This window comes from Ruegeria sp. YKSD179, assembly GCF_059612885.1.
This window is the reverse complement of record NZ_JBXWRL010000047.1, coordinates 1-45,752: the sequence shown is the minus strand read 5'-3', so window position 1 is coordinate 45,752 and position 45,752 is coordinate 1. Positions and strand designations below refer to the sequence as shown.

The 45,752-nt window shown below is 62.7% G+C and carries 57 protein-coding genes and 1 pseudogene; 39 read left to right on the top strand and 19 right to left on the bottom strand.

Features of this window, described 5'->3' with window-relative positions:
* Positions 1 to 32 precede the first annotated feature (32 nt).
* The 5 genes and pseudogenes from AC2FNE_RS19075 to AC2FNE_RS19055 all read left to right on the top strand — a co-directional run.
* Positions 33 to 422: pseudogene (locus tag AC2FNE_RS19075) on the top strand (DNA cytosine methyltransferase); the annotation flags it as partial.
* A 205-nt stretch (positions 423 to 627) separates the two neighbouring features.
* Positions 628 to 1,113 carry a hypothetical protein gene (locus AC2FNE_RS19070; RefSeq protein WP_161594678.1) on the top strand — a complete coding sequence of 162 codons (486 nt, stop codon included), beginning with the start codon at positions 628 to 630 and terminating at the stop codon, positions 1,111 to 1,113.
* Positions 1,110 to 1,334, top strand: a complete 225-nt coding sequence (locus tag AC2FNE_RS19065; protein ID WP_137703273.1) for a DUF7220 family protein — start codon at positions 1,110 to 1,112, stop codon at positions 1,332 to 1,334. Before AC2FNE_RS19070 ends, AC2FNE_RS19065 begins: the two co-directional genes overlap by 4 nt.
* A 120-nt stretch (positions 1,335 to 1,454) precedes the next feature.
* Positions 1,455 to 1,772, top strand: a complete 318-nt coding sequence (locus tag AC2FNE_RS19060) for an HPF/RaiA family ribosome-associated protein (RefSeq protein WP_137703272.1) — start codon at positions 1,455 to 1,457, stop codon at positions 1,770 to 1,772.
* 84 nt (positions 1,773 to 1,856) lie between these two features.
* On the top strand, positions 1,857 to 2,204 hold the full coding sequence (locus tag AC2FNE_RS19055; RefSeq protein ID WP_137703271.1) for a hypothetical protein: 348 nt from the start codon (positions 1,857 to 1,859) through the stop codon (positions 2,202 to 2,204).
* Positions 2,205 to 2,359: 155 nt separating this feature from the next.
* Here the strand turns inward: AC2FNE_RS19055 and AC2FNE_RS19050 are convergent, their stop codons facing one another.
* The 3 genes from AC2FNE_RS19050 to AC2FNE_RS19040 form a co-directional block, all read right to left on the bottom strand.
* Positions 2,360 to 2,881 carry a DUF3489 domain-containing protein gene (locus AC2FNE_RS19050; RefSeq protein ID WP_137703270.1) on the bottom strand — a complete coding sequence of 174 codons (522 nt, stop codon included), beginning with the start codon at positions 2,879 to 2,881 and terminating at the stop codon, positions 2,360 to 2,362.
* Positions 2,882 to 2,976: 95 nt separating this feature from the next.
* Positions 2,977 to 3,195, bottom strand: coding sequence for a hypothetical protein (locus tag AC2FNE_RS19045; protein ID WP_137703269.1), 219 nt, complete (start codon positions 3,193 to 3,195; stop codon positions 2,977 to 2,979).
* Positions 3,196 to 3,209: 14 nt separating this feature from the next.
* A complete protein-coding gene (locus tag AC2FNE_RS19040; protein ID WP_496806054.1) occupies positions 3,210 to 3,479 on the bottom strand; it encodes a hypothetical protein in 270 nt (89 codons plus the stop codon).
* Between the two features lie 111 nt (positions 3,480 to 3,590).
* Between AC2FNE_RS19040 and AC2FNE_RS19035 the strand changes: the two genes are divergently transcribed.
* Positions 3,591 to 4,151 carry a hypothetical protein gene (locus AC2FNE_RS19035; protein ID WP_137703267.1) on the top strand — a complete coding sequence of 187 codons (561 nt, stop codon included), beginning with the start codon at positions 3,591 to 3,593 and terminating at the stop codon, positions 4,149 to 4,151.
* Positions 4,099 to 6,099, top strand: coding sequence for a phage terminase large subunit family protein (locus AC2FNE_RS19030; RefSeq protein WP_137703266.1), 2,001 nt, complete (start codon positions 4,099 to 4,101; stop codon positions 6,097 to 6,099). The genes AC2FNE_RS19035 and AC2FNE_RS19030 overlap by 53 nt, the downstream gene beginning before the upstream one ends.
* A gap of 38 nt (positions 6,100 to 6,137) precedes the next feature.
* Here AC2FNE_RS19030 and AC2FNE_RS19025 read toward each other — a convergent pair whose 3' ends face one another.
* Positions 6,138 to 7,031, bottom strand: coding sequence for a DUF1186 domain-containing protein (locus AC2FNE_RS19025; RefSeq protein WP_161594677.1), 894 nt, complete (start codon positions 7,029 to 7,031; stop codon positions 6,138 to 6,140).
* A gap of 17 nt (positions 7,032 to 7,048) precedes the next feature.
* Between AC2FNE_RS19025 and AC2FNE_RS19020 the strand changes: the two genes are divergently transcribed.
* From AC2FNE_RS19020 to AC2FNE_RS18990, 7 genes are read left to right on the top strand one after another with little or no spacing between them, the layout of a single operon-like run.
* Positions 7,049 to 7,312 carry a phage head-tail joining protein gene (locus AC2FNE_RS19020; protein WP_496806053.1) on the top strand — a complete coding sequence of 88 codons (264 nt, stop codon included), beginning with the start codon at positions 7,049 to 7,051 and terminating at the stop codon, positions 7,310 to 7,312.
* 3 nt (positions 7,313 to 7,315) lie between these two features.
* Positions 7,316 to 8,839, top strand: coding sequence for a phage portal protein (locus AC2FNE_RS19015; RefSeq protein WP_235857930.1), 1,524 nt, complete (start codon positions 7,316 to 7,318; stop codon positions 8,837 to 8,839).
* A gap of 4 nt (positions 8,840 to 8,843) precedes the next feature.
* Positions 8,844 to 9,863: a head maturation protease, ClpP-related gene (locus tag AC2FNE_RS19010; protein ID WP_161594676.1), complete on the top strand. Its 1,020-nt coding sequence runs from the start codon at positions 8,844 to 8,846 to the stop codon at positions 9,861 to 9,863.
* A gap of 4 nt (positions 9,864 to 9,867) precedes the next feature.
* A complete protein-coding gene (locus AC2FNE_RS19005; protein ID WP_137703263.1) occupies positions 9,868 to 10,245 on the top strand; it encodes a head decoration protein in 378 nt (125 codons plus the stop codon).
* A gap of 25 nt (positions 10,246 to 10,270) precedes the next feature.
* A complete protein-coding gene (locus AC2FNE_RS19000) occupies positions 10,271 to 11,284 on the top strand; it encodes a major capsid protein (protein WP_161594675.1) in 1,014 nt (337 codons plus the stop codon).
* The gene (locus AC2FNE_RS18995) at positions 11,284 to 11,595 is read left to right on the top strand and encodes a head-tail joining protein (RefSeq protein ID WP_137703261.1); all 312 of its coding nucleotides are present in this window, start codon (positions 11,284 to 11,286) and stop codon (positions 11,593 to 11,595) included. The genes AC2FNE_RS19000 and AC2FNE_RS18995 overlap by 1 nt, the downstream gene beginning before the upstream one ends.
* Positions 11,592 to 12,224: a DUF6441 family protein gene (locus AC2FNE_RS18990; RefSeq protein WP_137703260.1), complete on the top strand. Its 633-nt coding sequence runs from the start codon at positions 11,592 to 11,594 to the stop codon at positions 12,222 to 12,224. The genes AC2FNE_RS18995 and AC2FNE_RS18990 overlap by 4 nt, the downstream gene beginning before the upstream one ends.
* A gap of 199 nt (positions 12,225 to 12,423) precedes the next feature.
* Here the strand turns inward: AC2FNE_RS18990 and AC2FNE_RS18985 are convergent, their stop codons facing one another.
* Positions 12,424 to 13,461, bottom strand: coding sequence for a sodium:calcium antiporter (locus AC2FNE_RS18985; RefSeq protein ID WP_496806052.1), 1,038 nt, complete (start codon positions 13,459 to 13,461; stop codon positions 12,424 to 12,426).
* Positions 13,462 to 14,008: 547 nt separating this feature from the next.
* On the opposite strand from AC2FNE_RS18985, the gene AC2FNE_RS18980 reads away from it, so the two are divergent.
* From AC2FNE_RS18980 to AC2FNE_RS18915, 14 genes are all read left to right on the top strand, one after another.
* Entirely contained in the window at positions 14,009 to 14,428 is a 420-nt protein-coding gene (locus AC2FNE_RS18980; RefSeq protein WP_137703258.1) for an acyl-CoA transferase, read from the top strand.
* A 24-nt stretch (positions 14,429 to 14,452) separates the two neighbouring features.
* Positions 14,453 to 15,391, top strand: coding sequence for a phage tail tube protein (locus AC2FNE_RS18975; RefSeq protein ID WP_496806051.1), 939 nt, complete (start codon positions 14,453 to 14,455; stop codon positions 15,389 to 15,391).
* Positions 15,391 to 15,828: a phage-derived protein YdaY family protein gene (locus tag AC2FNE_RS18970; RefSeq protein WP_137703257.1), complete on the top strand. Its 438-nt coding sequence runs from the start codon at positions 15,391 to 15,393 to the stop codon at positions 15,826 to 15,828. Before AC2FNE_RS18975 ends, AC2FNE_RS18970 begins: the two co-directional genes overlap by 1 nt.
* A 98-nt stretch (positions 15,829 to 15,926) precedes the next feature.
* The gene (locus tag AC2FNE_RS18965; RefSeq protein ID WP_496806050.1) at positions 15,927 to 16,055 is read left to right on the top strand and encodes a DUF7697 family protein; all 129 of its coding nucleotides are present in this window, start codon (positions 15,927 to 15,929) and stop codon (positions 16,053 to 16,055) included.
* Positions 16,048 to 18,531: a phage tail tape measure protein gene (locus AC2FNE_RS18960; RefSeq protein WP_137703256.1), complete on the top strand. Its 2,484-nt coding sequence runs from the start codon at positions 16,048 to 16,050 to the stop codon at positions 18,529 to 18,531. The genes AC2FNE_RS18965 and AC2FNE_RS18960 overlap by 8 nt, the downstream gene beginning before the upstream one ends.
* A complete protein-coding gene (locus AC2FNE_RS18955) occupies positions 18,524 to 19,645 on the top strand; it encodes a hypothetical protein (RefSeq protein ID WP_496806049.1) in 1,122 nt (373 codons plus the stop codon). The genes AC2FNE_RS18960 and AC2FNE_RS18955 overlap by 8 nt, the downstream gene beginning before the upstream one ends.
* Positions 19,646 to 19,658: 13 nt before the next feature.
* Positions 19,659 to 20,507, top strand: a complete 849-nt coding sequence (locus AC2FNE_RS18950) for a phage BR0599 family protein (RefSeq protein WP_137703254.1) — start codon at positions 19,659 to 19,661, stop codon at positions 20,505 to 20,507.
* A gap of 123 nt (positions 20,508 to 20,630) precedes the next feature.
* Positions 20,631 to 20,879 (top strand): hypothetical protein, encoded by a 249-nt coding sequence (locus tag AC2FNE_RS18945; protein ID WP_137703253.1) that lies wholly within the window; start codon positions 20,631 to 20,633, stop codon positions 20,877 to 20,879.
* Positions 20,876 to 21,094, top strand: coding sequence for a hypothetical protein (locus AC2FNE_RS18940; protein WP_137703252.1), 219 nt, complete (start codon positions 20,876 to 20,878; stop codon positions 21,092 to 21,094). The genes AC2FNE_RS18945 and AC2FNE_RS18940 overlap by 4 nt, the downstream gene beginning before the upstream one ends.
* 3 nt (positions 21,095 to 21,097) lie before the next feature.
* Positions 21,098 to 24,451, top strand: a complete 3,354-nt coding sequence (locus AC2FNE_RS18935; protein WP_137703251.1) for a phage tail protein — start codon at positions 21,098 to 21,100, stop codon at positions 24,449 to 24,451.
* On the top strand, positions 24,448 to 25,443 hold the full coding sequence (locus AC2FNE_RS18930; RefSeq protein ID WP_496806048.1) for an FscB: 996 nt from the start codon (positions 24,448 to 24,450) through the stop codon (positions 25,441 to 25,443). The genes AC2FNE_RS18935 and AC2FNE_RS18930 overlap by 4 nt, the downstream gene beginning before the upstream one ends.
* Before the next feature lie 32 nt (positions 25,444 to 25,475).
* Complete coding sequence (locus AC2FNE_RS18925) at positions 25,476 to 25,730, top strand: DUF6127 family protein (RefSeq protein WP_205123529.1); 255 nt, start codon at positions 25,476 to 25,478, stop codon at positions 25,728 to 25,730.
* A gap of 70 nt (positions 25,731 to 25,800) precedes the next feature.
* Positions 25,801 to 26,475, top strand: a complete 675-nt coding sequence (locus tag AC2FNE_RS18920; protein WP_496806047.1) for a YcbK family protein — start codon at positions 25,801 to 25,803, stop codon at positions 26,473 to 26,475.
* Positions 26,472 to 26,729 (top strand): hypothetical protein, encoded by a 258-nt coding sequence (locus AC2FNE_RS18915; protein WP_137703279.1) that lies wholly within the window; start codon positions 26,472 to 26,474, stop codon positions 26,727 to 26,729. Before AC2FNE_RS18920 ends, AC2FNE_RS18915 begins: the two co-directional genes overlap by 4 nt.
* Before the next feature lie 192 nt (positions 26,730 to 26,921).
* Here AC2FNE_RS18915 and AC2FNE_RS18910 read toward each other — a convergent pair whose 3' ends face one another.
* The 11 genes from AC2FNE_RS18910 to AC2FNE_RS18860 all read right to left on the bottom strand — a co-directional run bounded on the left by AC2FNE_RS18910 (position 26,922) and on the right by AC2FNE_RS18860 (position 36,296).
* A complete protein-coding gene (locus tag AC2FNE_RS18910; protein WP_137703278.1) occupies positions 26,922 to 27,365 on the bottom strand; it encodes a DUF411 domain-containing protein in 444 nt (147 codons plus the stop codon).
* Positions 27,366 to 27,513: 148 nt separating this feature from the next.
* Positions 27,514 to 28,125: a class I SAM-dependent methyltransferase gene (locus tag AC2FNE_RS18905; protein ID WP_496806046.1), complete on the bottom strand. Its 612-nt coding sequence runs from the start codon at positions 28,123 to 28,125 to the stop codon at positions 27,514 to 27,516.
* Positions 28,126 to 28,135: 10 nt separating this feature from the next.
* Positions 28,136 to 30,469, bottom strand: a complete 2,334-nt coding sequence (locus AC2FNE_RS18900; protein ID WP_496806045.1) for a heavy metal translocating P-type ATPase — start codon at positions 30,467 to 30,469, stop codon at positions 28,136 to 28,138.
* Positions 30,470 to 30,475: 6 nt separating this feature from the next.
* A complete protein-coding gene (locus tag AC2FNE_RS18895) occupies positions 30,476 to 31,219 on the bottom strand; it encodes a TVP38/TMEM64 family protein (RefSeq protein ID WP_157709098.1) in 744 nt (247 codons plus the stop codon).
* 1 nt (position 31,220) lies between these two features.
* On the bottom strand, positions 31,221 to 31,607 hold the full coding sequence (locus tag AC2FNE_RS18890; protein WP_496806044.1) for a DUF302 domain-containing protein: 387 nt from the start codon (positions 31,605 to 31,607) through the stop codon (positions 31,221 to 31,223).
* A gap of 16 nt (positions 31,608 to 31,623) precedes the next feature.
* The gene (locus AC2FNE_RS18885) at positions 31,624 to 31,749 is read right to left on the bottom strand and encodes a hypothetical protein (RefSeq protein ID WP_268888901.1); all 126 of its coding nucleotides are present in this window, start codon (positions 31,747 to 31,749) and stop codon (positions 31,624 to 31,626) included.
* Positions 31,750 to 32,144: 395 nt separating this feature from the next.
* Positions 32,145 to 33,455, bottom strand: a complete 1,311-nt coding sequence (gene nhaA / locus AC2FNE_RS18880; protein WP_496806043.1) for a Na+/H+ antiporter NhaA — start codon at positions 33,453 to 33,455, stop codon at positions 32,145 to 32,147.
* Positions 33,456 to 33,725: 270 nt separating this feature from the next.
* On the bottom strand, positions 33,726 to 33,860 hold the full coding sequence (locus tag AC2FNE_RS18875; RefSeq protein WP_268888900.1) for a hypothetical protein: 135 nt from the start codon (positions 33,858 to 33,860) through the stop codon (positions 33,726 to 33,728).
* A 105-nt stretch (positions 33,861 to 33,965) separates the two neighbouring features.
* A complete protein-coding gene (gene groL, locus AC2FNE_RS18870; protein ID WP_496806042.1) occupies positions 33,966 to 35,594 on the bottom strand; it encodes a chaperonin GroEL in 1,629 nt (542 codons plus the stop codon).
* 44 nt (positions 35,595 to 35,638) lie between these two features.
* The gene (locus AC2FNE_RS18865; protein ID WP_496806041.1) at positions 35,639 to 35,926 is read right to left on the bottom strand and encodes a co-chaperone GroES; all 288 of its coding nucleotides are present in this window, start codon (positions 35,924 to 35,926) and stop codon (positions 35,639 to 35,641) included.
* 133 nt (positions 35,927 to 36,059) lie between these two features.
* Positions 36,060 to 36,296 (bottom strand): hypothetical protein, encoded by a 237-nt coding sequence (locus tag AC2FNE_RS18860; protein WP_496806040.1) that lies wholly within the window; start codon positions 36,294 to 36,296, stop codon positions 36,060 to 36,062.
* Between the two features lie 150 nt (positions 36,297 to 36,446).
* On the opposite strand from AC2FNE_RS18860, the gene AC2FNE_RS18855 reads away from it, so the two are divergent.
* Entirely contained in the window at positions 36,447 to 37,181 is a 735-nt protein-coding gene (locus tag AC2FNE_RS18855) for a Crp/Fnr family transcriptional regulator (RefSeq protein WP_496806039.1), read from the top strand.
* Between the two features lie 58 nt (positions 37,182 to 37,239).
* Here the strand turns inward: AC2FNE_RS18855 and AC2FNE_RS18850 are convergent, their stop codons facing one another.
* The 3 genes from AC2FNE_RS18850 to AC2FNE_RS18840 form a co-directional block, all read right to left on the bottom strand.
* A complete protein-coding gene (locus AC2FNE_RS18850) occupies positions 37,240 to 37,428 on the bottom strand; it encodes a hypothetical protein (RefSeq protein ID WP_496806038.1) in 189 nt (62 codons plus the stop codon).
* 212 nt (positions 37,429 to 37,640) lie between these two features.
* On the bottom strand, positions 37,641 to 38,054 hold the full coding sequence (locus AC2FNE_RS18845; RefSeq protein ID WP_496806037.1) for a hypothetical protein: 414 nt from the start codon (positions 38,052 to 38,054) through the stop codon (positions 37,641 to 37,643).
* Positions 38,051 to 38,692, bottom strand: coding sequence for a hypothetical protein (locus AC2FNE_RS18840; RefSeq protein WP_496806036.1), 642 nt, complete (start codon positions 38,690 to 38,692; stop codon positions 38,051 to 38,053). The genes AC2FNE_RS18845 and AC2FNE_RS18840 overlap by 4 nt, the downstream gene beginning before the upstream one ends.
* A 64-nt stretch (positions 38,693 to 38,756) precedes the next feature.
* Between AC2FNE_RS18840 and AC2FNE_RS18835 the strand changes: the two genes are divergently transcribed.
* The 10 genes from AC2FNE_RS18835 (at position 38,757) to AC2FNE_RS18790 (ending at position 45,649) form a co-directional block, all read left to right on the top strand.
* Complete coding sequence (locus tag AC2FNE_RS18835) at positions 38,757 to 39,065, top strand: hypothetical protein (protein WP_496806035.1); 309 nt, start codon at positions 38,757 to 38,759, stop codon at positions 39,063 to 39,065.
* Positions 39,062 to 39,406 carry a hypothetical protein gene (locus AC2FNE_RS18830; RefSeq protein ID WP_496806034.1) on the top strand — a complete coding sequence of 115 codons (345 nt, stop codon included), beginning with the start codon at positions 39,062 to 39,064 and terminating at the stop codon, positions 39,404 to 39,406. Before AC2FNE_RS18835 ends, AC2FNE_RS18830 begins: the two co-directional genes overlap by 4 nt.
* 107 nt (positions 39,407 to 39,513) lie before the next feature.
* The gene (gene hflK, locus AC2FNE_RS18825) at positions 39,514 to 40,581 is read left to right on the top strand and encodes an FtsH protease activity modulator HflK (RefSeq protein ID WP_496806033.1); all 1,068 of its coding nucleotides are present in this window, start codon (positions 39,514 to 39,516) and stop codon (positions 40,579 to 40,581) included.
* Entirely contained in the window at positions 40,578 to 41,666 is a 1,089-nt protein-coding gene (gene hflC, locus AC2FNE_RS18820) for a protease modulator HflC (RefSeq protein WP_496806032.1), read from the top strand. The genes hflK and hflC overlap by 4 nt, the downstream gene beginning before the upstream one ends.
* A 4-nt stretch (positions 41,667 to 41,670) precedes the next feature.
* Complete coding sequence (locus tag AC2FNE_RS18815) at positions 41,671 to 41,913, top strand: hypothetical protein (RefSeq protein WP_496806031.1); 243 nt, start codon at positions 41,671 to 41,673, stop codon at positions 41,911 to 41,913.
* Positions 41,914 to 41,936: 23 nt separating this feature from the next.
* Positions 41,937 to 42,416, top strand: a complete 480-nt coding sequence (locus tag AC2FNE_RS18810; RefSeq protein WP_496806030.1) for a hypothetical protein — start codon at positions 41,937 to 41,939, stop codon at positions 42,414 to 42,416.
* A 366-nt stretch (positions 42,417 to 42,782) separates the two neighbouring features.
* Positions 42,783 to 43,589: a transglutaminase-like domain-containing protein gene (locus AC2FNE_RS18805; protein WP_496806055.1), complete on the top strand. Its 807-nt coding sequence runs from the start codon at positions 42,783 to 42,785 to the stop codon at positions 43,587 to 43,589.
* A 132-nt stretch (positions 43,590 to 43,721) separates the two neighbouring features.
* Complete coding sequence (locus AC2FNE_RS18800; protein ID WP_496806029.1) at positions 43,722 to 43,859, top strand: hypothetical protein; 138 nt, start codon at positions 43,722 to 43,724, stop codon at positions 43,857 to 43,859.
* A 75-nt stretch (positions 43,860 to 43,934) separates the two neighbouring features.
* On the top strand, positions 43,935 to 44,468 hold the full coding sequence (locus tag AC2FNE_RS18795) for a hypothetical protein (protein ID WP_496806028.1): 534 nt from the start codon (positions 43,935 to 43,937) through the stop codon (positions 44,466 to 44,468).
* Positions 44,469 to 44,725: 257 nt separating this feature from the next.
* Complete coding sequence (locus tag AC2FNE_RS18790) at positions 44,726 to 45,649, top strand: transglutaminase family protein (RefSeq protein WP_496806027.1); 924 nt, start codon at positions 44,726 to 44,728, stop codon at positions 45,647 to 45,649.
* The last annotated feature ends 103 nt before the right edge of the window (positions 45,650 to 45,752 follow it).

Sequence of the window (45,752 nt, the reverse complement as noted above, 5' to 3'; positions counted from 1 at the left end):
CAGGCGGGCTCGACCTCGGGCTCACCATCGCCATGCCCGGATATCGAACTGTGGGCCATGTCGAACGGGAAACCTACGCCGCGGCCATTCTCGTGGCGCGGATGGAAGAGGCGGCCCTGGATCCAGCGCCTGTCTGGGATGACGTTGCCACCTTTGACGGCAGCCCGTGGCGCGGCGCGGTGGACATCGTCACTGCGGGCTATCCGTGCCAGCCGTTCTCCGTCGCGGGCAAGCGCCGGGGTGCCGACGACCCGCGCCACCTCTGGCCGCATGTCGCCCGCATTATCGGCGAGGTCGAACCGCCCTTCGTCTTCCTCGAGAATGTCGCCCATCATCTCCGCCTCGGCTTCCCCGAAGTCGCCGCAGGACTGGTCGGCATGGGCTACCGCGTTGCGGCAGGCCTCTTTACGGCGGCGGAAGTCGGTGCGCCCCACAAGCGCGAGCGGCTCTTCATCCTCGCCCACCGCGAGCACGACCAACTGGCCGACCCCGCGCGCCTGCTCTGCGACCCGCTCGAGCGGTGGGAACCGGACGGAGATGCTGAGGCTCTGGCCGACGCCACGGGCGAGCGCCAACGAGAACCGGCAGACGAAGCCGACACCCTCGCAGGAGGCAGGCAAGCACGGAATGAACCTGGCGACCTCGGCCGCGATGTGGCCGACGCCGCAGACCGACAGCTTCCGCAGCCGGGGCGGTGCCCGAAAACACGAGAAGGGTCTGGGCAGTATGGCGCGGGACTGGCCGACGCCGATGGCGACCGACGGCAACAAGCCGAGCTCGGGCAACCGCAAGTCCGCCGACCTGACCAGCGCCAGCCAAATGTGGATGACGCCGACGGCGCGGGATCACAAGGACGGGGCGACGACATTGGCGAACACGCCGGTGAACGGCCTGCTTGGCCGCCAGGTCCTGGCGACGCCGACGGCTGGGAGCGATATCTCCGAGCAGCGCCGGACGCTGAACCCAGCATTCGTCGAGGCTCTGATGGGCTGGCCCACCGGGTGGACCGGCTTCGGCTCTGCGGCAACGGCGTGGTCCCACTGGTTGCCGCGCATGCGCTCCGAACTCTCGCGGCTCAATTGCTGGCCGACGGTTGAAGAGGAGCCAGCATGAAGCAGTCGCGGCTCATGTCGCTTGTCGAGGCCGTCGCCAATGTGCTTGTCGGCTACGGCGTCGCGGTCATCACGCAGATCCTGATCTTCCCCATCTTCGGGTTACAAACGACGCTGGCGCAGAACCTGAAAATGGGCGCGGTGTTTACTGTGGTGAGCATCGCCCGATCATTTGCCCTGCGGCGTGTGTTCGAGGTTATTCGTGTCCGAATGTTCAACTGAAAAGTCGCTATTTAGGCGCTTGATCCATAACATTTCGAGAATTTTCCAGATGGGCTATAATTGCGGTTCCGACCGAGCATTCTCCGTTGTTTGCGAGGTAGCTTTCAAAAGGAAACCAGCATGCAGATCGAAGTCAGTACGGACAACAGCATCGACGGGAGTGAAGGCCTGACCAACCTGATCAAGGGTTTGGTTCAGCACGATTTGGCCAACCTTGATGATCATATCACTAGGATTGAGGTTCACCTCAGCGACGCGCGCACCGGCCCGACGGGCCAGGAGAACAAGCATTGCATGATCGAAGCACGACTCAAAGGGCGCCAGCCCGTCGTTACGAAGGATTCGGCTGCGACAGTCGAGAAGGCAGCGAAAGGCGCAGCGGGCAAATTAAAGAACATGCTGGAGAGTACTCTGGGAAAATTGTCGGATAGCCGATAAATTTCCTCGCAGCAGCTTCCTCAGCCGCAGTCCGTTGCCGCCTTGGGAAGACGTCAAATGGCACCAGATGGAAGGGCATCAATCATGACCGATGAAGACGATCTTTGGGCCTTGGAGGAAAGGTTCTGGACCAAAGGTGCTGACAGTGCGCGGCATATGACGGCAAAAGACGCGGTCTTTGTTTTCCCATATCCTGCGGGAATTCTACAGGGCGAGTCGCTTTGGCGGGAGAGCAGCGTCGCGCAACGATGGCGATCCGTGGTAATGACAGAGCGGTATTTCAAGCGAGAGAAAGACGTCGCCGTTCTGGCATATCGCGTCTCCGCAGAGCGCGGCGACATACCGATCTACGAGGCCCTGTGCACATCGTCCTATCTGCAGGATGACGGTAAATGGCTGCGAATAGCACACCAGCAAACTCCCGTTTCCTGACGTGTCAACGTCGGCTCGTGGCCTTTCGTGACGGCTTTGGGATGCGGAACCAAGTCCTAATAAGGGCAAAAAGCATTCGTGAGATTTAAGGCGGTGCCGAGTGAGGAACCGCCGTCCCAAAGGGACGACGGGACAGCTTCGATGTCGCAGGCTTTTCAGGCGGCGGGGAGTTTGTAGACACGCCCCCGATCCTCAACCTTTTCTGAGGTGACCTCCAGTCCGAGCTTCTTTTTCAGCGCTCCGGCCATCGCCCCGCGCACCGTGTGCGACTGCCAGTTCGTCGCGGCCATGATCTCCTCAATGGTCGCGCCGTCCGGCGCTCGCAGCATGGCAATCAGGGTGGCCTGCTTGGTGCCCTCGCGCGGTGTGCGCACCTTGGGCGCGGGGACTGTTTTGGTGGCGGTGTTCGCGTCCTCGCGCTCGATGCTGATGGCGGCGAGGCCTGCGTCGGTGGCGACCAGCGTGACGCCGTGGCCGTCGCCGGTCTCGCGCCAGACGGGCTCGCCCTTGCGTATGTCGGCTTCGACCTCTTCGAGGAAGCCCTTGGTGAGCATGGCGCTGACCACCTTGGCGGCGGCACCGCCGCGCAGGCTGTCGGGCAGCGGCAAGGCAAAGCGGTCCTCGTTCTGGGCCGCGCGGGACAGGATGATCATCTGAGTGTCGGAAAGTTTGGTCATGGGGTCGTCTCCGTGTTCGGACCGCGACCGTCGCGGTCTTCTACGACCTCGAGCCGCGCAGGGCGCGCGGCCGGAGTTCGGGCGGGGGCCCGAGGTCAGATCAGCCCGAGGTCCCGCAGGAGTCCTGCGGCGTCGGGCAGCCGGTCGGTGGCGACGTCGATGGCAATGGTCATGCTGTCGGCGGTGAGGCGTGCGGGAACGTTGGCTTCCTCGCGGAGCGATGCTTCGATCTCGTCGAGAACGGCCGGGATGCGGCTGGTGTCCCAAGGCTCGTTGAGGCCGCGAATGGCGATACGGATGGTGCTGGTTTCCATGGCTTTGGCTCCTGTCACTCGGCGTGCTCACCCTCGCTGAAGGCGCTGTCGGTGATGCGCTTCAGGAGGCTGGCGTAATGCTCAAGGGTGCCGACATGGCCCCAGTTGATCTCGTCGGGGTGGGCGTTGAAATGGTCGTCGCTCAGGCTCGACAAGCGAGCGAGCATCTCGTCGATCTCGGCTCTCTTGCCGATGAAGGCGTTCAATGCCGCCTCCTTGTTGCGACGCGCCTTCTCTGCGCGCAGCTGGTGGCGGGGTGTAGTGATCGGGTTCAGGCGGGTCATCGTGGCGGCTCCGTGGTGAGTTGCATCATTTTCGTAGGATCACGTTCGCTCTGGTTCGGAGGCTTATCAACTACATAAGTACATGATATTGAATGATAATCGGAGCGCGCAATGGAGGGTTTGAGCGAGCGCCAATACGCTGCCCGCGTGGGCCTTTCGCGCGGGGCTATCCAGAAGGCCAAGGCCACGGGGCGGCTGGTGCTGCACAGCGATGGCAGCATCGACGCAGTGGCCAGCGATGCCTTGCGCGCTGAGGCGACCGACCCATCGAAGACTCGCAAGGCACCGAAGTCGAAGCTCAAATCCGTACCGGAGGCGGCGGTCTCTGCCGTTGGCGAGACGCTGCGCGAACAGGGAATGGCGGCACCGCCGGTTGGTAGCGGCACCACGTTTCTGCAGGCCAAGACGGCAAATGAAGTGCTGAAGGCGCAGGAACGCCGCCTCCGGCTACAGAAGCTGAAAGGCGAACTAATCGACCGGGCCCGCGCGCTGTCGCTGGTCTTTCGGCTTGCGCGGCAGGAGCGCGATGTCTGGGTCAACTGGCCCGCCCGTGCAGCGGCGTTGATGGCGGCCGATCTCGGCGTCGATCCCGCCGCGATGCAAAAGGTTCTGGAGAAACATGTCCGCGCCCAGCTCGACGATCTCGCCGAGGTCAAACCCGATCTCAGGTGATGCTGACGATATGGGGGATTTCGACGGTGCCACGGAGATCCTGCGTGCTTGGGGCGCGGGGCTCACACCGGATGCGGACCTGACGGTTTCGCAATGGGCGGATCAGCACAGGATGCTCTCGGGGCGCGCTTCGGCCGAACCCGGGCGGTATCGCACAGCACGCACGCCCTACATGGGCGAAATAATGGACCGGCTGTCACCGGGCGACCCGACACAGCGGATCGTCTTCATGAAGGCGGCACAGGTCGGCGCGACCGAGGCCGGGAACAACTGGATCGGCTTTGCCATCCACCAGGCGCCGGGCCCGATGCTCGCGGTGCAGCCGACGGTGGAATTGGCGAAGCGAAACTCACGCCAGCGGATCGATCCGCTGATCGACGAAAGCCCGGAGCTGCGTGAGCGCGTCAAACCGGCGCGATCGCGCGACGCCGGCAACACCATGCTGTCGAAGGAATTCGCGGGCGGCATCCTGATCATGACGGGGGCGAACTCGGCGGTTGGGCTGCGCTCGACGCCCGCGCGCTACATCTTCCTCGACGAGGTCGATGCTTATCCAGCCTCGGCCGACGAGGAAGGCGATCCGGTCACGCTGGCTGAAGCGCGATCATTGACCTTCGCCCACCGGCGCAAGGTGTTCCTGGTCTCGACCCCGACGATCCGGGGGCTGAGCCGAATCGAGCGGGAGTTCGAGGCGAGCGACCAGCGGCGGTTCTTCGTGCCGTGTCCGCATTGCGGTCAGGAACAATGGATGAAGTTCGAACGGCTGCGCTGGCAAAAGGGGCGGCCGGAGACTGCTGAATATCACTGCGAGGGCTGCGACCAGCCCATCGCAGAGCACCACAAGACGGCGATGCTGGAAGCGGGCGAATGGCGCGCGACGGCCGTTGCGGCTGATCCCGGTACCGTTGGTTATCACCTCTCGGCCCTCTATTCGCCGATCGGCTGGCTGAGCTGGGAGCGGATTGTGCGGGCCTGGGACGCGGCGCAAGGGTCGGACGAGGCGATCAAGGCGTTCCGAAACACGATCCTTGGCGAGACATGGGTCGAAACCGGCGAGGCGCCGGACTGGCAGCGCTTGGCGGACCGGCGCGAGACCTGGGACGGAGGGACTGTTCCGGAGCGCGGCTTGTTCCTGACAGCCGGGGCCGACGTTCAGAAAGATCGCATCGAGGTCGATGTCTGGGCCTGGGGCCGCGGGCTGGAGAGCTGGCTGGTCGATCACCTGGTCATTGAGGGCGGGCCCGGCGACCCGGCGTGCTGGCAGCAGCTGACCAATTTGCTTGGTCAGACCTGGGAGCATGCCTCCAGTCAGCCGATGACCTTGGCACGGCTGGCGATCGATACCGGCTACGAGACAAGTGCTGTCTATGCCTGGTCGCGACAGGTTGGCTTCGCGCAGGTGGCCCCGGTCAAAGGCGTCGAGGGCTTCAACCGCTCGAGCCCGGTCACCGGCCCGACGTATGTGGACGCGACCATCGCAGGCAAACGGCTGCGACGCGGGGCGCGACTTTGGACGATCGCCACCTCGACCTTCAAGACCGAGACCTATCGCTATTTGCGCCAGGACCGCCCGACGCGGGAGGAAATCGAGAATGGGCACCTTTGCCCGCCCGGAACCATCCACCTGCCAAACTGGGCGGACGGCGAGTGGTTGAAGCAATTCACGGCCGAACAACTGGTCACGGTGCGCACCAAGCGCGGCTTCGCCCGGCTCGAATGGCAGAAGCTGCGCGAACGCAACGAGGCGCTGGATACACGGGTCTATGCGCGGGCCGCCGCGTGGATCCTCGGGGCCGATCGCTGGCCTGAAGCGCGTTGGGCCGATCTGGAAGCCCAGCTCGGGATTCCAGGACAAGACATGGCTGAGGACGGGGCCGGAACCACCACACGCGTTTCACGGCGCGCGGGACCACAGCGGCGAACCGTGCGCTCAAGTTACATGAGGTGATGGGGCTGGAAACGCAGGGTCATGTTGGCCGGGCCGGTTCAGTGCAGGCAGCATTTCTTGAACTTCTTGCCGCTGCCGCAGGGACAGGGATCGTTGCGGCCAAGTTTATCAGGTGTCTTTGTGAGGGCCTCTGTCCAGGGGGCCACGCGCAAGGCGTTGTCAACTTTGCGGGTCTTCTGCTGGACGAGAAACTCATCTGTATAACAGTGCCATTTCGACAACTCATAGATGGCATTGGTGATCAGGGCTTTCTGGTAACGACGGTTTGCGGGGGAAACATCTTCGTTGAGGGTGGCCTCCAGATCCTCAAGGAAATGCCCGAAGTCGCAATAATCTTTCGGGATCAGGCCCTGGTCGAAATCCTCGCGCACGGCCTCGGACATGTCCTCGAGCCCGAGGGCGGCAATGGCGTCCATCCAGCCGGTCAGGACGTCGGTGGGTATCTTGGGGCATCGCTGGCGAAAGGTCCGAAAGTAATCTTCGATTGTCGGGCGTTGATCGGGGTGCAATTGCGCAATCAGAACCAGGGCGCTCATCAGGGAGCTGCGGCCAAACTCATCAGCTTTCCTGTCCTCGATCGCGTCGAACACCGGCTGCAAGTCGCCGTCGAACGTTCCAGCGATGACGCGAAAGCTTGTTTCGGTCACGGCGTCTCCCAGGAGATGGTCGATGACCATGGTTGGGCGACGAAGCATCTGAACCGATGGGCGATAGGCGCGTGGATCTTGCCATTCGCCCAGCATGTGGAAGACCGGAATAAGGGCCATCAAGTCAGCATCTTTCATCGCCGGGATACGCTGCCGTGTGAGGCGGCTGATCAGATCGACAAAGATTGGCACCATCTCCTCGCGCCTGGCACCGGCTTCGGCCATGGCAGCTTTCGGGAAAATGTCGTCGCGCGCGAGGTCGCGCATGATTTCGTTCGGGGTCATGGCTTTGGCTTCAATCCGTGGTCGTTTGGCTAAATGAAACATATTCGCAGGTCAGGTCAATTCAGATGCCGACATCGACGGAACTCCGTGCCCGCCGCGAGACCCTAGCTGTTCAGCGTTCCTCTGGCGTGGCGCGCGTCAGTTACGACGGAAAGACGGTGGACTATCGCAGTGTGGCGGAAATTGATCGGGCCATCGAGGCGCTCGACCGCGAGATCGCGACTGCAGAGGGACGACGGATCGTTCGGCAGGTGCGTGTAACGACGACGAAGGGGCTCTGATCCATGGGCCTGTTTGGTCGCTTTCGCCGTCGGGCCCCGGGCGGTCCCGCCGCTGTGTCCGCGCGTCTGGAAGGCGCTCTGGCCAGGCGGCGCTTGCGGGGCTGGCAACCGCCGCTGGAAAACATAAATTCACTGGTCGCTTCGGGTGGCCCGAGGCTCCTTGCACGCTCGCGGGAACTGGTGGTCACCAACGGCTATGCCGCCAATGCCTGCGAGGCGTTTGCGTCAAACATGGTCGGGGATGGGATCAAGCCGTCGTCGCTGATCGCGGATGCGGCGTTGCGTGACAGCGTTCAGCGGCTGTGGCTCGCTTGGACGGATGAGGCCGATGCCGACGGATTGACCGACTTCTATGGCCTGCAGGCCATGGTCGCGCGGGAGATGTTCGTCGCAGGCGAATGCTTCGTGCGTATGCGGCCACGGCGGACCGAGGATGGTCTGCTGGTGCCGATACAACTGCAGCTCCTGCAGTCAGAAATGCTGCCCTTCGAGAAGACCGAAACTGCGGCAAACGGCAATCGCATCCGCTGCGGGATTGAATTTGACGGCATCGGCCGCCGCGTTGCCTATCACTTTCGGCGTCGCCATCCGGGCGACAGCACCGATCAGGGGGCTGTGATACCGGAAACGGTCCGCGTGCCAGCCAACGACGTGCTGCACATCTATCGGCCCATTGATGCAGGCCAGATCCGTGGCTTGCCACATGTGGCACCGGCCATGGTGCGGCTGTTTCTGCTGGACCAGTACGACGACGCCGAGCTCGACCGGAAGAAGACCGCGGCGATGTTCGCGGGCTTCATCACAAAGACCGCGCCAGAAGACCCGATGATCGGGGAAGCGGAGGTGGATCTCGACGGGGCGGCCATCGCCAGCCTCGAGCCGGGCACGATGCAGGTGCTGCTGCCGGGCGAGGACGTCAAATTCTCCAGCCCTGCCGACGTGGGTGGCGGATATGAGGCATTTCAGTACCGGACACTCCTTGCTGTCTCGGCCTCGCTGGGGCTGCCGTATCACCTTGTAACCGGCGATGTACGCCAGGCGAACTATTCGAGCTTGCGGGCAGAGCTGGTCGAGTTCCGTCGCCGCATTGGCCAGCTGCAACACGGGGTGATGGCGCACCAGCTGTGTCGGCCGATCTGGTGGCGCTGGCTTGAGACGGCCGTGCTGTCGGGGGCTCTGAATATCGGCAATCCCGCTGCCGCGCGACCGGTTCAATGGATCCCGCCGCGCTGGGACTGGGTCGATCCATTGAAGGACATCCAGGCACAGGTGCTGGCCATGGAAGCGGGCATCACCTCGCGCCGCAAGGTGGTCGAGGCCACCGGCTATGACGTCGAAGAAGTCGACCGCGAAAATGCGGCAGATGCCAAACGCGATGCTGATCTGGGGCTGAGCTACCGCGCGAGCCCCGGCGAAACGCAGGGCGCGCGAGCGACGCCCGCAGCGCGGCCTGATCCTGGAGATGGCACAGGCGAAGACACAGGCGACGGATCCGCCTCCACCGATCCCGCCACCGAACAGGAGTGACAATATGACAAGCTGGTATGCGATCCGCGCCCAGGGAACGGTGGCGGAAGTGGCGATCTATGACGAAATTGGCGCCTTTGGGGTTTCGGCGAAGGGGTTCCTTGCCGAACTCGGCGCACTGCCCGACGGGACGCCGGTCGATCTGCGGCTGAATAGCCCGGGCGGGTCAGTCTTCGATGCGGTGGCGATTTACAATGCGCTGACGCGGCACGCGGGCAAGGTCACGGTCTGGATCGATGGTATTGCCGCCTCTGCCGCGTCCTATATCGCCATGGCGGGTGACGAGATCGTCATGCCGGAAAATGCGTTCCTGATGATCCACGATCCGTCGGGGTTGGCAATGGGCACGGCGGGCGACATGCGCGCAATGGCCGAAGCGCTCGACAAGATTGCGGGCAGTCTTGTCCGGGGATATGTCGCCAAATCCGGCAAGACTGATGATGAGATCGCAGCGCTGATGGCGGCCGAAACCTGGTTCGATGCAGCCGATGCTGTGGCGGCGGGCTTCGCGGACCGGCTGGCGGACCCTGTGAGGATGGCCGCGCGCTTCGACATCGGCCGGTTCCGCAACGCGCCGCCCGATCTCGTCGAGGCAGTGGAAGCCACTGGCCAGGAGGGTGTTCCGACCGAGGCGGAGGGCGTTCCGGCCGAAGGCAATCCAGAGGCGGACAGCGACGAAGCGCCTGTCGAGCCGGAAGGGCATGGTGTCACCGACGACATGCCCAGCTTTTCGGATCCGGCCCCGGCTGCGGGCGGCGCACCGCCCGATCCCGCCGCGATCCGCGCCGAGGCGATCACCCATGCCCGCACTGTCGTCGATCTTTGCCGTCTTGCAGGCCAGCCACAGATGGCTGGGCGGTTCCTCGACCAGGACGCCAGTCTCGACGATGTCCGCATGGCCCTTCTAGCTGCGAAAGCCGAGGCCGAACCCGAAATCACGGCCCATCACGCACAACCCGGCCGGACCGCGACTGCCCGTCCCTGGGGCGAGATCGTCGCCCGCACCTTCAAGCTGAAAGGATAACCACGTGACCACGCTCACCGAGACCACACATCCCGGAGGCTTCCTCGTCTGGGAAGCCTTCCGCGATTACACCCGCGAAACCGTCACCGTCGCCACAGGAACAGCGTTTGCCACGATCGATCCGGGCACCGTGCTGGGCAAGATTACTGCGTCTGGCAAATACGCGGCCCATGATCCCGCCGCCGTCGATGGCACGGAAACCGCCGTGGCGGTGCTCTGGGGCAAGGCCGACGCCGCGGGCGGCGACGTGCCAGCCGTCGCGCTGGTCCGTGGCCCCGCCATCGTCAATCGCCATGATCTCGTCTTTGCGGGTTCTCCCAGCGAGGGCGAGATCACCGCCGCCCATGCCGCGCTGCTGGCGGCCAACATTCTCGTCCGCTGATCAAACTCTCAAAGGAGGCATTCCCATGACCACCATGGATATCTTCGAAGGCGATGCCTTCACCATCATCGAACTTACCCGCGCGTTGGAAAACATCCCCTTCAAGCCCGCGATCCTGTCGGGCGCGGGTCTGTTCTCGCCGCGCGGCGTGCGCTCGCGCACCGTCGTGATCGAGAGCCGGGACGGCACGCTGTCGCTGATCCCGTTCTCTGAACGCGGCTCGGCGGCTGAGCAACAGGTCCCCGAGCGTCGCGACATGCGCGCCTTCGTCTGCCGTCAGTTCAAGAAGCAGGACGTGCTCTGGGCCTCGGAAATTCAGGGCATTCGCGACTTCGGCTCGGAAAGCGCCACCCAGCAGGTGCAAAGCGAGGTTGCCCGAAAGCTTGCCCGTTTGCGCCAGGATGCGGAGGCGACGTTCGAATATCACCTGCTGAACGGCATTCAGGGCATTGTGAAGGATCCCAAGGACAGCGCCACGGTGATCAACTACTTCACCGAGTTCGCCATCACACCCGCCACCGAGATCGACTTCGATCTGGACAATGCGACCCCGGGCTCTGGCGCGCTGCGCAAACGCTGTCAGGCGCTGATCGAAAGCGTCGAAGATAGCATGGGCGGGCTCGCGGCCGGGGCCGTGCAGGTCCGCGCCGAATGCGGCTCGGCCTTCTTCGCCGATCTCATCGCCCATAAGGAAGTGCGCGAGACCTATCTCAACACCGCCGCTGCCGCCGATCTTCGCGGCCGGGTTGCCGACGAGGTCAGCTTTGGCGGTATCAGCTTCCGCCGCTACCGAGGGGGGGCGGGCTTCGGCGTGCCAACCGACAAGGCATTCTTCTATCCCGAAGGTGTGGAGGGCCTCTTCGAGATCTATCACGCTCCGGCTGACACGTTCGAGACGGTGAACACGCTCGGCTTGCCGCTCTACGCGCGTACGATCCCCGATCGGGACCGTGACGAATGGGTCCGGCTTGAGATCGAAAGCAATCCTCTGCCGATCTGCACCCGGCCGCAGGTTCTGCGCTCAGCACGGCGGACGTAATGTCTGCCTTTGGGGCCGCCGTCGACTTGCTCTTCGCCGATCCGAACATCGGCCGAGAGGCTATTTACACCTCCGACGGCGGCGCGCCCATGCTGGTGCGCGTCGTCTCCCGGCAGGCTGATGCGATCACCGACTTCGGCGATGCCCAGCTCTGGTCGGAAACGACCCGGGTAGATCTGCGCGTCGCGGAGATCACGGCACCGCATCCAGGCGACCGCATCGAGATCGACGGCGAGGCGTTCCTCATTCAGGGCGAGCCCATCCGTGATCGCGAGCGGCTGGTCTGGACCGTCGACCTGAGGCCTGCGTGAAACTGAAACTCGACATCGATCCCGACATCGTCGCGATGATGGCGGCCGAGGTCGCGGCGGGCGAACGCGCGGTGACGGCCGCCATGCGTGAGGCCGGGACCGGACTCAAGACTGCCTGGCGCACGCAGATCACCAGCGCGGGGCTCGGGCGGCGGCTCGCCAACTCGATCCGCAACCAGAACTTCCCGAGGTCCGGCGAAAGCCTGGATGCGGCTGCGTTGGTTTGGTCCAAGGCGCCGGTGATCGTTGGCGCGCACGACACCGGCCCCCTGATCCGATCGAAGGACGGGTTTTGGCTGGCAATCCCGCTACCAGCTGCTGGCAAGTCCACACGCGGTGGCCGGATCACTCCCGGCGAGTGGGAGCGGCGGCGCGGGCTGCGCTTGCGCTTCGTCTTTAGGAGGACAGGTCCGAGCCTTCTGGTGGCAGAGGGTAGGTTGAACACCAAGGGTCAGGCCGTGGTGTCCCGATCCAAGACCGGGCGCGGCAAGGTCACCGCGCCGATCTTCCTGCTGTTGCCGCAGGTAAAGCTGCCCAAGCGGCTGGATCTCAACCGCGACGCCGAGCGGGCGTTGGACAGCGTGCCGGGGCTGATCGTGGCGAAATGGGTCGAGGGGCATGTTGGGTAGCAAATGGCGACGGTCGGTGATTCTTCGATTGGCGCAGCGCGCGAAACCATCGATGAAGTACCTGCGGACATTCGTTCTTAGTGCAGAGAAAGGCCGGTCAGAGCCCGGAGCAGCCATTCGGCAGGGACTTAGAGTGAAGTGATGCCGTTCATCCATTTGCAACATGCAAAAATGATCTCTCAGAAAGTCCAACCAAGCTTCACCGCACGTGATAATAGGCCAGTATGCTCAGAAGGAACACGACAAGAACCAGTACGGAATCAAGTCCAAATGCACCGATCTTGGGTTTGCTGCGCACGATCAGACCCGTCAGAAAAATCGCCGTGACAGCAACTCCGAAAGAAAGGGAGAGCAGCACAGTTGTCGACGCATTTTGCAGTATTGGACCACCCCTAAAGAGGATATCGGCTGGAAAAACGAGAACCAGCATAATCAAATTGCTGCCAAAGATGTTCGAAATTGCCATTGTGTAAGCGCCAATCCGAACTGCCGTAATTGTGGTCGTCAATTCCGGCAAGGACGTTGCTCCGGCCAAAAGGGTCACACCAACGAACCCCTCTCCCAGACCAGTTTGATCTGCTATTCGGGTTGCAAAAACAACAAGAAGCAAACCGAAGACTAGGATGGCTAGACAAGCAAACGCCGCTTGCAAGAAAAGCACACGGTTGCTTGTCCCTGCCAAGCCGGAGGGCGCCGGAAATGGTAGCTCCTCTGGGTCCGGCAGATCTACCGGCACCCAATCATTTTGCCCATCATAGCGTCGCAACAGAACAATGACGCCCGCGTAGATCAATGCGATGAGCGCACTTCCCAGCCCTACGCCCATGAAGACGAAAGTTTCCCCGACGCTGACGACGATGAGAGCAGTCGACAACAAGAACACCAGCAGCGTCGCCTCGAGAGCATGGTTTGCCTTGCGTGGGTAATTGGTTATGGCGCCTCTGGCCCAGAAGTCAGACATCGCCAGAACAGCGGTCTGCAGTGCAATCCCTCCGAACAGGTTGTTGAGTACCAAGTCCTGCGTTTGCCGGACAGCCGCGGCCAGCGTCGTCGCAACCTCAGGCAACGATGTCGCCAGAGACAATACGAGAAGGCCCACAAGCGACTTGGCCAACTGGAACCTATCGGCAAGGTCGTCAGCAATATAGGCAAGACGCGCGCCAGAAATCCACACGACGCTGGCACACATCACGAAGAGAACAACGGTTAAGCCGATTCCAGTCTGTGGAACTTCCATGTGCTTATTATAACCGTGCACTGATATCGTGCCACTGATCAGCGTCAAATTCCAATGCCTCGTGTGTCGCTCAGCACGCGCGACACTAGGATAGACAGGTGCAGTGGTCAGACCTCTGGGGAGTCTAAGAACCGCTTCGGTTGGAATCCGACGGAGCGCAACCATTTCAAGTTCAACCGGACGAAGGAGTTTTGGGGACCTTGGCTCACCCGAGTCGTTCGTCGCTCTAGTCGCAGCTTCATTGATCTATCGGGCAAAATACGGGCCTATTGAGGCCATCATAACAGTCGGAAAAGCGGCGCAACATTTTCTTGAACTCACTGCTAGACCGTCTATTGGAGCAACTATGCCTCGCCTGCACATAAGCCGTTACGATGTTTAGCAACTTGTGAAGAACTGTCCGTTTTGTCCCGCACCTGTAACATTCGTGCAGACTGCAGCGAACGGCCGGTACGGTGCCGCCCCGTTGAAATCTACAAGGGTGAATCAGGTCGGCATTGAAGCCAGGACCAAGTGCCTGGCCTCACCAGATAACCGGAAACGTTGAATGCCCACCCTTCGCGAAACTATTCTCACCGCGCTGCATGCGCGGCTCTCGGTGTTGCCCGCCTCCGCTCTGCGCGGCGAGGTGCTGCCCGAGCGCGTACCGACGGAGGGCCTGCTGATCCTGCGGGATGGTGAACCCGGCGACCCCGAGGTAACGCTCTCGCCGCTGCGCTACCACTACCAACACCGCGCCGAGATCGAGGCGGTCGTGCAGGTCGCCGACCGTGACGCCGCCTTCGACACGCTCTGCGCCAGCATCGGCACGGCGCTCGCTGCCGACCGCACGCTGGGCGGGCTCTGCGACTGGATCGAGGCGGAAGCGCCACGGTCGGTCGATTTGGCCGTAGAGGGCGCGGCCAGCCTGAAGGCGGCCGTTATCGCGGTCGTCCTGCACTATTCAACGGCTGACCCACTCAGCTGATCCCGACAATCCGAGGAGAACACAATGGCACGAGCCCAAGGGGCGCGGGCGCAAATGGCGCTTGCGTTCGAGACCACCTATGGAACGCCCCCCGTGGGCGGCTTCACCAAGATGCCTTTTGCGAGCACCTCGTTGGGGGCAGAGCAACCGCTGCTGAATTCGGAACTCCTTGGTTACGGCCGCGATCCCCTTGCGCCGATCAAGGATGCGGTGACGGCCGATGGAGATGTTGTCGTGCCGCTCGACGCCGAGGCCTTCGGGTTCTGGCTCAAGGCGGCCTTCGGCGCACCGACCACAACGGGCACCGGCCCGTGGACTCACGAGTTCCAATCGGGTGCGTGGACGCTGCCCAGCTTGTCCATCGAGACCGGCATGCCGGAGGTGCCACGCTATGCGATGTACTCCGGCTGCGTCGTCGACCAGATAACCTGGCAGATGCAGCGATCTGGTCTGCTGATCGCCACGGCCCGTCTGGTGGCGCAGGGCGAGACCGTGGGCACAACGACGGGCGCTGGAACGCCAACCGCTCTCGAATTGCAGCGTTTTGGCCATTTCAACGGGGCGATCACGCGGAACGGCTCGGCACTCGGAAACGTCGTTTCGGCCGACATCACCTATGCCAACAACCTGGATCGTATCGAGACCATCCGTTCGGATGGGCGGATTGACGGGGCCGACCCCTCCATCGCGGCACTGACTGGTTCCATCGAAGTGCGCTTCGCAGACCAGACGCTGGTCTCACAGGCGATCAATGGCGATCCCTGCGAGTTAGAGTTTTCCTACGCGCTGCCCTCAGGCGAGAGCTTCACCTTTACCGTGCACGCTGTCTACCTGCCGCGCCCCCGGATCGAGATTTCTGGCCCACAGGGCGTGCAGGCCACATTCGACTGGCAAGCCGCGCGCGACAGCGTTGTGGGCAGGATGTGCACCGCAACCCTGATCAACGACATCGAGGTATACTGATGCTGACACTCGACCTGACGAACCTGCCCTGCTGGCATGATCTCGCTCCTGGCGTGCGGGTGCAGCTGCGCCCGCTCACCACCGCGCTTATGGTGGCGACCCGGAGTGATCCCGCGGTCGAGGCGGTTCCGGAGGAGGCCAGCGACGAGGAGCGCGCCGTCGCCTTCGCCAAGGCGCTGGCGCGACGCGCGGTGCTCGCCTGGGAAGGCATCGGCGACACCGACGGCGCCGCAATCGACCCAAGCCCCGAGGCCATCGACGCGCTTCTCGACATATGGCCGATCTTCGAGGCCTTCCAGCTGACCTACGTCTCCAAAGGCTTGCTGCTGGAACAGGAAAAAAACGTCTCCGCGCCCTTGCCGAATGGTCCTACGGCGGGGGCGAGCAATACTGCCAAGCCTGCGAGAAAGTCTGCGAAGACTGCCCGGCGCGGCTGAATCAACCCACCTCCTTTGAAGGCTGGCAGGTCTGGGATCTTGTCGGCCGTCTTGGCGGACAACTGCGCGTGCTGCCCGGCGCTGTCGTCGGCTGGGACATGTCGGCTGCACTGGCACTGGGTGATGCCCTTGGCATCTCGCCACTGGTCATGGCTGAACTGTTGCCCGTCATCGAGGCGGTGATGGTCACCAAACTCAACGAACAGATGGATCACACCAATGGCTGAAAAGCGCGTTTCTGTCCGCCTTGCCGCGGTTGGGGGGCGGCAGGTGCGCGCCGAGCTGGAAGGTGTCGGCGAAGCCGGGGCGCGTGGCTTCGGGCGGCTCAGCCGGGAGATGGAGGCAGCAAACGCCCGGCTCGCCGGGTTCGCGCGGCGGGTGCGGGTTGCGGCAGCTGCTGCCGTCGCCGCAGCCACGGCTGCAGGCGTGGCCATGGTGCGCTCTGGGCTGCAAACGGTCGATGCTCAGGCGAAGCTCGCCCAGTCCCTCGGCACCACGGTCGCTTCGATCCAGACCCTCGAGCGTGCTGGCGAACTGGCAGGTGTCTCGATGTCCGGCATCGAACAGGCAACGAAGGACCTGGCGCGTCGTCTCAGTCAGGCGGCCGCTGGGAGTGGCCCCGCTGCTGACGCATTGGAGCGACTGGGACTATCGGCCACCGACCTTATTGCCTTGCCGCTGGATCAGCGCGTCGGCGCCATCAACGCCGCCATCGAAGAGTTTGTGCCGGTTGCCGAGCGCGCCGCTGTCGCCGGTCAGCTCTTCGGCGAAGAAGGCTCCATCGCGATGTCGCGGATCGACACGGCGACCTTGCGCCAGGCGACCGAAGACGTCCTTGCGTTCGGTGTCGTCGTCTCGGAACAGGATGCCGACCAGATCGAACGCGCCAATGATGCGATCTCGCGCCTTGGCCTCATCTGGCGCGGGCTATCGAACCAGTTGGCGGTTGCCGCAGCCCCCGCACTCGAAGCTGTTGCGAATGCCATGGCGGCGGTGGCCAGCCGCACCGGACCACTGGGCAAGGCCATCAGGGGACTTTTTGACAATATCGGCCGTCTGACCACCTACGCCGCGACTTTTGCGGCCCTGCTGGCGGGGCGCTGGGTCGCCGGAATGGTAGCTGCGGCGATTTCCGTACGCGGCCTTGCAACCGCGCTTGTCGTGATGCGTGGCGCATTGATCCGCACCGGGATCGGGGCGCTCATCGTCGGTGCTGGTGAACTGATCTACCAGTTCGGCCAGCTTGTCTCCGGAGCAGGTGGCTTCGGAAACGCCATGGCGCTGCTGGGCAACCTCGCGAGCGAGGTCTGGGAGCGGATCAAGATGGGGGCTGGCAGTTTTGCAGCCTCTGCGATGGCGGCTTTTGCGGATGTGCAGGCGGCGTCAGCCACCGCGATGCAAGGCGCGCTCGAGGGCGTTGTCGGTTTTGCAAATTCGGCCGTGAACAGTTTTGAGGGGGCCTTCGAGGCGATCAAGGCCGTCTGGGGTCTATTGCCTGCCGCCATAGGTGATCTCGCGTTTCAGGCGGCAAACAGCCTGATCGAAGGCGTCGAGGCGATGCTGAACGGCGTCGTCTCCAGGATCAACGGTTTCATCGACGGCGTGAACGCCGGTCTCGAAGCGCTCGGCGTTGAGCGACGGATCGGCCTGATTGCCGATCTCGATCTGGGGCAGCTCGAGAACCGCTTTGCGGGTGCCGCGACCCAGGCGGCCACGGCCGCGCAAGATGCTTTTGCCGGTGCATTTGCCGACAACCCGCTGGCGGTGCCGGATCTCGGACTTACAGGAGCAGCCAGTGACGCTTCCGCCTCCGCGGAGGCTTGGAGGCAAACCGCGGCCACGCTCGCAGAGGGAGCTCTGCAGCCGCTCGAAGTCCTTGAGGCCTTGCGCACGGCGATGCGTGCTGCGGGAACCGAGGCAGAGACGTCCCTCGACGGGGCAACTATGGCGGCAGATCGCTTTGATGCAGCCCTTGCCGAAGACGAGGCTGGCGGACCAGCCGCGACGCTTGATGAAACAGCGGCTGCGGCTGGTCGTGCCGGTGGGGCGCTCCAGAGCGCTGCCGATGTTGCGCGCCAGTCATGGGACGCGGCCCGGGCGGCAGTGGAACGCACGCAAGAAATCGCCCGAGGGCTGGCCGAGGACATCACTGGTCCGATCAAGGAGGCATTGAAGTCGGGCGAACTGAGCTGGCAAACCTTCGCGAGCGCAATATCCGGGATCGCGCAGAACCTGGCCAACCGTCTGATCGATACCGCCTTCAAACCGATCGAGGATGCGCTCTTCCGGGCGTTCTCTGGATCGGGCACCGGCGGGGGCGGCCTTTTTGGCTGGTTGAGCAGCGCTCTTGGCGGTCTCTTTGGGATTGGCGGCACCTTCGCACGAGGCGGTGCCTTTGGGCAGGCGGGCGAGATCACAGCCTTTGCCAGCGGTGGCGTGATCTCCCGACCTACGGTGTTTCCTTTTGCACGCGGGATCGGGCTGATGGGCGAGGCAGGCCCGGAAGCCATCCTGCCGCTGCGCCGAGGCCGCGGTGGTCGACTCGGGGTTGAGACGAGCGGCGATGGTCAGGCTACGCAATCTGCGACACGCATCGTCAACGTACTCGATCCCTCCATTGTCGGCGATTACCTCGCAACGCCCGCAGGCGAGCGGCTGATCGTAAACGTGATCCGGCGCAACCGGGGAGGCCTCGATGCTTAGGCTCTGGCCTTTCCCAGTGCGCCAGCCCGTCACTGAAGTGCTGGAATGGAACACCGACACCCTGATCACCGAGGCGGCCGAACAGCGGATTGCGCTGCGCACCGTACCGCGCTCAATCCTGACGGCCTCGCATCTCCTGAACGCCGGTGACCTCGCACGTGCCGCCGAGCTTGCCCGGGTCGGGTTGGTCGATACATGGACGGTCCCGCTCTGGCATCTTGCGCGCCTGGCGGTGGCACCGATCGATGCCGCCGAACTGACTGTGTTCGTAGATACATCCCAGGCAACGTTCGCAGCACCGGGACAGGCCGTCGTCGCAGCTGATGGCGGCGAGGCATATCTCGTCGAGGTCAGCGCGATCTTTCCCGACCGGCTCGAGCTGGCAGTTCCTGCGGGCGTGAATCTTACGCATCCGATTGTGGCCCCGGTGGGAACCGGGGTCCTGACGCGACCCGTCGAGATCGACCGTCGCCGCCAGGGGCTGGGGACGGTCACGGCGAGTTTCACGCTGCAAGACGGGACCGAACTGGTCGCGAGCAGTTATCCGACCCACGTCGGGCTCGATGTGCTGACCGATCCGGCCGTGCTCCGCCAGCCGCTGGCCGAGAGCATCGCGCAATCCGTCGAGTACATTGACAACAGCTTCGGTCCCATCGTGATCGAACCGGTTCTGACCCATGTCCAGCGTCGGTCAACGATCACCCTTGTTGACCGAGGCACGGCCCGCTGGTCGCGCCGCCGCTGGCTGCATACCATGCGTGGCCGTCAACGTGCCTTCTGGCTTCCGACCTGGGGCCGGGAACTGGTCCTGCAGGCACCTGTCACGTCTTCGGCCACCTCTGTGATTGTCGCGGCCACCGCCGAGCCCGGCGTCTGGATCGGACGGCATGTAATGTTCGATATCACCTCTGGCCCGGTGTTCCGCGAGATCACCAACGCCATCTATGACGCGCTTGGGATCCGGCTGACCATCGCCGCCCCGGGCAAGAGCATTCCCAGCACAACACCGATCCATCTGCTCACCAGGGTGCGGCTCGATACCGACCGGATCGAACTGGAGCATTTTGCGGACCGGACTGAGTTCGCGGCAAGCCTGATCGAGACCCCAGTATGACCCCTGTACCCGCATGACCTACGATCTTGCCGAAACCTCGACCGCCGAAGGGCGGCCGTATTTCCTATATCTCTTCGCCGAAGGCGATCAGGTCTGGCGCTTCACCAGCCGCACGGCAATCTGGACCTCGCTTGCAGGCGCCATCGCCGACGAGACCGAGGATTTGATCTGGAACCCTTCGGCCGTCAGCCATGGCTCCGTCGTCCAGAGCAGCGACCCAAGGCGGGTCGACCTCAGCGTCACCTTTCCGCTCTCCGATCCCTTCGCCCGTCGCTATCTCGGCCCCCGCGGCCGGGCGCTCACGACACTCACCATCTTCCGGGGGCATGAACAGGTGCCGACGGAGGTGGTTGCGCATTGGAAGGGCCGCGTTGTCTCGGCACGGGTTGAGGGGCGACGGATCACCCTGCGCTGTGAATCCCTGTTCACATCCATGCGCCGGGAGGGCGTCCGCGCCAAATACCAGCGGCTCTGTCGTCATGCGCTCTATTCCCGGGGCTGCCGCCTCGACATCGAGAGTTTTTTCGTCGGGGGCACGGCGAGCGCGCATCAGGGCCTTACGATCACCGTGCCCGAGGCCGCATTGTTGCCGAACGGCTGGTTTCGGGGTGGTGTGCTGCGCCACGCAGGTATCTTGGGTTTCATTACTGGGCATGTCGGAGATGCACTGACGCTCTCTGGCCGGATGCTCGATCTGGAGGCGGCCATTGATGATCTGGAAAGCCTGGCGCTCGTCGAGATTGCTCCCGGTTGTGATCTGCGGCGTGACACCTGCAAGGCCAAGTTCGGCAACCTGCTGAACTTTGGTGGTTTCCCCGACATTCCCGGCCGCAATCCCTTTGGCGGCACCAGCATCGTCTGACCTAGAGCGTTTCGAGTTTCACTTGAGACACACCCGTATCGCTTTTCGCGTTCGACCGAAGGGAGAGGCAGCGACAAAGCGATCCAAGTTTAACTCGAAACGCTAGAAATCTGAGAACACATCATGGTCTGGAACTTCGTCGTCCAGATCGTCGCCAGCCTCGTTCTGACGGCGATCTCCTATGCGCTTTCGCCCAAACCAAAGGTCGAAGCCCCGAAAGCCGCCGGACTTGACGATTTCGACCTGCCGACGGCCGAGGAAGGTCGTCCGATCCCCGTGATCTTCGGCACCATGCTGCTGCGTGGCCCGAACGTCGTCTGGGCCGGGGATCTCAAGGTCGATCCGATCCGCAAGAAGGGCGGCAAGAAATGAGCGAAGATCTGATCGTCACCGTTCAGGACCTGCGCGCCTCCCGGCTTTGCTTTCAGGGGGCGCGGCCGTGGTTCCGCCGTCATGGCCTCAACTGGCAGGCCTTCCTCGCAGACGGACTTTCGGCCGACGTGCTGGCCGCGACCGGCGACGCCCTGGCATTCCGTGTGATCGCGGAGGCTGAGAAGCGCTCCGCGCGCACCGCAAGCGAGACCTGAGCCATGGGTGGTCGTTCGAAGTCCCAGACCGTCGGCTATCGCTATTCGCTCGGGGCGCATCTGGCGCTCTGCCATGGGCCAGTCGATGCGATCCGCGAGATCCGGGTCGATGACCGCACCGCCTGGTCGATCGGCTCGGGCCAGAGCAGTTCCGCCGGGACCGGCGTCGGCGCGTTGGCGAGCTACGGCACCGTCACGGATATGTCCGCCACCGCCGCCGCCGTCGGCGACAGCGTCGCCGAGGTCAGGTTCCCGGGCACGCTCACGGGCATTCGGCTCGGCCAGAGCTATGACCTGCAGCTCCTGACGGACAACACAACCCGCACCGTGACGGTTCAGGCCGTGACCTATGATGCGGCCACCGGCATCACCACCTGGCTCGCCGAGCCTGCTGCCACCGCTTTCACCGCCCAGTCTGCGACGGTATCGGATGCCGCGAGCGTACCCAGCCTGAACGGCGGCGCTGCGGGCGGACGCATCCGGATCAACAAGCCCGACCTCTTCGGCGGCGAGAAGCGCGAAGGCGGCATTGTCGGCGATATCGACGTGTTGATGGGCGCGCCGAGCCAGGCGCAGAATGACTATCTCGCCGCAAATGCCGGAGCCGATGTGCCCGGCTATCGCGGGATCTGTTCGCTCGTGCTGCGGCAAGTGTTTCTCGGCCTCAATCCCTATCTCAAGCCCTGGTCGGTGCGCCTGACGCGGATCCTCAAGGCCGAGGATGGCGGCCAACAATGGTATCCCGAAAAGGCACAGATCGTACCCGAAGTCCGGATCGGTGATGCTGCGATCTACATTGCCATGGACGCTTCGGGCTCGATGTCAGGATCGCGTATGTCGGCCCAGATCGCCGCCGTCTCGCGCCTGGTCGAGGAGATCGGCGAGAACGCTCCCGACACAACAACACAGCCCAACGACGTCCAGATCGTCACCTGGAACTCGACCGTCTCCGGCACGATCCTGCGGCGCGATGCCGATGCCACGGCCTACGGTGAACTCAAGGAATGGGTCGACGCGCTCTCAAGCTCCGTGAGCGGTGGGACGGATTTTGGGGTCGCCGTCAGCCAGGCGGGGACGTTCTTCAACGGATCGGGTGGCAAACGCAGGATCCTGATCTTTGTCACCGACGGGGAACCGAGCCCGGCCTCGACCCTGCAGTCGGCGATTGCCACGCTTTCCGGCATCTCCGAGGTTGATGTCTTCGCCTTCAACATCGCGCTCTCGGACACCAGCGCCACCGCCCAAATCGACAACACGCCGGTCGATGGCGTCCCTGTGGTGCCGCCGGGCGATCCTGATGCGCTGGTGGCTTCGCTGCGTGCGGCCTTTGGGCAAGGCCCCGACATGAACCCCGCGCATATCATCCGGGAGTGCCTGACCAATGGCGACTGGGGGCTGGGGCATACGTTCTCTGACATCGGGCCCAGCTTCGCCATTGCCGCGGATGCGCTCTTCTCCGAAGGCTTTGGGCTCTCGCTCCTATGGCAACGAGTGTCGACCATCGAGGATTTCATCGCCGACGTGCTGAAGCACATCGACGCCTATCTCTATGTCGATCGTCGCTCCGGTCGTTGGGAGTTGCGCCTAATCCGCGCCAATTATGATCCCGAGACCCTACCGGTCTTCGATGAGACCAATGTCGTCGATTGGGGCGAGCTGGGGCGTCGCGAGGCCGCTGATCTCGTGAACTCGGTGACGGCGAAGTTTTCCGACGCCCGTACCGACCAGACCGGCTCGGTCAGCGTGACCGATACCGCACTCGTGCAGGATCTGGGTCAGGTGGTCAGCGCGACGGTCGATTACCCGGGCATTCGCTTCGAGTCCCTTGCCGTGCGGGTCGCAGAACGCGACCTGCGGGCTCTTTCCGCACCGATCCTGTCAGGCGAGATCACGGTCAGCCGTGTTGGTGCTGATCTCGATCCGGGCGACGTGATCGTTCTTTCAACCCCCCGGCGTGGACTTGAGGGCGTCGTCGTTCGTATTGTCGAGATCGACGATGGCGACGGGCGCGCCAATGGCGTGCGCCTCAAGATCGCCGAGGATGTCTTTGCGCTTGGCGAAACCGCCCTTGTCGGCGGCGAAAGCGGCGATCCCGGCAGCCTGATCCTGCCGCCCAAGCCGCTCACGCGCCGCTGGGTCGCCGAAGCACCATACTGGTTGCTGGTCCAGGAGCTGGGGCATGCCCAAGCAGATGCACTTCTCGAGGAAGATCCCGGTGTGGGCGCGATCGTCGCGGCCGGGGAGCGCCCCTCGGCCGATGCGCTCTCCGCACAGGTCTGGAGCGACAGCGGGGCGGGTTATACCCTCGAAGAGGCAGTTGAGTTCGTGCCGACGGCGTTGTTGGTTTCGGACGTCAGTGACGACCCGGCCGAACGGGTGCTGAACGTCGGAAGCTGGACCGGCCTGAATGACGTCACCATCGGGACGCTTGCGACAATCGGTGACGAACTGGTCCGGATCGACGGGGTGAGTGCGACGACGCTCACGGTCGGGCGCGGTTGTCTCGACACGGTCCCGCAGACCCGTCCCGCTGGCACGCCGGTGATCTGCTGGCAGCAGCTGGCGAATGCATCTGAGGCAAGTTTCGCCTCCGGAGAGACAGTGACGATCAAGATGCTGCCCGAGACCGGCTTTGGGACGCTGCCGCTCGCGCAGGCACCCGAGGACGCCGTGACACTGGCCAGTCGCGCTATCCGGCCGTTGCCACCCGGCGATCTGCGCGGCAACGGTGTGTCGGTCGTCAATCCTAACGTGCTGAACCTCGGGCCGGTCCTGCTGACCTGGTCCCATCGCGACAGGCTCACCCAGACCAGCAGCGTGTTCGACGCCTATGACGCGGGGGACATTGGACCGGAGCCGGGTGTCACCTATGCGGTCGAGATCCGCTGGGTCGATCCCGATACTGACACAACGCTTGAGCCACCCGCTGCGGTCATCGATGTGGGCACCGCTAACAGCGTCACGCTGACCAAGGAGGATGTGCCGATCTTGGCCGCACCCACAGGCACCAAGCATTTCGAGGTACGGGTACAGGCGCGGCGCACGACTGGGACAATCGCTTATGAGGCCTGGCAAGCACGGTCGATCCGACTCTTCATGCCGGACGGCATCAAGGTCGCCGAGGTCTCCGTGTGGACTGAGATCGGGGCCGACGCGCGTCTGACGGTCGCCGACACAGTGATCTTCCTTGATCGCGGTGGGGCGGTACAGCTGACCATCGCAGAGGCCGCCATCTATATTGGCTTTGGCAGTGACGCGCGCCTCACCATCCCGGACATCGCCATCTTCAACGAATGGGGCGGCCATTCCCGTCTCACGGCCGCCGAGGCCGCAGTTTACATAGAGGTAATCCCATGAGCCATATCCTGCATCTTGGACACCAGGTCACTGACCTTGCGGGCGTAGAGGGCCGCATGAGCGCTGACGTCGCCGGGTTCGACGCCGATCTCGACGTGAACTGCGTCCGGATCAACACGGGTGAGACGAGCGCAGTCCCGTTTTCCGCTTCCTGGTCCTTGCCCGCTGGGGATATCTGGTTGAGCTTTCGATACAAAGCGCCGTCGATTAACGCCCACATTATCGGCACGGATGGCACCTTCCTGGAGTTCTACGACACCGCAAATGCGCTTGTTGCGATTGTCCGAACTGAGCGGGACGATGAGAAATATCACGCCATGGCAATGGGTGACACCAATGTCGATGGAGCCTCGTCCTTCACTGCTGCCACGAACCAAGTCTATTGGGTCGATGTGAAAGTTGCGGTCAGTGCCGACATCACCATCGAGTTCTACGTCGACAGCGTTCTTCAAAGCAGTGCAACAGCAGCGAACACCGGAGGCAAGGGTCGACCCGTTCGCTGTGTCTGGAAGAACCACGGTCTTTTCGATTTCTACAACCCCGCCACCTGTTATTACGCCCATATCGCGGTGCTCGACGGCGTCTCGACCATTGGGCGGCGGTTTGCGCGGCGCACGCCCGATCTGGTCGCGACCTATGATGCCTTCTCAGGCGGCGTCGATGCCGTGAAGGACGGCGACATCACCACCCGCGCGGCGAGCGATATTGTCGGTCAGCGCATGTCGTTTTCGCTGTCGGGGCCAACGGGACCGGCCGGTGCATCGACCATCGCGGGCGTGCATGTGAAACAGCTCGCCCAGCTTGGCACGGCCGGGCCAACCGGCATTGCAGGGTTTCTGCGGATTGGCGGCGTGGACTATGACGCATCTCCCGGTACGCCGTCCGCCGATATGCCGTCGCCGGTCTATTCGACATGGGACGTAAACCCCACCGACAGCACGCCCTGGACCACGGCCGTGCTGCCGACAGAGGTTGGGATCATCTCGTCATGACGCCACCTCGTCCCGACAAAGGTGACATGCGCATGTCCGAGGTCGAATTCCAAGACATGCTGACACGCGCGGCTGAAGCAGGGGCCAAGCGCGCGCTGGCCGACGCCGGGATCGATGGCAAGGACGCCGCCCTCGATATTCGCGATCTTCGCTCGCTGCTCGACTGCATCCGCTTCGTGCGGCGCACAGCCGTTCAGACAGCGGTCCATCTCATCACCACTGGCGTAATGCTGGCGCTCCTTGCTGGGATTGCGCTGAAGCTCAAGATCTTCGGTGGATCGCCGTAGACCAATTCAAACATTCACCCGCTCACCACACCCGCCCTCCGAGGCGGGTTTTTCGTTTCTGGAGGACCTGATGACCACGACCTTTTACGAGCACTGGCGCGACGTGCCCGACGGCGCCTGGCGCTGGACCAACTTCTCGCCAGCGGAAATCGCCTGCCGTGGCACCGGCAAGCTGCTCATCAACGGCCCTGCGCTCGACAAGTTACAGGCGCTGCGCGACCGGCTGGGCAAGCCGTTGATCGTCCGTTCCGCCTATCGCAGCCCCGAGCACAACCGCGCCGTCGGCGGCGCGACCCGGTCGAAGCACATGGACGGCGCGGCGTTCGACATCGCCATGACCAACCACGACCCGGTTGCTTTTGAGGCGGCGGCGCGCGAGGTCGGATTTCTGGGTTTCGGTTTCTACCCGCGATCAGGGTTCATGCACGTCGACCTCGGGCCAGCACGACAGTGGGGCGAGCGGTTTCCTGTGCGAACCGTGCCCTTTGCCACCGAGACCACGCCGACGCGCGAGGTCTTGGCGCAGAGCCGCGCCATGAAAGGCGGCGGCGCGGCGGGTGTAGCGACACTGGGGGCGGCGGGCGTGGAGGTGGCGCAGAAGGTGATGGCTGAAACCCAGGAGGCCATCCTTCCGCTGGTCCCGTATCTCGACACTCTGCGCTGGGTGTTCATTGCCGTGGCACTCGTCGGCATCGCGGTCACAATCTATGCGCGCCTCGATGATTGGAAGCGGGGGCAGCGATGATCGCCACCATGCTGGGCCTAATCTCGGCAAGCCCACTGGCACGGGTCGCCCTGCGCTACGGTGCCATTGCACTCGCCATTATCCTGTTCCTGCTGTCGGTCCGCCGCACCGGTGAGCGCGTCGGTCGCCTGGCGGAACGCCTTGAAACCAGGGAGAAGACCAATGAAATCCAACGTCGGATGCTGGACGCTGTGGCTCGCCGTCCTCGTGATCGGGGCGAGCTGGTTGACCGGCTGCGCGACGGAGGGTTTTGAAGCGGGCGGGTTGGCGACATGTCCGCCGGTCGTGGAGTACAGTCGGGAGGTTCAGGCGCGAGCGGCCGAGGAATTGGCGGCGCTGCCGAATGGATCAGCCGTCGTCGAGATGTTGAGCGACTACGCCGTGATGCGGGAGCAGGCGCGCCTGTGTTCTCGTCCCTGATCAGAAGCGGACTCGCAGCTTCAAGGTCATGCGGCAGCGTAGCTGGTGAACACCTCGGTCGATCCGTCGCGCCGGATCAGGAACACATCGTAGGCTTCGCGTTCACTTTCCGGACCCATGCCGGGCGATCCGAAGGGCATGTCGGGCACTGCTAGGCCCACTGCGTCCGGACGCTCATCCAGCAGACGGCGAATGTCGGCAACAGGGACGTGGCCCTCGATTATGTAGCCATCGATCCGCCCAGTATGGCAGGAGACCATGTTCTGCGGGATGCCGTTGTCTATCTTGTAACGCCTCAGACGCGTACCGCTGCTCTCCTCGGTCGTGACATCAAAGCCGTCGTTCTCGAGTATCTCGATCCAGGCCGAGCAGCAGCCACAGTTTGGGTCCTTCATCACATGGATCGCCGGTCTGGTTTCAGCCATGGCGGGGACCCGCATGGTGACCGAAGCTGCAATCGCGCCGAGCATCAATTCGCGGCGAGAGATCCTGTATTCCACAGATATCACTCCTTCGTCGGGCCATTTCTGCCAGGTAACTCTCTGGAGAAACGAGCGTTTGCTTTCCTTACGCAGACAATCATACACAGCTTGTGCATTTCCTCAGATTTTCAAGTGATCACTTCTTCCTGAACAGGCCGAAATGGAACCGCTGCACGCCGCCCCTCGGCGTGTGGTGTTCGTGCGTCTGCGACCGGATCAAGCGGTAGTCTTGGCCGAGCAGTTTTGCCAGAAGCGTCGCGTCATAGCGGGCGACCGGCAGTCCGCTGCACCACTCCGGGCCATCTGGCGCGAAGGTACCGATGATGGCGTGAGCTCCGGGCTTGAGGGCCCGGTTCATAACCCGCAGATAGGCTTCCAGATCGGCGGTTTCGATCAGGAAGTGGAACGCAGCCCGGTCATGCCACACATCGAAGCTCCGCGAAGGTTGCCAATCGAGGACATCCGCCACAACCCATTCTACCGGGACGTCTTCAGTCAGCCGAGCGCGGGTATTTGCCAGGGCCGTCGCTGACAGGTCGAGCACGGTGATCCGGCGGAAGCCCTGTTCCAGCAGACAATCCACCAGCCGCGACGACCCGGCACCGACATCGACGATGGCGGCGTCGATGGTTGCCCCTGTCGCGGCGATCAAGTCGAGCGAGATCTGCGGGCGCTCCTCAAACCAGCTGGTCTCAGCATCGGCCTTGCTCTGGTAGACGTCTTCCCAGCGGTTCGATTTGTCGGTCATCGTTCCTCCCTCAGAGACCGATCCGCCGCAGTCGCAACGCGTTGGAGATGACCGAAACCGACGACAGGCTCATCGCCGCCGCCGCGATCATCGGCGACAGGAGAAGGCCGGTGACGGGGTAGAGCAGTCCTGCTGCGATGGGGACTCCAAGCGCGTTGTAAGCGAAGGCGAAGAACAGGTTTTGCTTGATGTTGCGCAAAGTGGCGCGTGCGAGCTTGCGCGCCCGGACGATGCCCATCAGGTCGCCGCCCAGCAGGGTGATGCCGGCACTTTCCATCGCCACATCCGCGCCCGTGCCCATGGCGATGCCGACATCCGCGGCGGCCAGCGCGGGCGCGTCGTTTACCCCGTCGCCCGCCATCGCGATCTTGTGGCCCTCTCGGCGCAACTTGTCGATCAGGTTCTTCTTGGCTTCGGGCAGCACGCCCGCGCGCACCTCGTCGATCCCGAGTTTGCCCGCCACCGCCTGCGCCGTGCGCTCGTTATCGCCGGTCGCCATAATGACCCGCAGACCCTGGGCATGAAGTTCGCGGATCGCCTGTGCGGTCGAGTCCTTGATCGGGTCGGCGACCGCCACGATGCCGACGAGCGCGCCATCGAGAGCGACGAACATCGCCGTCTTGCCCTCGGCGCGCAGGGTGTCGGCCTTCGCCTCGGCTGCGCTCGTGTCCAGACTCATCTCCCTCATCATTGCCGCATTGCCGAGCGCCACGGCACGGCCGCCGACCGTGCCGCGCACGCCCTTGCCGGTGACAGCATCGAAATCTGTGGCTTCCTCCCGCGGGGCCCCTTGTGCTTCTGCCCCCTCGACGATCGCCTCGGCTAATGGGTGTTCAGAACCGCGCTCCAGCGCCGCCGCCAGCGACAGCAGGGCGGCCTCGGGAACGTCCGCCAGCGCCACGGTGTCAGTCAGCTTCGGCTTGCCCAAGGTCAGAGTGCCGGTCTTGTCCACGATGAGCGTATCGAGGGCCGCCATGCGTTCCAGCGCCTCGGCGTCCTTGATCAGTACGCCCGCCTGTGCCCCGCGTCCTGCTGCCGTTGTGATCGAGATCGGCGTGGCCAGCCCAAGCGCGCACGGGCAGGCGATGATCAGGACGGACACCGCCGAAGCGATCGCGAAGACCAGCGCGGGCTCGGGGCCGACGGTCAGCCAGACGATGAAGGCGACGACGGCTATGGCGACCACGGTCGGCACGAATACCGCCGACACCCGGTCAGCCAGACCCTGGATCGGCGCGCGCGAGCGGCGCGCGTTCGACACCATGGCCACGATCTGCGCCAGCACGGTGTCCGACCCGACCTTGCCCGCCTCCATCACCAGAGAGCCGTTCTTGTTGATGGTCGCCCCGGTCACCGCATCGCCCGGGCCCTTTTCGACGGGCATCGACTCGCCGGTCAGCATGCTTTCGTCCAGCGACGAGCGGCCGTCGATCACGGTTCCGTCGACCGGGACCGCGTCGCCGGGGCGCACACGCAGCCGGTCGCCCTCCATGATGTTCTCCAGCGGGGCGTCATATTCGGTGCCGTCTGGCAGGATACGCCGTGCGGTCTTCGGCGCCAGATCCAAAAGCGCGCGGATCGCATCCCCTGTACGCTCGCGCGCCCGAAGTTCGAGAACCTGGCCCACGAAAACCAGCGTCACGATCACAACCGCCGCCTCGAAATACGTCCCCACGCCGTGCCCCATCCGATACTGTTCCGGAAAGAATCCCGGTAGGAAGGTGGCGACGATAGAATAAAGGTAGGCCGCCGCCACGCCGATGCTGATCAGCGTCCACATGTTCGGGCTTCGGTTCACGATCGAATCCCAGCCGCGCCGGAAAAATGGCAGCGCCGCCCAGAATATGATGGGTGTGGCCAGAAAAAACTCGAGATAGCTGGCCGTCTGATGCCCGATCCAGTCGCGCACCGGCAGCGCCACCAGTTCACCCATCGTCAGGATAATAAGCGGCACCGCGGCGGCAGCCGAGATCCACATCCGGCGTGTGAAGTCTGTCAGCTCCTCGCTGGGCTCGTCGGACGGCACCATCGGTTCCAGCGCCATGCCGCAGATCGGGCATGACCCCGGCGCATCCCGAACAATCTCGGGGTGCATCGGACAGGTGTACTGGACGTTGGCCGGTGCGGCCTTCTTTTGTCCGGCGGCCCTTCCCGAGGCATAGAACCACGGATCCGCCGTGAACTTCGTCTGGCATTTCTCCGAACAGAAATGGAAGGGCTCGCCCTGGAACTCGGCGTGACGTCCATCGGGCTTGACTGCAACCGTCATCCCGCAGACCGGGTCTTTCGCCGTCTCGGCCCCCGAGGGCACGTCGGGTGCCGCGTGGTGGTGATCGTGTTCCATGGTCTGTCAGCCTTTCGGTCTATTTTTCAGCTTGCCACCTCCAGCGGTTGGAAGGTCAAGCCCTTTCCAATTTTGGTCGGGAAGGCTCTCTTCATGCTTTCTCCGCATCGCCACCCAGAGCAGCGGTAGGCCCGTCACGAGCCCAAGTCCGAGCACCGCCCATGTCGCGCGCCCGAGGTCTCCGCTAACCGCCTCGCCGCCGAAATGCGCGAGCAGGAAGCTTGCCGGAATGATGCCGGCCAGCGTGGCGAGGGCGAACCGCCAGGCGTGCAGGCGGCTGAGCCCCGCAGCGTAGCTGATCATGTCGAAAGACACGAACGGCATCAGGCGGCTGGCGAAGACCGTCGCGGTCAACGCGGTCTGCGAGCCGAGCAGCCCGGCATCGACGCGGTCACCAAAGACCCGTCGCAGGAAATCATGCCCCAGCACCCGTGCGAGACCGAAGGCGATCAGTGCCCCGAGTTCTGCGCCGATCACGACCTGCACCGTTCCCCAGACATGCCCGTAGGCCGCACCGGCGGCCAGCGCGATGGGCGCGCTCGGGACCGGGCTCGCAACGACCGCGAGGGTCATGAGCGTGACGATCAGAACCGGCCCCCAGATCCCGGCGCGCGCCACCAGCATCTCCAGACGCTCGCCGTCCATCAGGCCGCGTGCCTGGTCGAAAGCAGAAGGCGCGAATAGCCAGGCACCGAGCACGGCGATCCCGAGGATCGCCATCACCACGAGGATGATTGCGCGCAACCCCACCTCAGATCGAGGCAACGGCCTTCGCGAGAAGGTCTCGGACCTGGCCCGCAACAGCCGTAAGTTCGCTGTTCTCGATCGCCTGCATCGACGCAACCGGGTCGATGGCGCTGACCTCGACGCCATCCTCGACCTCGCGCAGGATGACGTTGCACGGCAGCATCGCACCCACACGCGGCTCGATCCCGATGGCGTGATGCGCCATCTTCGGATTGCAGGCTCCGAGGATGCGATAGGCCGGCATCTCGACATCCAGCTTCTTCTTCATCGTCGCCTTGACGTCGATTTCGGTCAGAACGCCGAAACCCTGATCCGCCAGCGCCTTGCGCGCACGAGAGTCAAAGTCGTCGATACCTGCGCCGGAGATCACGCGATTGATCGTGTAGGTCATTGCGAAGTCCTTTTTCCTATTTCCGAAGATATTTGATCAGCGCCGCTATGGCCAAAACCACCAGCACAAGGATCAACAGGCCGAACAGCCAGCCAAACCCCATCCCGAAACCCATTCCGAAGCCCATGTCGTTCCAATTCATCTTCTCGTCCTCCTAGGTTGCACCCCTAAGGGTCGCCCAATAAACAGCCCTCACTACTGCATGCGCAGTATAACATAGGCTCGGTGTCTGGACGGCGGGGCGCCCTGTCCGGCTTGCGCCTATTGTCGAAGAAGTTTGATCGGTGCCTCTATGGCCACGACCACCAGTACGAGGATCAGCAGGGCGCAGAGCCAGCCAAGGCCCATACCGGTTCCCGTGTCGTTCCAATTCGTGTTCCCTTCCTTACGGGCAGTTGCTGCACGTTGCGCTGCGTCGTCGGCTGTTGCAGCAACATTGGGCAGAAAAGCATCTCAGAACTGATCGGCGTCGACATCGACGATGGATAGTAAGGGTACATGAACGAGGTCGCGCAGCGCATCGGCTGTGTGTTTTCGTCACCTCATTCGCAATGTGAGCCAAATCAGAAGCGAGATGCCGAGTATCGCCGAAAGCGCCGATCCGCCGAGAATACCCAACTTTGCCGCATTCAGGACGTAACTGTCGAATGCGAGGCCTGCGATGAACAATGACATCGTGAAACCGATCCCAGTCAGAAAAGAGCCAGCCAGAATGAAAGGCCACGACAAGCCCGGCGCGAGTGCCGCTAGGCCGGATCGTACGGCAATCCAGCCGAACACGAAGACGCCGATCGGTTTTCCCAACACCAGGCCGACAATGATCGCCAGCGAGACCGGTTGTACGAAATCGACACCCTCAACCTTGATGCCGGCATTTGCCAGTGCGAAGATCGGCATGATTGCAAAGCCGACCCAGGGGTGCAGCATCATCTCGAGCCGTTCGACTGGTGAGAGCGACTCAGTGACCGCTCTGCCGGCTTGACGCAGGTCGCGGTGGCTTGCGGCATCTCCATGTCGACGATCGCCGGCCGGAACGGCGAGTACCCGCCCAAGGATTGCACGCAGGCGGGCATCGCTCACCCATATGCGCGTTGGCGTCATCAAGCCCAGAATGACACCTGCAATGGTCGCGTGGACGCCAGAAGCGTCGAAGCATAACCAGACTGCCGCTCCCAGAAGGAAATAGACCGGTACGCTTCTGATCCCGAGTCGCGATACGCCTGCGACGATACAAATCCCCAGAAAGCCCAATCCGAGAGCCGACCAGTTCAACGCCTCACCGTAACCGAAGGCGACTACAAGGATTGCACCGACGTCGTCAAAGATGGCCAAAGACAGCAGGAACAAACGCAAGGTGGGCGGGATCCGGCTTCCGAAGAGCGCCAGGCACCCGATCACGAAGGCCGTATCGGTTGCCATCACGGTTCCCCAGCCATGTATGCCGGGCTGGCCGGACATCAGCACAAGATACAGAGAGACCGGCACGACCATGCCACCCAGGGCGCCTGCGAACGGCAGGGCGGCCTGTCGAGGGTTTCGCAATTCGCCCAGCACCAACTCGCGCTTGAGTTCCAGAGAAAGCACGAAGAAGAAAAGGGTCATCAGACCGTCGTTGATCCAGTGCCGCAGAGAGCGGGTGAAATCCAACGAGCCGAATGTGAGGCCGATGGGGGTCTCCCAGAAACGAAGAAAGCCTTCTTGCCACGGCGAGTTGGCGAGCCCCAAAGCCAGCAGAACAGCCAGGAGCAGGAGGCTACCAGCTGCCGCTTCGATCTTCAGGAAGCGTGCGAAGGGTTTCGTTATGCTGTCGGCGGCCTCATGGGGCAGGCCTTGATGAGTATCGATCACGGGAGAAGCATACCTTTTCGGGTAGTGAGAAGCTATGCCATCGCAACGCGGATGCGTTGACCACGAGAAGCAGTTGCCGGCGCCTCAGCCGCGTACCGGACGGCTCAGGCGGCAAGCGTCCGGGCCTCCGCGAATAAAAGAAATCTCCGGTGCTTCTCGTCTCATAGGTGCAGCCTTGCGCAGCGGAAGCTCCGCCAAAGTGTTATGCGCGTCGTCTCCCGCCGCCATCAGGCTCCGTATTCAGTGATAGCCAATCACTTGGCCCTCTACCTATTTCTTCTTGTGCTCGCCTAGATTGGTCAAGGTTTTGCCCTTCATGAAGTCGGCTGTTGCAACGACCTTTTCCTTCACCTTCTTAGGCTTTTTCGCTTCGCGGTTGCCGCGTTGCTTGTTGCCTTTGGTCATTTCCGTTTCTCCTATTGTGAATTATTGTGCTGACTAGATCGGCGTTCATGTCCATCGGGAATGTGATTTCTCGTCCCGAGGCTCCTGCGCACAGGCCCCGCCCATTCACATCATTCCGCCCATTCCACCCATTTCGTTACCGGCGCCGCCCTTTTCGGGCTTTTGCGCGACCATCGCCTCGGTCGTGATCAATAGCCCGGCAATAGACGCGGCGTTTTCCAGTGCGATCCGGACGACTTTCGTCGGATCGATGACGCCGGCCTTCAGCATGTCGCCGTATTCTTCGGCTTGCGCGTCGAAACCGAAGCTCCGGCTGTCGTTCTCGATGACCTTGCCAACGACAACCGATCCGTCGACCCCGGCATTTCCGGCAATCTGGCGTAGCGGTGCCTGGATTGCGCGCCGGACGATCTTAATGCCGGCATTCTGATCGCCGTTCTCGCCCTTCAGCGTCGCCAGCACCTTGCCGGCATGAACCAGGGCCACGCCGCCGCCGGGTACGACACCTTCCTGAATCGCAGCGCGGGTGGCGTTCAGCGCGTCGTCGACGCGGTCCTTGCGCTCCTTCACCTCGATCTCAGTTGCCCCGCCGACCCGGATCACGGCAATGCCGCCGGCAAGCTTGGCGAGCCGTTCCTGTAGTTTCTCCTTGTCGTAGTCCGAAGTGGTCTCCTCGATCTGCGCCCGGATCTGGTTGACGCGCGCCGCGATCGCGTCCTTGGCTCCGGCACCGTCGATGATCGTCGTGTCATCCTTGGTGATTGTGACCTTTCTGGCGGACCCGAGCATGTCCATGGTGACATTCTCCAGCTTGGTGCCCATTTCCACGGAAATCACCTGACCGCCCGTCAGCACGGCTATGTCTTCCATCATCGCCTTGCGGCGGTCTCCGAAGCCGGGTGCCTTGACGGCCGCCACCTTCAATCCGCCGCGCAGTTTGTTGACGACCAGCGTCGCCAGCGCCTCGCCCTCGATATCCTCGGCCACGATCAGCAGTTGCTTCTCGGCCTGAATCACTGCCTCCAGCAACGGCACCATGGATATGAGAGAGGTCAGCTTTTTTTCGTGAAGCAGGACGACGCAGTCATCCAACTCGACGACCATTTTCTGAGCGTTCGTGACGAAATAGGGGCTCAGATAGCCGCGGTCGAACTGCATGCCTTCGACCACTTCGGTCTCGGTCTCCAACCCTTTGTTTTCCTCGACGGTGACTACGCCTTCCTTGCCGACCTTGGCCATCGCGTCGGCAATCTGCCGACCGATCTCGACTTCTCCATTGGCTGAAATGGCCCCGACCTTGGCGATCTCGTCGCTGTCGCCGACCGGTCTGGACATGCTCTTGATCTCGGCCACGACCGCAGCGACGGCTTTGTCGATCCCGCGTTTGAGATCCATCGGGTTCATGCCGGCGGCGACGGCCTTCATACCCTCTTTGACGATGGCTTGCGCCAGAACGGTCGCGGTTGTGGTGCCGTCGCCAGCCTCGTCGTTCGTGCGCTGCGCGACCTCTTTCACCATCTGCGCTCCCATATTCTCGAAATGATCCGAAAGCTCGATCTCCTTGGCAACGGTCACACCGTCCTTGGTGATGCGCGGCGCACCCCAGGATTTATCGAGAATGACGTTTCGGCCCTTGGGGCCGAGGGTGATCTTGACGGCATTTGCCAGCGTGTTGATGCCTTTCAGCATTCGGTCGCGGGCGTCGTTACTGAATCGAACTTCCTTGGCGGACATGGTGTGAGTTCCTGAGATTGAGGTTGACGTGGAAGGTTTCGGACTCAGGCGATCACGCCGAGAATGTCGCTCTCCTTCATGATCAGAAGGTCTTCGCCATCGAGTTTGATCTCGGAGCCGGACCATTTTCCGAACAGGATCCGGTCGCCGGCTTTGACGTCCATCGGGTTACGCTCGCCGTCCTCGCGCCTTCCCCCCGCACCAACGGAGACAACTTCGCCTTCTTGAGGCTTCTCCTTGGCAGTATCGGGAATGATGAGGCCGCCCTTGGTCGTCTCGTCGCCTTCAATGCGGCGAACGAGGACCCGGTCGTGGAGGGGAGTGAATGACATCGACGTGCTCCTTGTCGAGGATTGTCGGGCGTAAGTACCTTGTTCGAATGCCCGGCTTGGATGCGTGCAAGGCGGCGACAACCTGATGGGGCTATTCTTCGAGATTGCGGATCAAGACCGCCGCGGTATTGCATCACGAGCGTCGAACCGAGTTTCCGCCAGCGATGATCGCGTTGATCAATTCGGCGACGGCCCGGTGGCTTTCTATTTCGAGTTCGGTGCCAACGGCATTCTCATGGGTCGCCGCGGCGTCGCGAAGAACCGCCACAATCTCGTGCTCCGGCAGCAACCCGAGATCGTTCATGGCAAGCAGGAGCGCTTCGCAGATTGACAGGGCGGCCCGACCTGCATGTTCGCTCGCGGTGGACATCCGGGTTTCCTTCCTTGATATCGTGAACCCTCGGGAATGTGAGGTTCAAATACATCCATACTTCTCGCAGGAATTGCTCTATGCTGGACTGATCCAGAGCAGTGTCCGAGCCGATTTCTGCTCTTGGGTCACGACACGCCGGGAGGCCACATGACATCAGTTGAACACAGCCCCCTGACCCGCAAGCTCTCGGCCTTTGTCGCTTTGTCAAAGGCGGAATTGGATGTGCTCGAGCGCCTGCACCAACGTCGCCGCTCCTTCGTTGCGGGGCGTGATATGGTGCATCAGGGCCAGTCGACTCAGGCCGCCTATATTCTATCCGCAGGTTGGGTCTGTTCCTACAAGCTCCAGCCTGGCGGGACACGCCAGATTGTCGATTTTCAGGTGCCCGGAGATTTCCTCGGCTTGCGCAGCTTGCTGTTGCGCACCTCGGATCACAGTTTCGAACCTATCGTGGAAATTGAGGCCGCTGAAGTGTTGAAGAGCGACCTTCTTAATGCGTTCGCGCAGACCCCTCGCTTGGCGACCGCCATACTCTGGGCGGCGTCAAGGGATGAGGCGATGGTGGTGGAACATCTCGTCGGGATCGGCAGACGCGATGCTGACGCCCGCATGGCGCACTTCCTGCTGGAACTGGGATCGCGGCTTGCGCTGGTAGGAATGGGGACTGAGGATGGGTATGATTGCCCGCTGACCCAGTATCACCTGGCAGATGCCTTGGGGCTTAGTGCGATTCACGTGAACCGCGTCCTGCGGCAGCTTCGCGAGAACGGACTGGTGACCTTTCGGGACGGCCGCGTGACGTTTCACGACTATGGTGGCCTGGTGGAACTTGCCGAGTTCGATCCGGCATATCTGGACCAGACCGGGCCGCTCCTGAAATGAATGGGCCGCCCTCGATTGCTCGGCAGGCGGCCCCGGTGATCACGTCAGACGCTGGTTGTCACGCAAGCGCATGCTTCGCGGCGTCGAGTTCCTTGTTGGTCTCGGCGTCGTTCTTCGCTGTGTGCGCTTTCTCGGCTGCCTGGTAGTGTCTCAGCGCCGCGTCCTTCTTCGGACCAGCGGGCGCCTTGTCCCACGCGGCCTTCACGGACGTCATTTTTTCGGCAGTCTTGTTCTGTTCGGGAGTCATTGGAATTGTCCTTTCCTGGACGTTCCGAGAATAAGAAGCGCGCCGACATGCCGACCCTTTGGGGATCGGCACGCCCACACGCTTCTCGGGTACTCGGAAAAATGCACCACCGAATGTTCGGCGGGCACGTCTCATCTAACCGTGCCAGGGCCTCGCCGCACTGACGCAGGTTAGTCCCGGCGCCCGCGGCAGGTCGATTGCCTCTGCGGTTCTTAAATCACCGCCGTTTGCTGGTGGGAAATCCTCAGCCAGGTGTCCTCATCGTTGAGGTACGTTGAGGCGCAAAGCGCTTTGTAGATCGGCACGTCGGTTTTTTCAGCCGAGACCCGGTAAGTGAGGATCGCGATGTCACCGCATCGCGTCACGCGCCGTTCGGCCATGACAACGGAGCGCCAGCCGGTCCTTTCACGAAGGTGGGTCCAGATCTGGTCGCCCTGGAGGATCCCGGGCGGATAGGGGAAGACCATGACGGCGTTGGTCGCTGTCGTCGCCCGCGCGTTGTCGGCGCCACTGGTCCAGAAGTGTTCCTCCATGTCCCAGAGAACGCCCTGTTCGTGTGGAGAAAGCGTCCCGGACTTGTGTGCCGCATGTGCCGGTCTCCTCTCGGTCGCGGTTGATACGGTCATTCGCCTGACCCCGACCCGCCAACCATGAACATCTGAAACAGAAGGAAGATAATCGCGAGCACCGCCCAGATCGCTCCGCTTGTCCCCGGGCGGTCGCCTGTCACCGTCGAGGCAGCGCGCTTCAGGCTACCTGACGCCCGGCCTGCGGGAAGCAGCTGGCTCAGGTCTCGTGCGATCCTGCCGTGATCGCTGGCGAGCGCGGGTACGTCCCGAAATCGGGCAAGCAGCGTTCCCAAGCGTGCCTGCGCGGCGTCGTGCCCCAGCATGACCAGTTCAGCGGTTTCGTTCCATGGATCGAGGCCAAGCCGCGCGAGCGTGGAGAGCACAGTCACGGCATAGCCGTTCCGGTCCTCGCCGACGGTAGCATGGAGAAACCGATCGAACTCGGGCGGGTGCGGGTTGAGAACATTGTTGTCGGCCATCGCCAATCCTTTCAAGGGTTGCAGGAACGCAGATCGCTCCTGTTTCCCAAAGGATACGCGCAGGTCGGTCTCGCCGCCCTTACACAGGTCAGTGTGGGCGACTGCCCAAAGGACGGGGTCGCAGCCGGTTCGGTGCCCGGGACTAACATGCGTCAGCACCAGTCGGACGATCCCGAGGTACAAGACACTCAATCGTTCGACTGGTCCGTCCCGCATTCCAAGGGGCCGTCAACAGTGGTGAGCGACGGATCTGCCAACATCGCGGAGACCAGAGAGGAACATGCGGTCGACCAGATCGACGGTGACGTTTTCAAACCCGTTCACCTTGCCGGGATACCCGGGCGATCTGCCTGCGGGAGACTATGATGTTCTCGTCGAAGAGGAGCTTCTCCAGGGGCTGAGCTTCGAGGCCTATAGACGGACGGCGACCTACCTGACGGTGCGCGGAAGGGGCGGTCATGCGGGACGTACAGAGTTACGGGCGATTTCCGACAGCGACCTGAAAGAGGCGCTGGGCCGGGATGCGGCCACAACCGAAACGAACAATCACAGCGAAGCGGCGCTTTCCCCGCAGGAGGATAGAACATGAATACTCCCGAATGGCTCAAACCCGGCATCTATGGTGCCGTGATCGGTGCTGTCTTTGTCGGTGTCGTCGGATTCACGTGGGGTGGCTGGGTGACCGGCGGAACAGCGAATGACAGGGCGATGGCGATGTCCCGAGACGATGTCGTTGCCTCCATGGTACCGGTCTGCCTCGACATGGCGCGGTCAGACCCGGCTCGGGCGGACAAGCTTGCAACGATCCGGGCAGCCTCAACCTACCAGAGGCGCGACGCTCTCATGACAGCCGGCTGGGCGACGATGCCAGGATCCGATGCCCCAGACCGAGACATTGCGCAAGCCTGCCTGAAGGAACTGGACCTCTGAGGGCATGCTGTTCAGAGCCGACGATGTGATGGCGCAAAACAGGTCGCACCGTCAAACGCGCGAGCCAGGCATCGCCCCGAGTGCCAAAACCGAGATAGGAGCTTACGATGCCTTCTGATAACAATAGACCGGAAGATCGCGGACCTTGGAAAAACAAGCAGACCCGCGTTCCCCCTGAGGTTGACGCAATTCTCAGGCGGGGTCGGGATCGGCTGCACGGCATCCTGCCGGACGGTCTGCCACCGGTGAAGCGTCTTGCAATCGGGGCCGCCATTGCGCTTGCGGCATTTGGGGCGTGGTCCTCATATTACACGGTGCCGAGCGACTCTGTTGCGATTGTCCAACGGTTCGGGAAGTACGCGGCCGAGGTCCCTCCGGGGCTGCACTTCAAGATCCCGTTCGGGATCGACGTGACCACGTTGGTCCCGGTCAAGCGCCAGTTGAAACAAGAGTTCGGGTTCACGACTCCGGGTGCCTCCGATCCCTATCAGAGCCCGACGGACGGTCGCCGCGAGACCGAGATGGTGACTGGCGATCTCAACGCCGCGCTCGTGGAGTGGGTGGTGCAGTACCGGATTTCCGAACCCCGGAAGTTCTTGTTTGAAGTGCGCGAGCCGAGCGCGACCCTGCGTTACGTCTCGGAGTCCGTCATGCGTGAAGTCGTGGGAGACCGCACAGTCGACGAGGTGATCACCGTCGGGCGTCAGGAAATCGAAAGCGAAGCCCTGCTGAAAATGCAGGCGCTCGCGACCAAATACGCGATGGGTATCAGCATCGATCAGGTACAGCTGAAGAACATCAATCCGCCCCAACCCGTTCAGGCCTCGTTCAACGAGGTCAATCAGGCCCAGCAAGAAAAAGAGCGGATCATCAACGAGGCCCGCCGCGAATACAACCGCGTCATACCTCTGGCCGAAGGCGAAAAGGACCAGCGGATCCGCGAAGCCGATGGCTATCGCTTGAGGAGGATCAATGAAGCCGAGGGCGATGCGGCACGCTTCACGGCGCTCCTGACGGAATACCGTCTGGCGCAGGAAGTTACCCGGCGCCGGATCTACATCGAAACCCTTCAGGATGTTCTGCCGGGAATTGGCTCCAAGATCATTGTCGACGGGTCCACGGCAAGCATCCTCCCGCTTTTGAACCTTGATCGACAGACAGGAGAGCAACCATGAAGACCCTTTCGCTTATTGCCTCGGGGATCGCGGTTGCCGGGGTCGTCGCTGCGTCATCCGCCGTCTACACGGTCGGCGAGGTCGAACAGGCCATCATCACCCAGTTCGGCAAGCCGGTCGGCGCGCCGATCACCGAGGCTGGTCTCAAGATAAAACTCCCCTTCGTTCAGGAGGTTAACCGGATCGACAGCCGGGTTCTGGAGTGGGACGGCTCGCCATCGGACATGCCCACCAAAGACAAGCTCTATATCTCCGTCGATCTCTTCGCGCGCTGGAAGATCATCGATCCTCTGCAGTACTTTCTGCGCCTGCGCGACGAGCGCAGCGCCCAGTCGCGCCTCGATGATATCCTCGGTAGCGAGACGCGGAACGCCGTCGCCAAGCACGAACTCATCGAGATTGTGCGCACGACCAGGGGCCGGACGCCGCTTCGGGACACGCTTCTGACTGATCAGGAGCTTGCGCAGGACATTGGCGCACTGGTTCCCATCACGAAGGGGCGGGCGCTGGTCGAGCAGCAGATCTTCGAGGCGGCGGCGGAGAAGGTGCGCGTCTTCGGGATTGAGCTTCTCGACATTCGTTTCAAGCGCATAAACTACAATGAGAGCGTGCGACCCAAGATCTATGACCGCATGATCTCGGAGCGCCGGCAGATCGCCGAAAGATTCCTGTCCGAAGGCAACGGTGAAGCGGCTCGTATTCAAGGCAACAGGGTGCGGGATCTGAACAAGATCCAGTCCGAAGCCTATCGCGCCGTCGAGGAAATCCGCGGTGCCGCCGATGCCGCAGCAGCAGCAATCTATGCGGGCGCCTACAATGTCGATGCTGTTTCGGTCGAGTTCTACGATTTCACCCGAACCATGCAGGCCTACGGCGACATGATCTCCGACGACACAACGCTTGTCCTGACGACGGACAGCGATCTGTTCCAGTTCCTGCGCGGCATGCAGGGCGAGGCAGACCCACTCCGCGATCCGGGCAGCGTCCCAGGCGACGGTGGCGTGGCGTCAATCGGCAGGCCCCGACCAGCGCAAGACCCCGCGACGCCGATCGTGACACAGACGGAGGTCGAAGCAGGCCGATAGGTTCATGGTGGAAGGTTTCAAGCATGAATTGAGGGTATCAATCGGGAAGCACGTCAATGACATCTGGACCACCGAGGTTGGTTTCTTTCCGCTTCTGAGCAAGACACACCCACTAAATTTCCGTGCCCCTAACCTGCGTCAGCGCACGATTTGCGCTTGGCTGGTAGGTGGATGGCAAGAGCTGGATCGCGACGAGGCGGTAGCCTGCCTGGCCACACTCGTACGCACGACATCCAGCGTCCCATAGTGCAGCGTGAAGGACGATAAGCCATGACATCAGTGAAACATCTAACCAGGACGGCAGCAGAGACCACCGACCTCGAACGGCGTGTGCTGGCCCATGAACGGATCCTGCAAGCTCTAATCGCCTACATGGCCCGTACCGAGCCCCGTTTCGTCGACCATCTGCGAGAACGGTTCGTGGAACCGATGCGCATGGTGCCGCACGAACACGATTACCGCGAAACCAACGACTACGCGGAAGAATTCATTCGCGCCGTGATGCTTCTCGGAGAGGAGCGCGCGCCCAACGCGAAGGAGCCGGAGATGAACGACAAGCAACCCGAGCAACCGAAAAGCAGAGGAGAAAAGGGGGCTTTCATGGACCGGCCAGCACAGCGCGGTGGAGTTCAGGTACGCGAAAGAAACGGCATCTGGGAGGTGCGGGTCGATGGCAAGTTCCGCGGCGACTACCACCAGAAGGAACATGCTCTTGCCGCTGCGGCCCTGCACAAATTTTCGCCCCGATGACCGGTAGCACCCACCCGACACTCCCGGAAGAATTCGCAATCCAGGTGGCCGAGAACGAAGGAATGCCATCGCGATCGAATTCGAGGGGCTCCCCGCCGCCGCCCGCGCCCACGCGACGGCTGACTGGAACGCTCACGCTTGGGCTATCGAAGACTCGCGCGGCAACCGGCGGACTCCGGTCCGCCAAGGAGCAAGCGGCGATGAGACACCCGCTGGCAAGGTTGATCTCGAGGCTGGCCATCGTGGCTGGAGTGATAGCGTCCCTGGCCTTCCCCGTCCTTGCGCAGGCTGGCACCGGCCCAATGCCTCGGACGCTCATCCTTGCAAGATGATCATGACATGACCAGGCGCGGCCGTTTGTCCGGCATGCGGGTCAGCATCGGCTGCCGTCTGCGCTACAGCTTCCCGCAGCCGACGCCACTGATTGCGATGCTGAACGTCCACTACTCGCGCTTTGGCGATCTGGAACGTGCCGATTACCTCGTGACGTCGCCAAGCGTGCCGCTCGAAAGCTACCGGGATGGCTTCGGCAACTGGTGTACACGCGTCCTGGCTCCGGCGGGCGACTTCTGCCTGTCGACGGATGGCATCTTTCGCGACACGGGCCAGCCTGATCCCTCCATGCCCGGCGCGCGGCAGCACGCGGTTCAGGATCTTCCTTTCGAGACGCTCGTGTTTCTGCAGGGCAGCCGGTATTGCGACACCGACCTCCTATCGGAGGAGGCGTGGCGCCTGTTCGAGACCACGGACCCCGGATGGTCACGTGTCCAGGCGATCTGCGATTTCGTGCATGGACATGTCCGCTTCGACTATATGCAGGCGAAGGCGACGCGCACCGCGTCGCAGACCCTAGCCGAGAGGCAGGGCGTCTGCCGCGACTTTGCCCATCTCGCCATCGCCCTGTGCCGATGCATGAACATTCCGGCCCGTTACTGCACCGGATACCTGAGCGACATTGGCGAGCCTCTCCCTTATCCACCCGGGGATTTCGCCGCGTGGATGGAGGTGTTTCTCGCTGGTGAATGGCACATGTTCGACCCGCGGAACAACAAGCCGAGGTTTGCGAGAATCCTGATCGCGCGGGGCCGCGATGCTGCCGATGTCCCTCTGACCCAGACATTCGGCCAGAACACGTTGATGGAATTCAAGGTCTGGACGGATGAATTGGCCTGACTGACCTCGGCTTCTTTTTCGATGCACCATCGCAATTCGGGTCGCCAGCCCCCATATTTACAGTACCGATGCGAAGTATCCCGGTCCGACATGGACGAGGAGTTGGCTTCGGAAAATCAAAGGATCGATGAAATGTCCTTCAAGGACCTGACCGCCAGAGCTGCGGCTGCGTTAAAGCCCAAGCCTGCGAAAACAGCAACGACCCCTGCCAAGGAGACCGAGCCCAAGGCCGCTGGCAAGGAACCACCCGCGAAGTCCAAGACATCTTGAGACCTACACAGGTTACGCGCCTCATTCCTGTAAGGGCGCGGACCATTCACAGCAACAAGGGAAAGGAACGCGCCAATGGAAGATCTGACGAGTAAGTCCGTTGCGGTTTTTTCCCGGCCCTTCACCGTTCCGGGCTTTGACGAGACGCTCCCGGCGGGAGAGTACGAGATCGAAACGGAGGTGGCTTCACCCCCTGATCAACGGGATCGCGCAGCCTGGAAAGCCTCCGTCCTTGTGAAGCTTCATCCCCGGATATCTCATCCGGGACTTGCACGGACTCTGACTGTTTCCCTTGCCGACCTCGACCAAGCACGCGCCAGGGACAAGCTGACCGGCAGGGAGTTGTCCGACTTTTTCCTTGAAGAAATGCTGGCTGATCCGATGGTGCAGCTCGTGATGAAGGCCGACGGGGTCTCCGAGGCGCACCTGCGACATCTCTATTCCCGGTCTGGGACGTCCGATCCGACCCTGGCTGCGCCGCCTTCGAAGACGCCCGCCCGAGGAGCGCGGGACGAAGAGTCGATCCGGACCGCCGAAAACGAAGGCATGCCTACGCGACCGGACTCGCCGCCGCCCTTGCGCACCCGTCTGGCTGAGGGGAAAACGTGATGGCGGACGAGGCCATCGCCGAGGGTGACGTACCGGACATCGCGACCCCAAGGGCCGTGGGAGATGTTCCGCAAGAACGCCGATGCCTGCGATGCGAAACCTCGTTCTGGAGCGAAGGCTTCGGAGAACGGATTTGCCGACGCTGCAAGGGGTTGAATGCCTGGCGGAACGCCGCGCCCGTCAGCGCGGGCGCATCTCGCCGCCGCTGATCCCCGCAGCCGCGCACCGTCTTCCTCAATCCTAACTGGAACATCATTTTGGCCTGCCTCGAGATCGTTCACACCACGACCTACAGATACCGTCAAAAGGTCCCCCTTGGGCCCCATCGGTTGATGATACGTCCACGAGAAACGAGGGAACTGCGACTAATTGCGCATGCCCTCTCCATTTCTCCGACGGCGACGGTAACCTGGGCGCATGACGTGGCCGGCAACGCTGTCACCACCGCCATCTTTGACAGCCTGACAGATCATCTGGTGATCGAGAGCCGTGCCACAGTGGATCTCACCGCGCCTGCATGGCCGGTCTTTGCCATCGCCGCCTCGGCCGCGCAGTACCCCTTTGACTACGCCGCCGACGAATGGACCGATTTGGGCGCGTTGACGGTTCCGCAATACCCCGACCCGGACGGTCGGCTTTCTCGATGGGTCGAGGGCTTCGTCATGGCGCGCCCGACCGATACGCTGTCTTTGCTGAAGGACATCAGCAATGGTGTGTTCACCCAGATTTCCTACCAGAGCCGCGACACTGAAGGCACCCAGGCACCGATCGAGACGCTCGACCGGCGGTGGGGCTCGTGCCGTGATCTTGCGGTCCTGCTCGCCGAAGCCGCGCGCACACTTGGACTCGGTTCCCGCATAGTGTCCGGCTATCTGTCCGATGCGGAAGGAAGCCTCCTTGGAATTGCGGGTTCCGGGTCCACCCATGCCTGGGTCGAGATTTTTGTACCCGGTGCCGGATGGATTGCCTTCGATCCCACGAACCGGAGCTTCGGGTCCCGGAACCTGATACCACTCGCCGTGGCCCGAAACATCGCACAGGTCACCCCGGTGGCAGGCAACTTTGTCGGAACGAACGTCGATTTGCTCTCGATGGAGGTGCTCGTAAGAGTGGAGAGTGCTTCGGCACAAGACAACTTGCTTCTGGCCCCAAGAGGCGGGGCGGACATCGCGCTTGTCTGATGGCATTTCGGTGGGACTGGCTTGCGTCTGCTGGTTTAAACTTATCAATAACAATACTTTAACGGCCGGAGAAGGTTCGACGCCAGTCCTGTTCCCTCCGCCA

Coding starts and splice junctions, on each gene's coding strand:
- AC2FNE_RS18860 (WP_496806040.1), bottom strand. CDS start 36,296: ATGTCCACCGCGAGCGAACATGCAGGTCGGGCCGCCCTGTCAATCTGC.
- AC2FNE_RS18845 (WP_496806037.1), bottom strand. CDS start 38,054: ATGACCGTATCAACCGCGACCGAGAGGAGACCGGCACATGCGGCACAC.
- AC2FNE_RS19050 (WP_137703270.1), bottom strand. CDS start 2,881: ATGACCAAACTTTCCGACACTCAGATGATCATCCTGTCCCGCGCGGCC.
- AC2FNE_RS18945 (WP_137703253.1), top strand. CDS start 20,631: ATGGTCTGGAACTTCGTCGTCCAGATCGTCGCCAGCCTCGTTCTGACG.
- AC2FNE_RS18840 (WP_496806036.1), bottom strand. CDS start 38,692: ATGCGGGACGGACCAGTCGAACGATTGAGTGTCTTGTACCTCGGGATC.
- AC2FNE_RS18915 (WP_137703279.1), top strand. CDS start 26,472: ATGATCGCCACCATGCTGGGCCTAATCTCGGCAAGCCCACTGGCACGG.
- AC2FNE_RS18865 (WP_496806041.1), bottom strand. CDS start 35,926: ATGTCATTCACTCCCCTCCACGACCGGGTCCTCGTTCGCCGCATTGAA.
- AC2FNE_RS18905 (WP_496806046.1), bottom strand. CDS start 28,125: ATGACCGACAAATCGAACCGCTGGGAAGACGTCTACCAGAGCAAGGCC.
- AC2FNE_RS19045 (WP_137703269.1), bottom strand. CDS start 3,195: ATGGAAACCAGCACCATCCGTATCGCCATTCGCGGCCTCAACGAGCCT.
- AC2FNE_RS19010 (WP_161594676.1), top strand. CDS start 8,844: ATGACAAGCTGGTATGCGATCCGCGCCCAGGGAACGGTGGCGGAAGTG.
- AC2FNE_RS18835 (WP_496806035.1), top strand. CDS start 38,757: ATGCGGTCGACCAGATCGACGGTGACGTTTTCAAACCCGTTCACCTTG.
- AC2FNE_RS18985 (WP_496806052.1), bottom strand. CDS start 13,461: ATGGAAGTTCCACAGACTGGAATCGGCTTAACCGTTGTTCTCTTCGTG.
- AC2FNE_RS18955 (WP_496806049.1), top strand. CDS start 18,524: ATGCTTAGGCTCTGGCCTTTCCCAGTGCGCCAGCCCGTCACTGAAGTG.
- AC2FNE_RS18830 (WP_496806034.1), top strand. CDS start 39,062: ATGAATACTCCCGAATGGCTCAAACCCGGCATCTATGGTGCCGTGATC.
- AC2FNE_RS19055 (WP_137703271.1), top strand. CDS start 1,857: ATGACCGATGAAGACGATCTTTGGGCCTTGGAGGAAAGGTTCTGGACC.
- groL (WP_496806042.1), bottom strand. CDS start 35,594: ATGTCCGCCAAGGAAGTTCGATTCAGTAACGACGCCCGCGACCGAATG.
- hflC (WP_496806032.1), top strand. CDS start 40,578: ATGAAGACCCTTTCGCTTATTGCCTCGGGGATCGCGGTTGCCGGGGTC.
- AC2FNE_RS19035 (WP_137703267.1), top strand. CDS start 3,591: ATGGAGGGTTTGAGCGAGCGCCAATACGCTGCCCGCGTGGGCCTTTCG.
- AC2FNE_RS18805 (WP_496806055.1), top strand. CDS start 42,783: ATGCGGGTCAGCATCGGCTGCCGTCTGCGCTACAGCTTCCCGCAGCCG.
- AC2FNE_RS18925 (WP_205123529.1), top strand. CDS start 25,476: ATGTCCGAGGTCGAATTCCAAGACATGCTGACACGCGCGGCTGAAGCA.
- AC2FNE_RS18960 (WP_137703256.1), top strand. CDS start 16,048: ATGGCTGAAAAGCGCGTTTCTGTCCGCCTTGCCGCGGTTGGGGGGCGG.
- AC2FNE_RS18980 (WP_137703258.1), top strand. CDS start 14,009: ATGCCCACCCTTCGCGAAACTATTCTCACCGCGCTGCATGCGCGGCTC.
- AC2FNE_RS18995 (WP_137703261.1), top strand. CDS start 11,284: ATGTCTGCCTTTGGGGCCGCCGTCGACTTGCTCTTCGCCGATCCGAAC.
- AC2FNE_RS18890 (WP_496806044.1), bottom strand. CDS start 31,607: ATGACCTACACGATCAATCGCGTGATCTCCGGCGCAGGTATCGACGAC.
- AC2FNE_RS18935 (WP_137703251.1), top strand. CDS start 21,098: ATGGGTGGTCGTTCGAAGTCCCAGACCGTCGGCTATCGCTATTCGCTC.
- AC2FNE_RS19070 (WP_161594678.1), top strand. CDS start 628: ATGAACCTGGCGACCTCGGCCGCGATGTGGCCGACGCCGCAGACCGAC.
- AC2FNE_RS18950 (WP_137703254.1), top strand. CDS start 19,659: ATGACCTACGATCTTGCCGAAACCTCGACCGCCGAAGGGCGGCCGTAT.
- AC2FNE_RS18930 (WP_496806048.1), top strand. CDS start 24,448: ATGAGCCATATCCTGCATCTTGGACACCAGGTCACTGACCTTGCGGGC.
- AC2FNE_RS19030 (WP_137703266.1), top strand. CDS start 4,099: ATGTCCGCGCCCAGCTCGACGATCTCGCCGAGGTCAAACCCGATCTCA.
- AC2FNE_RS18920 (WP_496806047.1), top strand. CDS start 25,801: ATGACCACGACCTTTTACGAGCACTGGCGCGACGTGCCCGACGGCGCC.
- AC2FNE_RS18800 (WP_496806029.1), top strand. CDS start 43,722: ATGTCCTTCAAGGACCTGACCGCCAGAGCTGCGGCTGCGTTAAAGCCC.
- AC2FNE_RS18940 (WP_137703252.1), top strand. CDS start 20,876: ATGAGCGAAGATCTGATCGTCACCGTTCAGGACCTGCGCGCCTCCCGG.
- AC2FNE_RS19000 (WP_161594675.1), top strand. CDS start 10,271: ATGACCACCATGGATATCTTCGAAGGCGATGCCTTCACCATCATCGAA.
- AC2FNE_RS19040 (WP_496806054.1), bottom strand. CDS start 3,479: ATGACCCGCCTGAACCCGATCACTACACCCCGCCACCAGCTGCGCGCA.
- AC2FNE_RS18965 (WP_496806050.1), top strand. CDS start 15,927: ATGTCGGCTGCACTGGCACTGGGTGATGCCCTTGGCATCTCGCCACTG.
- AC2FNE_RS18875 (WP_268888900.1), bottom strand. CDS start 33,860: ATGACCAAAGGCAACAAGCAACGCGGCAACCGCGAAGCGAAAAAGCCT.
- AC2FNE_RS18850 (WP_496806038.1), bottom strand. CDS start 37,428: ATGACTCCCGAACAGAACAAGACTGCCGAAAAAATGACGTCCGTGAAG.
- AC2FNE_RS19060 (WP_137703272.1), top strand. CDS start 1,455: ATGCAGATCGAAGTCAGTACGGACAACAGCATCGACGGGAGTGAAGGC.
- AC2FNE_RS18910 (WP_137703278.1), bottom strand. CDS start 27,365: ATGCTCGGCGCGATTGCAGCTTCGGTCACCATGCGGGTCCCCGCCATG.
- hflK (WP_496806033.1), top strand. CDS start 39,514: ATGCCTTCTGATAACAATAGACCGGAAGATCGCGGACCTTGGAAAAAC.
- AC2FNE_RS18970 (WP_137703257.1), top strand. CDS start 15,391: ATGCTGACACTCGACCTGACGAACCTGCCCTGCTGGCATGATCTCGCT.
- AC2FNE_RS19025 (WP_161594677.1), bottom strand. CDS start 7,031: ATGACCCCGAACGAAATCATGCGCGACCTCGCGCGCGACGACATTTTC.
- AC2FNE_RS19015 (WP_235857930.1), top strand. CDS start 7,316: ATGGGCCTGTTTGGTCGCTTTCGCCGTCGGGCCCCGGGCGGTCCCGCC.
- AC2FNE_RS18900 (WP_496806045.1), bottom strand. CDS start 30,469: ATGGAACACGATCACCACCACGCGGCACCCGACGTGCCCTCGGGGGCC.
- AC2FNE_RS18885 (WP_268888901.1), bottom strand. CDS start 31,749: ATGAATTGGAACGACATGGGCTTCGGAATGGGTTTCGGGATGGGGTTT.
- AC2FNE_RS18975 (WP_496806051.1), top strand. CDS start 14,453: ATGGCACGAGCCCAAGGGGCGCGGGCGCAAATGGCGCTTGCGTTCGAG.
- AC2FNE_RS18815 (WP_496806031.1), top strand. CDS start 41,671: ATGGTGGAAGGTTTCAAGCATGAATTGAGGGTATCAATCGGGAAGCAC.
- AC2FNE_RS18795 (WP_496806028.1), top strand. CDS start 43,935: ATGGAAGATCTGACGAGTAAGTCCGTTGCGGTTTTTTCCCGGCCCTTC.
- AC2FNE_RS18810 (WP_496806030.1), top strand. CDS start 41,937: ATGACATCAGTGAAACATCTAACCAGGACGGCAGCAGAGACCACCGAC.
- AC2FNE_RS18855 (WP_496806039.1), top strand. CDS start 36,447: ATGACATCAGTTGAACACAGCCCCCTGACCCGCAAGCTCTCGGCCTTT.
- AC2FNE_RS19065 (WP_137703273.1), top strand. CDS start 1,110: ATGAAGCAGTCGCGGCTCATGTCGCTTGTCGAGGCCGTCGCCAATGTG.